48 protein-coding genes are annotated in these 56,713 nt (G+C 73.3%); 26 read left to right on the top strand and 22 right to left on the bottom strand.

From position 1 onward, the window contains the following. Nucleotides 1-355: 355 nt before the first annotated feature. From ACFCY7_RS11015 to ACFCY7_RS11005, 3 genes are all read right to left on the bottom strand, one after another. The gene (locus tag ACFCY7_RS11015) at nucleotides 356-802 is read right to left on the bottom strand and encodes a hypothetical protein (RefSeq protein ID WP_376483371.1); all 447 of its coding nucleotides are present in this window, start codon (nucleotides 800-802) and stop codon (nucleotides 356-358) included. A 169-nt stretch (nucleotides 803-971) separates the two neighbouring features. Beyond that, nucleotides 972-1,475: a PaaI family thioesterase gene (locus ACFCY7_RS11010; protein WP_376483369.1), complete on the bottom strand. Its 504-nt coding sequence runs from the start codon at nucleotides 1,473-1,475 to the stop codon at nucleotides 972-974. Nucleotides 1,476-1,550: 75 nt separating this feature from the next. Next, nucleotides 1,551-3,833: an FdhF/YdeP family oxidoreductase gene (locus ACFCY7_RS11005; protein WP_376483367.1), complete on the bottom strand. Its 2,283-nt coding sequence runs from the start codon at nucleotides 3,831-3,833 to the stop codon at nucleotides 1,551-1,553. A gap of 136 nt (nucleotides 3,834-3,969) precedes the next feature. Between ACFCY7_RS11005 and polA the strand changes: the two genes are divergently transcribed. Further along, nucleotides 3,970-6,690 carry a DNA polymerase I gene (gene polA / locus ACFCY7_RS11000; RefSeq protein ID WP_376483365.1) on the top strand — a complete coding sequence of 907 codons (2,721 nt, stop codon included), beginning with the start codon at nucleotides 3,970-3,972 and terminating at the stop codon, nucleotides 6,688-6,690. Between the two features lie 274 nt (nucleotides 6,691-6,964). On the opposite strand, the gene ACFCY7_RS10995 is transcribed toward polA, so the two are convergent. Next, a complete protein-coding gene (locus ACFCY7_RS10995; protein WP_376483363.1) occupies nucleotides 6,965-7,918 on the bottom strand; it encodes a DUF4184 family protein in 954 nt (317 codons plus the stop codon). A 261-nt stretch (nucleotides 7,919-8,179) separates the two neighbouring features. Between ACFCY7_RS10995 and ACFCY7_RS10990 the strand changes: the two genes are divergently transcribed. The 3 genes from ACFCY7_RS10990 to ACFCY7_RS10980 all read left to right on the top strand — a co-directional run bounded on the left by ACFCY7_RS10990 (nucleotide 8,180) and on the right by ACFCY7_RS10980 (nucleotide 11,266). Further along, nucleotides 8,180-9,970, top strand: coding sequence for a lytic transglycosylase domain-containing protein (locus tag ACFCY7_RS10990; RefSeq protein ID WP_376483361.1), 1,791 nt, complete (start codon nucleotides 8,180-8,182; stop codon nucleotides 9,968-9,970). A gap of 157 nt (nucleotides 9,971-10,127) precedes the next feature. Then, complete coding sequence (locus ACFCY7_RS10985) at nucleotides 10,128-10,268, top strand: SPW_0924 family protein (RefSeq protein WP_106975990.1); 141 nt, start codon at nucleotides 10,128-10,130, stop codon at nucleotides 10,266-10,268. An 11-nt stretch (nucleotides 10,269-10,279) separates the two neighbouring features. Beyond that, nucleotides 10,280-11,266, top strand: coding sequence for a DUF3068 domain-containing protein (locus ACFCY7_RS10980; RefSeq protein WP_376483359.1), 987 nt, complete (start codon nucleotides 10,280-10,282; stop codon nucleotides 11,264-11,266). Here the strand turns inward: ACFCY7_RS10980 and hrpB are convergent. Next, nucleotides 11,250-13,808 carry an ATP-dependent helicase HrpB gene (gene hrpB / locus ACFCY7_RS10975; protein ID WP_376483358.1) on the bottom strand — a complete coding sequence of 853 codons (2,559 nt, stop codon included), beginning with the start codon at nucleotides 13,806-13,808 and terminating at the stop codon, nucleotides 11,250-11,252. The genes ACFCY7_RS10980 and hrpB overlap by 17 nt on opposite strands. Before the next feature lie 156 nt (nucleotides 13,809-13,964). After that, nucleotides 13,965-14,795, bottom strand: coding sequence for a class I SAM-dependent methyltransferase (locus tag ACFCY7_RS10970; RefSeq protein WP_376483356.1), 831 nt, complete (start codon nucleotides 14,793-14,795; stop codon nucleotides 13,965-13,967). A gap of 346 nt (nucleotides 14,796-15,141) precedes the next feature. Here ACFCY7_RS10970 and rpsA point away from each other — a divergent pair, with 346 nt between their 5' ends. Further along, a complete protein-coding gene (gene rpsA, locus ACFCY7_RS10965) occupies nucleotides 15,142-16,653 on the top strand; it encodes a 30S ribosomal protein S1 (protein ID WP_015032828.1) in 1,512 nt (503 codons plus the stop codon). 92 nt (nucleotides 16,654-16,745) lie between these two features. Here the strand turns inward: rpsA and ACFCY7_RS10960 are convergent, their stop codons facing one another. Next, a complete protein-coding gene (locus ACFCY7_RS10960; protein ID WP_376483354.1) occupies nucleotides 16,746-17,693 on the bottom strand; it encodes a right-handed parallel beta-helix repeat-containing protein in 948 nt (315 codons plus the stop codon). A 234-nt stretch (nucleotides 17,694-17,927) separates the two neighbouring features. On the opposite strand from ACFCY7_RS10960, the gene ACFCY7_RS10955 reads away from it, so the two are divergent. From ACFCY7_RS10955 to ACFCY7_RS10945, 3 genes are all read left to right on the top strand, one after another. Continuing rightward, nucleotides 17,928-18,866, top strand: a complete 939-nt coding sequence (locus tag ACFCY7_RS10955; protein ID WP_376483352.1) for a PAC2 family protein — start codon at nucleotides 17,928-17,930, stop codon at nucleotides 18,864-18,866. A 108-nt stretch (nucleotides 18,867-18,974) separates the two neighbouring features. Then, on the top strand, nucleotides 18,975-19,589 hold the full coding sequence (coaE, locus tag ACFCY7_RS10950; protein WP_376483350.1) for a dephospho-CoA kinase: 615 nt from the start codon (nucleotides 18,975-18,977) through the stop codon (nucleotides 19,587-19,589). A gap of 70 nt (nucleotides 19,590-19,659) precedes the next feature. Beyond that, a complete protein-coding gene (locus ACFCY7_RS10945; protein ID WP_376483348.1) occupies nucleotides 19,660-20,028 on the top strand; it encodes a tetratricopeptide repeat protein in 369 nt (122 codons plus the stop codon). A gap of 11 nt (nucleotides 20,029-20,039) precedes the next feature. Here ACFCY7_RS10945 and ACFCY7_RS10940 read toward each other — a convergent pair whose 3' ends face one another. Both ACFCY7_RS10940 and ACFCY7_RS10935 read right to left on the bottom strand, forming a co-directional pair. Further along, nucleotides 20,040-20,309, bottom strand: coding sequence for a DUF6343 family protein (locus ACFCY7_RS10940; protein WP_376483347.1), 270 nt, complete (start codon nucleotides 20,307-20,309; stop codon nucleotides 20,040-20,042). A gap of 198 nt (nucleotides 20,310-20,507) precedes the next feature. Continuing rightward, the gene (locus ACFCY7_RS10935) at nucleotides 20,508-20,840 is read right to left on the bottom strand and encodes a hypothetical protein (RefSeq protein WP_376483346.1); all 333 of its coding nucleotides are present in this window, start codon (nucleotides 20,838-20,840) and stop codon (nucleotides 20,508-20,510) included. Nucleotides 20,841-21,011: 171 nt separating this feature from the next. On the opposite strand from ACFCY7_RS10935, the gene ACFCY7_RS10930 reads away from it, so the two are divergent. The 3 genes from ACFCY7_RS10930 (at nucleotide 21,012) to ACFCY7_RS10920 (ending at nucleotide 26,025) form a co-directional block, all read left to right on the top strand. Then, the gene (locus tag ACFCY7_RS10930) at nucleotides 21,012-23,849 is read left to right on the top strand and encodes a DEAD/DEAH box helicase (protein ID WP_376483344.1); all 2,838 of its coding nucleotides are present in this window, start codon (nucleotides 21,012-21,014) and stop codon (nucleotides 23,847-23,849) included. Beyond that, a complete protein-coding gene (locus tag ACFCY7_RS10925; protein WP_376483342.1) occupies nucleotides 23,846-25,111 on the top strand; it encodes an SWIM zinc finger family protein in 1,266 nt (421 codons plus the stop codon). The genes ACFCY7_RS10930 and ACFCY7_RS10925 overlap by 4 nt, the downstream gene beginning before the upstream one ends. A gap of 128 nt (nucleotides 25,112-25,239) precedes the next feature. Further along, entirely contained in the window at nucleotides 25,240-26,025 is a 786-nt protein-coding gene (locus ACFCY7_RS10920) for a chaplin (protein ID WP_376483340.1), read from the top strand. 47 nt (nucleotides 26,026-26,072) lie between these two features. Here ACFCY7_RS10920 and ACFCY7_RS10915 read toward each other — a convergent pair whose 3' ends face one another. From ACFCY7_RS10915 to ACFCY7_RS10905, 3 genes are all read right to left on the bottom strand, one after another. Then, the gene (locus ACFCY7_RS10915; protein WP_376483339.1) at nucleotides 26,073-26,762 is read right to left on the bottom strand and encodes a DUF2293 domain-containing protein; all 690 of its coding nucleotides are present in this window, start codon (nucleotides 26,760-26,762) and stop codon (nucleotides 26,073-26,075) included. Between the two features lie 25 nt (nucleotides 26,763-26,787). Continuing rightward, nucleotides 26,788-27,246: a hypothetical protein gene (locus ACFCY7_RS10910; RefSeq protein WP_376483337.1), complete on the bottom strand. Its 459-nt coding sequence runs from the start codon at nucleotides 27,244-27,246 to the stop codon at nucleotides 26,788-26,790. Between the two features lie 68 nt (nucleotides 27,247-27,314). Continuing rightward, nucleotides 27,315-28,526 carry a pyridoxal phosphate-dependent aminotransferase gene (locus tag ACFCY7_RS10905; protein WP_376483336.1) on the bottom strand — a complete coding sequence of 404 codons (1,212 nt, stop codon included), beginning with the start codon at nucleotides 28,524-28,526 and terminating at the stop codon, nucleotides 27,315-27,317. Between the two features lie 91 nt (nucleotides 28,527-28,617). Between ACFCY7_RS10905 and ACFCY7_RS10900 the strand changes: the two genes are divergently transcribed. Beyond that, nucleotides 28,618-29,268: a winged helix-turn-helix transcriptional regulator gene (locus ACFCY7_RS10900; RefSeq protein WP_376483334.1), complete on the top strand. Its 651-nt coding sequence runs from the start codon at nucleotides 28,618-28,620 to the stop codon at nucleotides 29,266-29,268. 22 nt (nucleotides 29,269-29,290) lie between these two features. Here ACFCY7_RS10900 and ACFCY7_RS10895 read toward each other — a convergent pair whose 3' ends face one another. Next, a complete protein-coding gene (locus ACFCY7_RS10895; protein WP_376483333.1) occupies nucleotides 29,291-29,659 on the bottom strand; it encodes a MerR family transcriptional regulator in 369 nt (122 codons plus the stop codon). A 26-nt stretch (nucleotides 29,660-29,685) separates the two neighbouring features. Beyond that, nucleotides 29,686-30,438: an SDR family NAD(P)-dependent oxidoreductase gene (locus ACFCY7_RS10890; RefSeq protein WP_376483332.1), complete on the bottom strand. Its 753-nt coding sequence runs from the start codon at nucleotides 30,436-30,438 to the stop codon at nucleotides 29,686-29,688. A 75-nt stretch (nucleotides 30,439-30,513) separates the two neighbouring features. On the opposite strand from ACFCY7_RS10890, the gene ACFCY7_RS10885 reads away from it, so the two are divergent. Continuing rightward, nucleotides 30,514-31,164, top strand: coding sequence for a uridine kinase (locus tag ACFCY7_RS10885; protein ID WP_376483398.1), 651 nt, complete (start codon nucleotides 30,514-30,516; stop codon nucleotides 31,162-31,164). 11 nt (nucleotides 31,165-31,175) lie between these two features. On the opposite strand, the gene ACFCY7_RS10880 is transcribed toward ACFCY7_RS10885, so the two are convergent. Then, complete coding sequence (locus ACFCY7_RS10880) at nucleotides 31,176-32,099, bottom strand: carbohydrate kinase family protein (RefSeq protein ID WP_376483331.1); 924 nt, start codon at nucleotides 32,097-32,099, stop codon at nucleotides 31,176-31,178. Beyond that, on the bottom strand, nucleotides 32,096-33,025 hold the full coding sequence (locus tag ACFCY7_RS10875; protein ID WP_376483329.1) for a pseudouridine-5'-phosphate glycosidase: 930 nt from the start codon (nucleotides 33,023-33,025) through the stop codon (nucleotides 32,096-32,098). The genes ACFCY7_RS10880 and ACFCY7_RS10875 overlap by 4 nt, the downstream gene beginning before the upstream one ends. Nucleotides 33,026-33,299: 274 nt before the next feature. Between ACFCY7_RS10875 and ACFCY7_RS10870 the strand changes: the two genes are divergently transcribed. The 4 genes from ACFCY7_RS10870 (at nucleotide 33,300) to ACFCY7_RS10855 (ending at nucleotide 37,587) form a co-directional block, all read left to right on the top strand. Next, a complete protein-coding gene (locus ACFCY7_RS10870) occupies nucleotides 33,300-33,656 on the top strand; it encodes a cupin domain-containing protein (protein WP_017238672.1) in 357 nt (118 codons plus the stop codon). Between the two features lie 283 nt (nucleotides 33,657-33,939). Next, nucleotides 33,940-35,280, top strand: a complete 1,341-nt coding sequence (locus ACFCY7_RS10865) for a discoidin domain-containing protein (RefSeq protein WP_376483328.1) — start codon at nucleotides 33,940-33,942, stop codon at nucleotides 35,278-35,280. After that, entirely contained in the window at nucleotides 35,280-36,590 is a 1,311-nt protein-coding gene (locus ACFCY7_RS10860) for an MFS transporter (RefSeq protein WP_376483326.1), read from the top strand. The genes ACFCY7_RS10865 and ACFCY7_RS10860 overlap by 1 nt, the downstream gene beginning before the upstream one ends. Nucleotides 36,591-36,594: 4 nt before the next feature. Then, nucleotides 36,595-37,587, top strand: a complete 993-nt coding sequence (locus ACFCY7_RS10855) for a hypothetical protein (RefSeq protein WP_376483325.1) — start codon at nucleotides 36,595-36,597, stop codon at nucleotides 37,585-37,587. A gap of 164 nt (nucleotides 37,588-37,751) precedes the next feature. Here ACFCY7_RS10855 and ACFCY7_RS10850 read toward each other — a convergent pair whose 3' ends face one another. Together ACFCY7_RS10850 and ACFCY7_RS10845 are read right to left on the bottom strand one after the other, a co-directional pair. Continuing rightward, complete coding sequence (locus ACFCY7_RS10850; protein ID WP_376483323.1) at nucleotides 37,752-39,038, bottom strand: MFS transporter; 1,287 nt, start codon at nucleotides 39,036-39,038, stop codon at nucleotides 37,752-37,754. A 227-nt stretch (nucleotides 39,039-39,265) separates the two neighbouring features. Next, nucleotides 39,266-39,832 carry a methylated-DNA--[protein]-cysteine S-methyltransferase gene (locus tag ACFCY7_RS10845; RefSeq protein WP_376483322.1) on the bottom strand — a complete coding sequence of 189 codons (567 nt, stop codon included), beginning with the start codon at nucleotides 39,830-39,832 and terminating at the stop codon, nucleotides 39,266-39,268. Between the two features lie 214 nt (nucleotides 39,833-40,046). On the opposite strand from ACFCY7_RS10845, the gene ACFCY7_RS10840 reads away from it, so the two are divergent. The 5 genes from ACFCY7_RS10840 to ACFCY7_RS10820 all read left to right on the top strand — a co-directional run bounded on the left by ACFCY7_RS10840 (nucleotide 40,047) and on the right by ACFCY7_RS10820 (nucleotide 47,162). Continuing rightward, nucleotides 40,047-40,946 carry an MHYT domain-containing protein gene (locus ACFCY7_RS10840; protein WP_376483320.1) on the top strand — a complete coding sequence of 300 codons (900 nt, stop codon included), beginning with the start codon at nucleotides 40,047-40,049 and terminating at the stop codon, nucleotides 40,944-40,946. A 71-nt stretch (nucleotides 40,947-41,017) separates the two neighbouring features. Continuing rightward, entirely contained in the window at nucleotides 41,018-43,156 is a 2,139-nt protein-coding gene (gene uvrB / locus ACFCY7_RS10835) for an excinuclease ABC subunit UvrB (RefSeq protein ID WP_376483318.1), read from the top strand. Between the two features lie 141 nt (nucleotides 43,157-43,297). After that, nucleotides 43,298-43,876, top strand: a complete 579-nt coding sequence (locus ACFCY7_RS10830; protein ID WP_367828334.1) for a TerD family protein — start codon at nucleotides 43,298-43,300, stop codon at nucleotides 43,874-43,876. 104 nt (nucleotides 43,877-43,980) lie between these two features. After that, nucleotides 43,981-45,921, top strand: coding sequence for a TerD family protein (locus ACFCY7_RS10825; protein ID WP_376483316.1), 1,941 nt, complete (start codon nucleotides 43,981-43,983; stop codon nucleotides 45,919-45,921). Between the two features lie 233 nt (nucleotides 45,922-46,154). Continuing rightward, nucleotides 46,155-47,162 carry a TerC/Alx family metal homeostasis membrane protein gene (locus ACFCY7_RS10820; protein WP_376483314.1) on the top strand — a complete coding sequence of 336 codons (1,008 nt, stop codon included), beginning with the start codon at nucleotides 46,155-46,157 and terminating at the stop codon, nucleotides 47,160-47,162. A gap of 67 nt (nucleotides 47,163-47,229) precedes the next feature. Here the strand turns inward: ACFCY7_RS10820 and ACFCY7_RS10815 are convergent, their stop codons facing one another. The 3 genes from ACFCY7_RS10815 to ACFCY7_RS10805 all read right to left on the bottom strand — a co-directional run bounded on the left by ACFCY7_RS10815 (nucleotide 47,230) and on the right by ACFCY7_RS10805 (nucleotide 50,045). Further along, complete coding sequence (locus tag ACFCY7_RS10815; RefSeq protein ID WP_376483396.1) at nucleotides 47,230-48,516, bottom strand: MFS transporter; 1,287 nt, start codon at nucleotides 48,514-48,516, stop codon at nucleotides 47,230-47,232. A 153-nt stretch (nucleotides 48,517-48,669) separates the two neighbouring features. After that, nucleotides 48,670-49,326: an MBL fold metallo-hydrolase gene (locus tag ACFCY7_RS10810; protein WP_376483312.1), complete on the bottom strand. Its 657-nt coding sequence runs from the start codon at nucleotides 49,324-49,326 to the stop codon at nucleotides 48,670-48,672. Between the two features lie 35 nt (nucleotides 49,327-49,361). Continuing rightward, complete coding sequence (locus ACFCY7_RS10805; RefSeq protein WP_376483310.1) at nucleotides 49,362-50,045, bottom strand: maleylpyruvate isomerase family mycothiol-dependent enzyme; 684 nt, start codon at nucleotides 50,043-50,045, stop codon at nucleotides 49,362-49,364. A gap of 205 nt (nucleotides 50,046-50,250) precedes the next feature. Between ACFCY7_RS10805 and uvrA the strand changes: the two genes are divergently transcribed. Both uvrA and ACFCY7_RS10795 read left to right on the top strand, forming a co-directional pair. After that, nucleotides 50,251-53,265: an excinuclease ABC subunit UvrA gene (gene uvrA / locus ACFCY7_RS10800; protein ID WP_376483308.1), complete on the top strand. Its 3,015-nt coding sequence runs from the start codon at nucleotides 50,251-50,253 to the stop codon at nucleotides 53,263-53,265. Between the two features lie 175 nt (nucleotides 53,266-53,440). Further along, on the top strand, nucleotides 53,441-53,875 hold the full coding sequence (locus ACFCY7_RS10795) for a Rieske (2Fe-2S) protein (RefSeq protein WP_376483306.1): 435 nt from the start codon (nucleotides 53,441-53,443) through the stop codon (nucleotides 53,873-53,875). 9 nt (nucleotides 53,876-53,884) lie between these two features. On the opposite strand, the gene ACFCY7_RS10790 is transcribed toward ACFCY7_RS10795, so the two are convergent. Next, the gene (locus ACFCY7_RS10790) at nucleotides 53,885-54,814 is read right to left on the bottom strand and encodes a hypothetical protein (RefSeq protein WP_376483304.1); all 930 of its coding nucleotides are present in this window, start codon (nucleotides 54,812-54,814) and stop codon (nucleotides 53,885-53,887) included. A 237-nt stretch (nucleotides 54,815-55,051) separates the two neighbouring features. Here ACFCY7_RS10790 and ACFCY7_RS10785 point away from each other — a divergent pair, with 237 nt between their 5' ends. Together ACFCY7_RS10785 and ACFCY7_RS10780 are read left to right on the top strand one after the other, a co-directional pair. Then, nucleotides 55,052-55,642, top strand: a complete 591-nt coding sequence (locus ACFCY7_RS10785; RefSeq protein WP_376483303.1) for a papain-like cysteine protease family protein — start codon at nucleotides 55,052-55,054, stop codon at nucleotides 55,640-55,642. 5 nt (nucleotides 55,643-55,647) lie between these two features. Next, nucleotides 55,648-56,418 (top strand): hypothetical protein, encoded by a 771-nt coding sequence (locus tag ACFCY7_RS10780; protein WP_376483301.1) that lies wholly within the window; start codon nucleotides 55,648-55,650, stop codon nucleotides 56,416-56,418. Nucleotides 56,419-56,713: the final 295 nt, after the last annotated feature.

Below are 56,713 nucleotides of genomic sequence, written 5' to 3'. Positions count from 1 at the left end.
TGGAAGCGCCCGGCGGCGCGGTGACTGGCCGTGACTCTAGGCGCAGGTGGGGAGGGTCGGGGAGCGCCGAGGTCAGGATGTGACTGTCTTGTTATGCCGACGGGGGGAGACGGTGTGCAGCGCATGGGCAAATCGGTACAAACAGGCCTGTAGCGCGGTGTTCACATCGTGAGAATCCCCAGTTCCGCTAAGGGGCTTGAGCGGATCACGGTCCTGACGGCGGCCCCGTGAGGCTCTCCGGATAGCGGAGAGGGCCTCTGATGTGAGCGGACGAAGATCCGCCGTCGCCCACGAGCGTCCACGAGCCCGAACGGGGCTCGAATGTCACGGAGTGTGACGTCGGGCGTGGCCGAGATCAGCCGCTCGGGGACGCCGGGGGAGTCGTCCACTGCCCGGGCGGTCGCCAGTTCTCCGAGCTCCCGGTGGCGCCCTTGGCCGCCTCGCAGCGCCGCCGCGACTCCCGGTCGGCGAACGCCGCCGCCGCCTCGCGGCCGGCGCGCCGCTCCTCGGTCCTGGCCGCCGCGAGGACGTCGTCGTGGATCTCGTACTGCTCGTTGGAGAGCCCCTTCTGCTCCCAGTCGAGCCCGGCCCACATGCTGCCCTCCAGGGCCTCCTTCACCCAGTACGACACCAGGCTCGTGCAGATGTCCGCGGGCGTGCTCGCGTGCGCCGCGGGGGAGCCGGTACGGGGTGCCGGTGCCGGCTCCGGCGCGTGCTCGCAGCCGGCGGTGAGGGTCACGAGGCACCCGGTCAGCGCCGCGGCAAGGAGGGATCCGGTCGGGCCGACTCGGCTTCCTGTCACGGGAGTTCCCTCGCTGGGTGAACGGATCGGGTGTTCTCCGGGGCGCGGTCAGTCAGTGAAGCGCGTCCACCCGCGCGGGGCAAGGGGGCGCGGCGAAGCGGGAGTTGGGCGCGCATACGCCGAAGGGGGGCGGTGCGCGCACGCACCGCCCCCCTCAACCAGGCCTGGATCAGGCCTTGTCGGCCCGTCCGGCCGCCGGCAGGTTCCCGGCGTCCTGGGGGTTGATGTCCCGCAGCATGCAGGTCAGCCGGGCGGAGCAGACCCGCTTGCCCTGCTCGTCCGTGATCACGATCTCGTACGTGGCGGTGGACCGGCCGCGGTGCACCGGGGTCGCCACGCCGGTCACCAGGCCGCTGCGCGCGCCGCGGTGGTGGGTGCAGTTCAGGTCGACGCCCACGGCGATCTTCGAGACCCCGCCGTGCAGCATCGAGCCGATCGAACCCAGCGTCTCGGCGAGCACCGCCGACGCGCCGCCGTGCAGCAGCCCGTACGGCTGGGTGTTCCCCTCCACCGGCATGGTGCCGACGACCCGCTCGGCCGAGGCCTCCACGATCTGGACGCCCATCCGGTTCCCGAGGTGTCCGGCCGAGAAGAGCGCCGGGAGGTCGACGCCCAGCGCCGCGTACTCGTCGATGACCTCCTGCGGGAACTTCACGTGCTGCTGCTCACCCATGGGTCCGGCTCCGTTCGTCTGCGTACGGCTGCTGATCGTGGGGCGCGTGATCGCGCGCCCGGCCTGAGCAAACGCTTAGGCGGAAGCCGATTGTTCCAGACGGACCACGACGGACTTGCTCGCGGGGGTGTTGCTGACGTCGGCCGTCGACTCCAGCGGCACCAGGACGTTCGTCTCCGGGTAGTAGGCGGCCGCGCACCCCCGGGACGTCGGGTAGTGCACCACCCGGAAGCCGGGCGCCCGCCGCTCCGTGCCGTCCGTCCACTCGCTCACCAGATCCGTGTAGTCCCCGTCGGCGAGGCCGAACGCGGCCGCGTCCTCCGGGTGCACGAGGACGACCCGGCGGCCGCCCTTGATGCCCCGGTAGCGGTCGTCCAGACCGTAGATCGTGGTGTTGTACTGGTCGTGCGAGCGGAGCGTCTGGAGCAGCAGGCGGCCCTCGGGCACCCTCGGGTACTCGACGGGAGCGGCCGTGAAGTTGGCCTTGCCGGTCGCCGTGGGGAAGCGGCGCTCGTCGCGCGGGGCGTGCGGCAGACCGAAGCCGCCCGGGTTCGCCGCGAGCCGGGCGTTGAAGTCCTCGAAGCCGGGCACCACGCGCGCGATCCGGTCACGGATCGTGGCGTAGTCGGCCTCGAAGGCCTCCCAGGGAGTGGCCGACCCGTCGCCCAGGACGGCCCGGGCCATCCGGGCCACGATCGCCGGCTCGGACAGCAGGTGCGGGCTCGCCGGCGGCAGGTTGCCCCGCGAGGCGTGCACCAGGCTCATCGAGTCCTCGACCGTCACCACCTGCCGGCCGCTCTTCTGCACGTCCTTGTCGGTGCGGCCGAGCGTGGGCAGGATCAGCGCACGCCGGCCCGTCACCGCGTGTGAGCGGTTCAGCTTCGTCGACACGTGGACGGTCAGCCGCGCGTTCCGCATCGCCGCCTCCGTCACCTCCGTGTCGGGCGTCGCCCCCACGAAGTTGCCGCCCATCGCGAAGAAGACCTTCGCCTCGCCGTCGCGCAGCGCCTGGATCGACCGGACCACGTCGAAACCGTGGTGGCGCGGCGAGACGATCCCGAACTCCTTGTCCAGGGCGTCCAGGAAGGCCGGCGCGGGCCGCTCGAAGATGCCCATCGTCCGGTCGCCCTGCACGTTCGAATGGCCGCGCACCGGGCACACGCCCGCGCCGGGCCGCCCGATGTTCCCGCGCAGCAGCAGCAGGTTCACCACCTCGCGGATCGTCGGCACCGAGTGCTTGTGCTGGGTCAGGCCCATCGCCCAGCAGACGATCGTCCGCTCCGAGGCCAGCACCATCTCCAGCGCCCGCTCGATGTCGGCGCGGTCGAGCCCCGTCGCGGCGAGGGTCTCGTCCCAGTCGGCCGCGCCGGCCGCCGCGGCGAAGTCCTCGTAGCCGTGCGTGTGCTCCCGTACGAACTCCTCGTCGACCGCCCCGGGCGTCTCCAGGACCAGCCGGTTGAGGAGCCGGAAGAGGGCCTGGTCGCCGCCGATCCGGATCTGGAGGAAGAGGTCGGTGAGCGCGGCGCCCCTGAGCATGCCCTGCGGGGTCTGCGGGTTCTTGAACCGCTCCAGACCCGCCTCCGGCAGCGGGTTCACCGAGATGATCCGGGCACCCGCCGCCTTCGCCTTCTCCAGGGCCGACAGCATCCGCGGATGGTTCGTGCCCGGGTTCTGCCCGGCCACGATGATCAGGTCGGCCCGGTGCAGGTCCTCCAGGGAGACGCTGCCCTTGCCGATCCCGATCGTCTCGGTCAGCGCCGAGCCCGAGGACTCGTGGCACATGTTGGAGCAGTCCGGCAGGTTGTTCGTGCCGAACTCGCGCGCGAACAGCTGGAGCAGGAACGCGGCCTCGTTGCTGGTCCGGCCCGAGGTGTAGAACAGCGCCTCGTCGGGGGAGGCCAGCGCCCGGAGCTCCTCCGCGATGATCGCGAAGGCCCGCTCCCAGGTCACCGGCTCGTACCGCTCGCCGTCCTCCGCGAGCAGCATCGGCTCCGTGATGCGGCCCTGCTGCCCCAGCCAGTACCCGCTGCGGGTCGCCAGGTCCGCCACCGGATGCGCGGCGAAGAACGCCGGGGTCACCCGGCGCAGCGTCGCCTCCTCGGCGACCGCCTTCGCGCCGTTCTCGCAGAACTCCGCGACGTGCCGCTTGTCCTCCTCCGGCCACGCGCAGCCCGGACAGTCGAAACCGTCCTTCTGGTTGACCTTGAGCAGGGTCCGGGCGGTCCGGCCGAGGCCCATCTGCTCCCGTGCGATCCGCAGGGTGTGCCCGATGGCGGGCAGGCCCGCTGCGGCGTGCTGCGGCGGCGTGACCTGCGGTGCGTCCTGTACCGGATCACCGGCCGGCGGCTTGCTGACCATCGCGCTCTCCCTTGAGCGGTATTCCTGTGGCGTACACGTTCGATCCTGTCACGGACCACCGACGGCCCGGCGGACAGGGCGGCGCGGACCGGACCGCGCGACCGGGAATGTCAGTGGGCCGTGGGAGGATCGTCCCGTGGCCGAGACAGCATCGAAGAAGACCGAGAAGACCGAAGCGGACCGCCCGCGACTCCTCCTCATGGACGGGCACTCCCTGGCGTACCGCGCGTTCTTCGCGCTGCCCGCGGAGAACTTCACCACCGCGACCGGGCAGCCGACGAACGCCATCTACGGGTTCGCCTCGATGCTGGCGAACACCCTGCGCGACGAGGCGCCCACGCACTTCGCCGTCGCGTTCGACGTGTCCCGCAAGACCTGGCGGTCCGAGGAGTTCCCCGAGTACAAGGCGAACCGCTCCAAGACCCCCGACGAGTTCAAGGGGCAGGTCGAGCTGATCGGCGAGCTCCTCGACGCGATGCACGCCCCGCGCTTCGCCGTCGACGGCTTCGAGGCCGACGACGTCATCGCGACCCTCGCCACCCAGGCCGAGGCCGAGGGCTTCGAGGTCCTGATCGTCACCGGCGACCGCGACTCCTTCCAGCTGGTCACCGACCGCACCACCGTGCTCTACCCCACCAAGGGCGTCTCCGAGCTCACCCGCTTCACCCCGGAGAAGGTCCAGGAGAAGTACGGCCTGAGCCCCTCCCAGTACCCCGACTTCGCGGCCCTGCGCGGCGACCCGTCCGACAACCTCCCCGGCATCCCCGGCGTCGGCGAGAAGACCGCCGCCAAGTGGATCACCCAGTTCGGCTCCTTCGCCGAGCTCGTCGAGCGCGCCGAGGAGGTCAAGGGCAAGGCCGGCCAGAACTTCCGCGACCACCTGGACTCGGTCCGGCTCAACCGCCGCCTGACCGAGATGGTCCGGGACGTCGCACTGCCGAAGACGGTGACGGACCTCGCCCGCGAGCCGTACGACCGCACGGCCGTCGCCCTTGTCCTCGACACCCTGGAGATCCGCAACCCCTCGCTGCGCGAGCGGCTCCTCGCCGTCGACCCCGGCGCCGCGGAGGAGGCCGCCCCGGCGCCCGCCGCGGGCGTCGAGCTCGACGGCACCGTCCTCGGCGCGGGCGAGCTCGCCCCCTGGCTCGCCGAGCACGGCACCGAGCCGCTCGGCATCGCCACCGTCGACAGCTGGGCCCTCGGCACGGGGAACGTCAGCGAGATCGCCCTCGCCGCCGCCGACGGAGCCGCCGCCTGGTTCGAGCCCAGCGCCCTCGACGAGGCCGACGAGCAGGCCTGGGCCGCGTGGATCTCCGACCCCGCCCGCCCCAAGGTCGTGCACAACGCCAAGGGCGCCATGCGGGTCTTCCCCGAGCACGGCTGGAGCATCGCGGGCGTCACCATGGACACCGCCCTCGCCGCCTACCTCGTCAAGCCCGGCCGACGCTCCTTCGCCCTCGACGCGCTCTCCGTCGAGTACCTCGGCCGCGAGCTCGCCCCGGCCGCCGCCGCCGACGGCCAGCTCGCCTTCGGCGCCGACGACACCGCCGAGGCCGAAGCACTCATGACCCAGGCGCGGGCCGTCCTCGACCTCGGCGACGCCTTCGACGAGCGGCTGGGCGAGGTCGGGGCCCGCGGGCTCCTCCACGACGTCGAGCTGCCCACCTCCACCCTCCTCGCCCGCCTGGAGCGGCACGGCATCGCCGCCGACCGCGACCACCTGGAGGCCATGGAGCAGCAGTTCGCCGGCGCCGTCCAGCAGGCCGTGAAGGAGGCGCACGCCTCCGTCGGCCACGAGTTCAACCTCGGCTCGCCCAAGCAGCTCCAGGAGGTCTTCTTCGGCGAGCTCAACCTGCCGAAGACCAAGAAGACCAAGACCGGCTACACCACGGACGCCGACGCGCTCGCCTGGCTGGCCGGCCAGACCGAGCACGAACTGCCCGTGATCATGCTCCGCCACCGCGAGCAGGCCCGGCTCCGCTCCACCGTCGAAGGCCTGATCAAGACGGTCGCCGCCGACGGCCGGATCCACACCACCTTCAGCCAGACCGTCGCCGCCACCGGCCGCCTCTCCTCCACCGACCCGAACCTGCAGAACGTGCCGGTGCGCACCGACGAGGGCCGGGCCATCCGGCACGGCTTCGTCGTCGGCGAGGGCTTCGAGGCCCTCATGACCGCCGACTACAGCCAGATCGAGCTGCGCGTCATGGCCCACCTCTCCGAGGACGAGGGCCTCATCGAGGCCTTCGCCTCCGGCGAGGACCTCCACACCACGGTCGCCTCCCAGGTCTTCGGCGTCGAGCGGTCCGCCGTCGACGCCGAGATGCGCCGCAAGATCAAGGCCATGTCGTACGGCCTGGCCTACGGCCTCTCCGCCTTCGGCCTCGCCCAGCAGCTGAACATCGACCCGGGCGAGGCCCGCGGCCTGATGGACACCTACTTCGAGCGCTTCGGCGGGGTGCGCGACTACCTCCACCGCGTCGTCGACGAGGCCCGCGCCACCGGGTACACCGAGACCATGCTCGGCCGCCGCCGCTACCTGCCCGACCTCAACAGCGACAACCGGCAGCGCCGCGAGGCGGCCGAGCGGATGGCACTCAACGCCCCCATCCAGGGCACCGCCGCCGACATCGTCAAGGTCGCCATGCTCGGCGTCGACCGCGCCCTCACCGAGGCCGGCCTCGCCTCCCGGATGCTCCTCCAGGTCCACGACGAAATCGTCCTCGAACTCGCCCCCGGCGAGCGCGACCAGGTCGAGGCCCTCGTCCGCGAGCAGATGTCCGCCGCCGCCGACCTCCGCGCCCCCCTCGACGTCTCCGTCGGCGTCGGCCCCGACTGGGACTCCGCCGCCCACTGACACCCCCCGCAGGGGTGGGCCACGCCCAGCGTGCCCCACCCCTGCGGCGCGAGCGGCTGCCGCGCATCCCCCCGTGCGGGCGGAGCCCTGCCCGTGTCACCCCCTCCGCGCGGGCGGCGCCCGCCGGCGGTCGACTACCGGACCGCCCTCCTGAGCCACGACAACCCCACCAAGCGGTACGGCGTCCGCACCCTGGAGGGGGTCGCCCTCGCCGTGCACCGCGGACTCGCCGGCGGCGGCACGGCCGTCCGGGGCTCCACCCCGCCCGAGAGGATCAGCGAGATCCCTGACGGGAGCGCCCCCCGCGACGAGCCGGGTCCTCTCCCGCCAAGTCCTCTCCCGTCAGGTCCGCTCCCGCAGGGCCCTCCTCAGGGGCTCCCTCAAGGACCCGCTCCCGAGACCCCGCCCGGGACCGCTCGGGGTCTCCTCCCCGCAGCCGCGCCCCCGCTCCGTACAGCACGAGCCCGACGGCGAGCCCCGCGCCGGCTCCGAAACAGGCCGTCGGAATGATGTCCAGGGGCGTCTCGATCCGGTCCCAGCCCCAGTACGAGGCCCAGCGCAGCACCCGGTGGACGATGCCCGCGAGCACACAGCCGCCGATCAGGCCGACCGCGACGAGCCGACCGCGCCGGCCGGGGACCGGCACCCGGGCCGGCAGGCCGACACCGGGACCGGCGGAGCGCAGCACCCGTGCGCCGAACCAGATCAGCAGGCCGAGGGCGAGCGCCGAACTCCCGTACTGCGCGTAGAGGTAGACGGGGAACCCGGCCACGATCTCGCCGAGGACGGGGATCGCCCGGGTGCCCCAGCGGTCGAGGTGGGTGAAGGAGTCCCACCCCACGTGGGTCGCCGAGCCGATCACCGCGGAGAGGAAGAACCAGCCGACGAGCGCCGCCGGGTGGCGGTCGCGCCAGGGTCGGCCCCGGACCAGCCCGTACACCGGTCCGCGCCACCGGGCGGGCAGCAGCGCCACGAGCGGCTCACGGACGAGCAGCCAGAGGCCCACGAGCGCGGCGGTGACGAGCACGTCGGCGGTGACGATCCCGACGGGGGAGTGGGTGACCGCCCCGAGGTCCATCGCCCCGGGCGCCGCGGTGGCGGCGAAGTAGGTCATGTCGGGGGCGAAGGAGCCCGCGACGAGCGCGGAGGCCACCAGGGGCCCGCGCCCGGTCCCGTTCCGGCGCAGCCCGGGCAGGACGGCGGCGGCATGACTCAGGGTGAACGGCAACGGGAGGTCCCCTCGGTTCCGGGTGGTGACGGCCGGCGAGCTGGAACGGCCGCAGTGCAAGAGGCCCCCGGGCGGGCGGTCGGTTCCCGTCCTCCGTGGCACCGGAATCGAAAGGCAGCCGTTCGGCAGACGGCGCAGAGGTGACGAAACCGTGAAACACGGTCAGCGGCCGGTGTCCGGCGGTCGGGAGTTGGCATAGGGTCGCCAGAGGTCACGCGCGGGGAGCGTGGGACTCGAGTCGACGGGGAGGGGACCACGGGTATGGCAGCGCACATCGGCCACCGGCTGCGCAAGGGGGCCACCAGCGGTGTGGTGGTGGCCGCGGCGGTCGCCGCGCTGGCGGCTTCGCAGGCACCGGAGGCCGTTTCGCCACCCACGGACAACACCGGCGGGGACCGCGCCATCGGCGCCGGTGACTCCACCGCTCCGCCGTCCGGCGAGGGCTCCGCGACCGGCGATTCCCCGTACTACACCGAACTGCCGCCGCTGAACACGCCGAACAAGCCCGGCGCGAGCACCAACCTGCCGGTGATCACCGGCCCCGCCGAGGCCGGCATACCCGCGTCCGTCCTGGCCGCGTACAAGCGGGCCGAGCAGTCGATACGCTCGACCACCCCCGGCTGCAACCTGCCCTGGCAGCTGCTCGCCGGCATCGGCAAGGTCGAGTCCGGGCAGGCGCGCGGCGGCCGGGTCGACGCCAACGGCACGACGCTCTCCCCGATCCTCGGCCCCGTCCTCAACGGCGTCGGCTTCGCCGACATCTCGGACACCGACGGCGGTGCCTACGACGGCGACAAGGTCCACGACCGCGCCGTCGGCCCGATGCAGTTCATCCCGTCGACCTGGGCGACCTGGGGGCAGGACGCCAACAGCGACGGCAAGAAGGACCCGAACAACATCTACGACGCCGCACAGGCGGCCGGCCTCTACCTCTGCGCGAACGACCGCAACCTCGCGCTGAAGGCCGACCTCGACCGGGCGATCCTCAGCTACAACCGCTCGACGGAGTACCTGAACCTGGTCATGACCTGGGTGACGTACTACCAGCGCGGCACCCACCAGGTCCCGGACGGCACGGGAGTCCTCCCGGTCGACCGCAGCGACGGCCTGACCCCGGGCAACCTTCCCACCGCGCCGCCGTCGCCGAATCCGACGACCCCCGCGCCGGTCACCCCGAAGCCGAAGCCGTCGGAGACCCGTCCCGGTCAGGTCAAGCCGCCGACCGTGCCGACGAAGCCCCCGGTCACCCCGCCCACCGCCACGCCGGCCGCGAAGGTCACGCGGCTCACGATCGTGGCCAACGGGAAGCCGACCACGACCACGGGCAGCGCCTTCACGGGAGCGCCCCGGGTCGCGGCGCTCGACGCCACGGGCAAGCCGGTCGCCGGGGTCGGCGTCCGCTTCGAGATCGTCGGGACCACCGACTCCCACTTCGCCGGCGGCGCGAAGGCCGTCACCGTCACCACCAACTCGTCCGGCCTCGCCGCTTCTCCCACCCTCTGGGCCGGCGAGCGGACGGGAACGTTCACGGTGCGCGCCACCGTCGTGGGCCGCACCCTGGCCGCGGCCGACTTCGCCGCGACGGTCACGGAGCGCCGGGCGGACACCCTCGTCCGGGTCGGCGAGGACGCCCTGTCGGCCACCACCGGCGCGACCTTCACGCAGCAGATCAAGGTGAAGGCCACCGACAAGGGCGCCCTCGCCCCGGGTGTGCTCGTCACCGCGCAGATCGTCACCTCGGAGACGGACCCCAAGGAGAGCGCCGAGGGCCCGTACTTCAAGCAGGGGGGCGAGGTCGTCCGTACCGTCACCCTCACCACCGGTGTCGACGGGCTGCTCACCCTCGCCCCCGACACGGTGCTCGCGGGCGACAAGGCGGGCACGTACTACCTCCGGCTGACCGCGCCGGGCGGCGGCGTGGTCTTCATCGCGCTCAAGGTCGAGGCGCCTTCGACGCCGCCTCCGACGCAGGAGCCGACCCCGGACCCGACGCCGTCCGGGACGGGTTCGCCCGAGGCCACCGCCTCTCCCTCGGCCTCTCCCACGACCTGACCCGCCGGTCGCCCGCCTTCGCGCCGCCCCGCCGTCCCCCCCGGACGCGGGGGCGGCGCTCCGCGTTACCCGGGTGCAACGTGTTCTCATCTCGCGGTCGCGTTGCTACGGTGCCCCAGCCCTGACGACCTATCAGATCGCACCCGGGAGGCCGACCATGCGCGCCCTCGTCGCCGCCGCCATCGGACTCGCCCCAGTCCTCCTCTTCGTCCTCCTCGTGTCCGTGGTCGATCTGCCGCCCGACGGCCCCACCTCGCCCAAGCCCCTGCTCACCGCCGATCCCGGCCCCAAGAAGTAGAGGGGCCGACCGTGCGCCGCCCAGCCAGCCTCGTCCTGCTCGCCCTCGCCGTCTTCTGCGCCGGGATGGCCCCGTTCCTCCGCTGGTACGCCTTCCCCCGCCTGGCGAAGATCCCGTCGAACCAGTACCAGGAGACCGTTCTGGAGGCCCGCCCCGCGACCCTCCTCAACTACTCCACCCTCCAGGCCGAGAAGGTCGACAAGATCACGATCATCCAGACCCTCAAGGGCAACGTGGAGGAGTCCCGCCGCATCGAACGCGACGCCGGACGCGACGTCGTCGTCTGGGACGCCCTCGCCTACGTCACCGGCCCCGACGGCAAGATGGTCTCCCAGGTCCCCGAGCGGTACATCTTCGACGCCCACACCCAGGACCCCGTCCACGCCACCGGCGAGTCCGTCGACGGCGACCCGGTCCGGCGCGAGGGCATCGAGTTCAAGTTCCCCTTCCTCACCGAGAAGCGGGACTACCAGTACTTCGACGCCCAGACCCGCACCGCGGCCCCCATCCACTACAAGGGCACCCGCACCTTCCGGGGCATGGAGGTCTACTACTTCGAGCAGACCGTCCCGTGGACCAAGGTCCCCATGCCCAAGTCCATGCCGGTCAAGGGCATCACCCCGAAGGTCCTCGCCGACTCGGGCCTCACCCGCTGGTACACGACCAAGCGCATGTTCTGGATCGAGCCCGTCACCGGAGCCCCCGTCAACGGCGAGGAGATCCACAAGGAGGAGCTCCGCAACGCCAAGGCACTGATGGGCCGCGACACCCTCACCGTCTTCGAGGGCCACGTGAAGATGCGCGAGGACTACCTGGAGAGCGTCGGCGAACTGGTCTCCGCCAACCGCCTCACCGTCCTGGTGCTCGTCTCCTACGGCCCCTGGAGCCTCACCTTCCTGGCCCTGGCCCTCCTCTCCCTCTCCCTCTGGCTGGAGGCCCGGTCCCGCCGCGCCGCCCCGACACCCCCGGCCGCCGCCCCGGTCACCGCTCCCGTCTGAGCCGGGCGCTCGTGTGCCGGGTCGGCTCCGCCCCCGACGGGTCCTCCGGCCACGGGTGCTTCGGGTACCGCCCCCGCAGCTCCGCCCGCACCGCGCGGTAGCCCTCCTGCCAGAACGACGCCAGGTCCGCCGTCACCGCCGCCGGCCGCCCGGCGGGGGAGAGAAGGTGGACGAGGACCGGGACGCCCGCCACCCGCGGCGTCTCGGCGAGACCGAACATCTCCTGGAGCTTCACCGCGAGCACCGGCCGCTCGCCCCCGTAGTCGACCCGGATCCTCGAACCGCTCGGCACCTCGATCCGCTCCGGCGCCAGTTCGTCGAGCCGGCCCGCCTCACCCGAGGCCCACGGCAGCAGCCGCCGCAGCGCCTCGCCCGCGTCGATCCGCCCCAGATCGGCCCGGCGCACCGCCCGCGACAGCTCCGGCTCCAGCCACTCCCCGGCCCGGTCGACCAGCGGCCCGTCCGCCATGTCGGGCCAGGGTTCCCCCACCTCCCGGTGGAGGAACGCGAGCCGCTCCCGAAGCTCCCCGGCCTCCCGGCCCCAGCGCAGCAGCCCCGGCCCCTCGCGCCGCAGACCGTCGAGCAGCGCCTCCCGGACGAGGGAGGGCGCGGCCCCCGCCCCCAGCGGCCGTACGGTCAGCTCGACCGCGCCCAGCCGGTCCACCGAGCGCGCCACCACGTCCCCGTCCTCCCAGTGGACCTCCTCGCCCGTGGACCGCAGATGTCCGGCGGCCCGCCGTGCCACGGACTCGTCGACCACGGCCGCGAGCCGCACCCGCGCCGTCGCGTCCCGCGCCGTACGGTCCGCCACCGCCACGGCCAGCCACGGCGAGGTGCGCAGCGCCGAGCCCTCGGCGAGCCGCGCACCGCTCCCCGACACCATGAGGTACCCGCCCTGCTCCCTGGCCCTGGCGACGCGCTCCGGGAAGGCCAGCGCCGTCACCAGTCCGGCCACGACGTCCTCACCCTCCCCCGCGGACCCGCCGCCGCCCCCCGGGCCGGCCCCGTCCGCCGCCTCGCCGGCCGACCGCTCCAGGCGGCGCGCCTCCGCCTTCCACCGGGCTCCGTAGCCGTCGGCGCCCCGGCGGGCCGTACGCCAGGCCGCCGCCAGGTCGTCCCCGTAGTCGCGCGGCGGCTCCTCGCTGAGCAGCGCCACCACCTCCGCCGCCCGGCGGACCCCGACCTCGGCCGCGCCGTCGAGGAGGGCACGCCCCAGCCGCGGGTGCAGCCCGAGCCGGGAGAGCCGCACGCCCCGCTGCGTGGCCCGGCCGTCGGCGTCCACGGCCCCGATCGACTCCAGGACCGCGCGGGCCGCCGCCATCGCCCCGGCGGGCGGCACGTCGAGCAGCGCGAGCCCCGCCGCCGTCGGATCGCCCCAGCAGGCGGCCCGCAGGGCGAAGTCCGCCAGGTCGGCGATCCTGATCTCGGGAGAGGGGAAGCGGGCCCGGCCGCCGTCCTCCGTCTCGGACCAGCACCGGTAGACCACGCCGAACGCCTCACGGCCCGAGCGCCCCGCCCGCTGGGTCGCCGCGGCCGTCGACACCGGCACCGTCGCCAGCGAGCCGAGGCCCCGCGCGTGGTCCATGCGCGGCTCCCGCGCCAGCCCCGAGTCCACCACGATCCGCACCCCCGGGACCGTCAGGCTCGACTCCGCCACGGACGTCGAGAGCACCACCCGCCGCCGCCCGCCCGGCTCGGCACCCCGCAGCACCGCGTCCTGCACCGCGGCAGGCGCCCGCCCGTGCAGCTGGAGCACCTCGGCGTCCAGTCCGGCGAGCAGCCCCGCCGTCCGCGCGATCTCCCCCGTGCCCGGCAGGAAGCAGAGGACGTCGCCCTCGTGCCGCTCCATCGCCAGCCGCACGGTGGCCGCCACGTGGCGCAGCAGCGCCGGATCCACCCAGGTCCCGTGCGCGGGCCTGATCCCGGCGGGCGGCGCGGCGAACCGGACCTCGTGGCCGTGCCCCTGTCCCTCGCTCCACACGACCGGCGCGGGCCCGGTCCCGTCCACCACCGTGAGCAGCCGCGCCCACGCCTCCGCGTCGCTCGTCGCCGAGGCCGCGATCAGCTTCAGCTCCGGCCGCAGCGTCGCCCGCACGTCCACCAGGAAGGCCATGGCGGTGTCGGCGTCCAGATGCCGCTCGTGGCACTCGTCGAGCAGGACCACGTCCACGCCCGCCAGCTCCGGGTCGCGTTGGAGCCGCTGGAGCAGGATGCCCGTCGTCACCACCTCGACCCGGGTCGCGGGCCCGGTCCGCCGCTCGCCGCGCACCGAGAAGCCCACCGCGCCGCCGACCTCCTCGCCGAGCAGCCACGCCATCCGCCGCGCCGCCGCCCGCACCGCCATCCTGCGCGGCTCGGCCACCAGCACCCGGCGCCCGGGGCCGTCCCCTATGAGCCCCGCGAGGGCCAGCGGCACCAGCGTCGTCTTGCCGGTGCCGGGAGGAGCGGACAGCACCGCCGTGCCGCGCTCCGCGAGCGCGGCGAGCAGCTCGGGGACGGCATGGCGGACGGGGAGGCGGTCGAGTGCGTCGAATCGGATCACGCGTTCAGTCTCGTACGTGCGGAAGAAGAGGTGGGCCCCGTTGTCCACAGGGCCCACCCGGTCATACGACTGATACGACTATTGCCGTCATGGCTGCGCGGTCCGGCACTCCTGCTCCGCCACTCCGCTACTCCGCTACTCCGCCACTCCGCTCCGCTATTCCGCGCGCTCGCACACGAAGATCGCGGTCCCCGGGATCAGGTTCCCCCGCAGCGGGGACCAGCCGCCCCACTCCTGGCCGTTCCACGCCGGCCACTCCGGCTCGACCAGGTCCACCAGCGTGAACCCGCCGGCCACCACGTCGCGCACCCGGTCGCCGATCGTCCGGTGGTGCTCCACGTACACGGCCCGCCCCTGCTCGTCCTGCTCGACGTACGGCGTCCGGTCGAAGTAGGAGGCCGCCACCGAGAGGCCCTCGGGGCCCGGCTCGTCCGGGAACGCCCAGCGGATCGGGTGCGTCACCGAGAACACCCAGCGGCCGCCCGGCCGCAGCACCCGGCGCACCTCGCGGAAGACCCGTACCGGATCGGCGACGAACGGCACCGCGCCGTACGCCGAGCAGGCCAGGTCGAAGGAGCCGTCCCGGAAGGGCAGCGCCCCGGCGTCGGCCTCCACCAGCGGCACGTCCCCGCCGATCCGCAGCGCGTGCTGGAGCTGCCGGTGCGAGAGGTCGAGCGCGACCGGCCGCGCCCCCTGCGCCGCCAGCCACCGCGAGCACTGCGCCGCGCCCGCGCCGATCTCCAGGACGTCGCGGCCCTTCAGCGAGGAGGCAGGCCCCAGCAGCCCGGCCTCGGCCTCGTCGAGTCCCTCGGGACCCCACACGAACCGGTCGTCGCCGAGGAACGAGCCGTGCTCGCTCTGGTACTCGTCGGCGTTCCTGTCCCACCAGCCGCGACTCGCCAGGCTGCTCTCCGCGTCCCCCGCGTCACGCCGGGTCGCCTCGGCCTCGTCCTCGGCCGCATCTTCGTGTTCGTACTCTTGGTTCATCTCGCCCGCCGATGTAGTTTGCGCTCAGTGCCGCGGTGCGGCGGACCCCGCCGATGCGGCGTGGGAGGCATGAGTAGTGCCGGAATTGCGTGGATCTGCCCAGGGTGCGCGCTTCGCGCATTGACCCTGTCCGGCTGCCCCCGTATGCTAAAGGTTGCGCTGCGGGCCTGCGCGCCTCAGACGGAGCAGGCCGCGCTCGTACCTGTTGTATGTCCCCTCGGTTTTCGAGGCTTCCCCCCGTCCGCGGGAAGGGTGCCTCATTGGCTGTCCGGCTTCTTGGTGCGATACGGGCTCTCGGCGTAGCAGTACCTACGACTTTCTGTCCGTAACCGGAGCCCTTTCCCACATGACGAGCAGCACCGAGACCACCGCCACCAGCACCACCCCGCAGGTTGCGGTCAACGACATCGGTAACGAGGAAGCCTTCCTCGCCGCGATCGACGAGACGATCAAGTACTTCAACGACGGCGACATCGTCGACGGCGTCATCGTGAAGGTCGACCGGGACGAGGTCCTGCTCGACATCGGTTACAAGACCGAAGGCGTCATCCCGAGCCGCGAGCTCTCGATCAAGCACGACGTCGACCCGAACGAGGTCGTCAAGGTCGGCGACGAGATCGAGGCCCTGGTTCTCCAGAAGGAGGACAAGGAAGGCCGCCTGATCCTCTCGAAGAAGCGCGCCCAGTACGAGCGCGCCTGGGGCACCATCGAGAAGATCAAGGAAGAGGACGGCATCGTCACCGGTACCGTCATCGAGGTCGTCAAGGGTGGTCTCATCCTCGACATCGGCCTCCGTGGCTTCCTGCCGGCCTCCCTCGTCGAGATGCGTCGTGTCCGCGACCTCCAGCCCTACGTGGGCAAGGAGCTCGAGGCGAAGATCATCGAGCTGGACAAGAACCGCAACAACGTGGTCCTGTCCCGCCGTGCCTGGCTCGAGCAGACCCAGTCCGAGGTTCGCCAGACGTTCCTCACCACCCTGCAGAAGGGTCAGGTCCGCTCCGGCGTCGTCTCCTCGATCGTCAACTTCGGTGCCTTCGTGGACCTGGGTGGCGTCGACGGCCTCGTGCACGTCTCCGAGCTGTCCTGGAAGCACATCGACCACCCCTCCGAGGTTGTCGAGGTCGGCCAGGAGGTCACCGTCGAGGTTCTCGACGTCGACATGGACCGCGAGCGTGTCTCCCTGTCGCTGAAGGCGACGCAGGAGGACCCGTGGCAGCAGTTCGCCCGTACGCACCAGATCGGTCAGGTCGTCCCGGGTAAGGTCACCAAGCTGGTTCCGTTCGGTGCGTTCGTCCGCGTGGACGAGGGCATCGAGGGTCTGGTCCACATCTCCGAGCTGGCCGAGCGCCACGTGGAGATCCCGGAGCAGGTCGTCCAGGTCAACGACGAGATCTTCGTCAAGGTCATCGACATCGACCTCGAGCGTCGTCGCATCAGCCTCTCGCTGAAGCAGGCCAACGAGTCCTTCGGTGCCGACCCGGCCTCGGTCGAGTTCGACCCGACCCTGTACGGCATGGCCGCGTCCTACGACGACCAGGGCAACTACATCTACCCCGAGGGCTTCGACCCCGAGACCAACGACTGGCTCGAGGGCTTCGAGACCCAGCGCGAGGCCTGGGAGACCCAGTACGCCGAGGCGCAGGCTCGCTTCGAGCAGCACCAGGCTCAGGTCATCAAGTCCCGCGAGGCCGACGAGGCCGCCGCTGCCGAGGGCGCTGCCGCCCCGGCCGCCGGCAACGCCGGTGCGGGCATCTCGGGTGGTTCGTACTCCTCGGAGTCGGACGACAACTCCGGCGCCCTGGCGTCGGACGAGGCGCTCGCCGCCCTGCGCGAGAAGCTGGCCGGCGGCCAGAGCTGAACAGGCTCTCCGCTGAGCGCTAGCCGCTAGCGAATCGAGGCCCGCTCCCCTTCGGGGGAGCGGGCCTCGGTCGTTTCCGGCCCCGCGCCGGTTCAGGGGGTGACGGCGATGTTCGTCAGGCCGTTCCCGCCGGTCACCGTGTTCGAGGCGTACACCGTGGTCGTACACCCGGCGCTCTGGTGGGTGACGTTGATCGCGAGCCGCTGGGGGCCGGTGGCGCCCGTGAGGTTCGAGCGGTTGCCGCGGAAGACCGTCCCGCAGCCCCAGCCGCTCTGCTGGCTGTGGGTCTCGAAGCCGTTGTTCGTCGTGTTCACGCCGGTGTTGTCCGCCACGAGGACGCCGTTGCCCTTCACGTCGACCCATGAGTCGTCGTAGTTGGCGCCGGTCAGCCCGCGTCCGTCGAAGGTGTTGCCGACGATCTGCGCCCCGGTGGTGCCCTCCTTGATGTCGACGCTCTCGCCGCCGACGTCCGGTCCGATGACGTTGTTCAGGATCTGCGCGCCGTCGCTCCGGTCCGTGAGGGTGTTGGCGGTGCCGACGTACACCCCCTCGCCCATGCCGCGCCCGTCGTTCCCGGTGTCGTAGATCCGCGAGTTCCTCAGGACGCCGTTCTTGCTGGAGTTGCGGAAGTGCACGCCCTCCATGTCCAGGTCGTGCACGGTGACCCCGTCGATCACCACACCGTTCGCGGCGTCCGCCATGATCCCCTTCTGTCCGCCGGTCACGGTGATCCCCGCGACCGTCCAGTACGAGGCGCCGTTGAGGTGCAGCCCGTAGCCGCCGCCGGCCGTGAGCACCGCGCGCGGGGATCCGGTCAGGGTGATCCGGGCCGAGGCGGTGCCCGGGACGGTGGCCTTGAAATTGCCGGTGTACGTGCCGTCGGCGAGGTGGATGGTGTCGCCGGGACGGGCGCCCGCGAGTGCCGTCTTGAGCTGGGCGGAGGTCGAGACCTCGACCGTGGCCGCTGCGGCGGGCGTGGTGGCGAGCGGGACGGCGAGGAGTGCCGGGAGCAGGGGGAGGAGCAGCGTTCGGGTGCGCATGGGGGAGGCCTTCCGGACGGGAACGGGGCGGTGTTCCTGTATGTGCACGATGGTCGGGATGCTGAACGCGATGCTGTCCCGAGACGGTAGGGAGAGGCCGTGGTCATGTCAAGGTCTGGACCAGTGGCCGCCGGGTCCGCTCCGCGCTCCGAACTCCACCGGAAGATCGCCCGGCACGGGAATGGCCGTGCCGCACACGGCGTTTCCAGAGAGAACACGAGGAGGAGCGGTATCGTGCTTGATCCCCAGGATTTGTACGAATGGGACGAGAAAGGCCTGGCTGTCGTCGACCTCGCCTTGGCGCAGGAGTCGGCCGGGCTGGTCATGCTGTACCACTTCGACGGCTACATCGACGCGGGCGAGACCGGTGAGCAGATCATCGACCGCCTTCTCGACACCCTTCCGCACCAGCTGGTGGCCCGATTCGACCACGACCGGCTCGTGGACTACCGCGCCCGCCGGCCGCTGCTCACCTTCCGGCGCGACCGATGGACCGCGTACGAGACGCCGTCCATTGAGGTCCGCCTCGTCCAGGACGCCACCGGCGCGCCCTTCCTCGTCCTCTCGGGTCCCGAGCCCGACGTGGAGTGGGAGCGGTTCGCCGCCGCCGTCCGGCAGGTCATCGAGCGGCTCGGCGTGCGCCTCTCCGTCAACTTCCACGGCATTCCCATGGGCGTGCCGCACACCCGCCCGGTCGGGCTCACCCCGCACGGCAGCCGCACCGACCTCATGCCGGGCCACCGCAGCCCCTTCGACGAGGCCCAGGTCCCCGGCAGCGCCGAGTCCCTCGTCGAGTACCGGCTCACCGAGTCCGGCCACGACACCCTCGGCGTCGCCGCGCACGTCCCGCACTACGTCGCCCGCTCCCCGTACCCGGACGCGGCCCTGACCGCCCTCGAAGCCGTCACCGCCGCCACCGGCCTCGTCCTCCCCGGCGTCGCCCACTCCCTCCGGACCGAGGCCCGCCGCACCCAGACCGAGATCGACCGCCAGATCGGCGAGGGCGACGAGGAGCTGGTCGCGCTCGTGCAGGGCCTTGAGCACCAGTACGACGCGGCAGCCGGCGCGGAGACCCGCGGCAGCCTGGTCGCCGAGCCGGTCGACCTGCCGTCGGCGGACGAGCTGGGCCGCGAGTTCGAGCGCTTCCTCGCCGAGCGGGAGGGCGACGCCTAGGTCCGGTCCGGAAAGTCCCGCACCGCTCGGGGCCGGTTTCCGGACGGGATCCGGGTCCTGCCGGGGGCGCGGGACCGTCCTCCCCGGGCAGGCCCTAAGCTGCCGCTCATGCTGAAGGTGGGCCTGACCGGCGGGATCGGCGCCGGCAAGAGTGAGGTGTCACGGCTGCTCGTCTCGTACGGGGCCGTGCTGATCGACGCGGACCGGATCGCCCGCGAGGTCGTCGAGCCCGGGACCCCGGGACTCGCGGCCGTCGTGGAGGCCTTCGGGGAGGGCGTCCTCACCGAGGAGGGGACGCTCGACCGGCCGAAGCTCGGCTCCATCGTGTTCGCCGACCCCGAGCGGCTCGCCACCCTCAACGCCCTCGTCCACCCCCTGGTCGGGGCCCGGTCGGCGGAGCTGGAGAGCCGGGCGGGCGCCGGGGACGTGGTCATCCACGACGTACCCCTGCTCACCGAGAACGGACTCGCGCCGCTGTACGACCTGGTGGTCGTCGTCGACGCGTCCCCGGAGACCCAGCTCGACCGGCTCGTACGGTTCCGGGGCATGGCCGAGTCCGAGGCCGGGGCCCGGATGGCGGCCCAGGCCACGCGCGAGCAGCGGCTGGCCGTGGCCGACCTCGTGATCGACAACGACGGGCCGCTCGACGCGCTCGCGCCGCAGGTCCGGAAGGTCTGGGACGAACTGGCGCGCCGGGCGGCCGCCCCCGCCCAGGACGGGTAGCGCGGGCCCGGGCGGAATGCGGTCACGGGGTCCGGTGTTCAACCAGCGGATCGAGGGGAAGGATGTCACCGTGGCCGACAGGAACCCGGAAACGCACGTCATCGACTTCCGCGCCGCCGAGCACCTGCTGGCCGCGCGGGACCCCCGTGGCGCCGTGAAGCTGCTGGATTCGGTGATTGCCGCCCACCCCGAGAACACGGCCGCGCGCCTGCTGCGCGCGCGGGCGTTCTTCGCGGCCGCCCAGCTCCGTCCGGCGCAGCTGGAGTTCGAGCTGGTCCTGGAGCGCGAGCCGGACAACGCGTTCGCCCACTTCGCGCTGGCCCGCACGTTCGAGCGCTCCGGCAACACCGCGCAGGCCACCCGGCACTTCCGCCTCGCCGCCGCCCTCGACCCGAAGCCCGAGTACCTCCGCGCCGCGGGCTTCGACAGCGGGAACTGACGGCGCGGGGTTCAGCGCCCCTGGCCGCCGTGATCCGGCTCGTACGGAGGGATGTTCCGGCCCGGCTGCCAGTGCGGGCCCTGGTGCAGGTGGTGCAGCACCATCGTGAGGTCGACCGTGGCCACCAGGAGCAGCACCCCGCAGGCCGCGGCCCAGCCGGGGCGGCCGAGCAGCGCGAACACCGTCGTGCCGAACACGGCCCAGAGCAGCCCCCACAGACTCAGCCAGAACCGCAGCCGCAGCGCGCTGCGCGCGGTCACCGGCTCGTTGCCGCTCCGCATGACGGTCACATCCCTGGCCGGGGTACCCGAGGGCTACCACCAGCATGTACCCGCGGCGGGGGAAAAGGAACGACGCCCCGGGATCCCCGGGGCGTCTTCGTCCGGCCGGATCCCCGTCCGGCCGTCACTTCTCGTCGGGCTGTCCTCATCCAGCCGGCACTTCCGTCCGGCCGTCCCCGTCCGGCCGTCCTCGTCCGCTCAGTGCACGACGCTGTAGCTGCGCCAGGGCAGGGTGTCCGGCGCGATCGAGTCGCCCAGGGTGGTGGGCAGGTACGTGGACGGCCCCCGGCAGTCACGGGTGCGGTAGAGCATGATGTCGGTCAGCGTGTTGTTCTCCACCTTGGTCACGCCGGACGGCGCCAGCTTGTGGCAGCCGTTCACCGAGGGGCTCGTGATGGTCACCAGCAGCTCGCGTTCCGTCTCGTACGAGAGGGTGCCCACGGCGGTGCGGCCGAGGCCCGAGCAGCCGGCGACGGCGAGAGTGAGCAGCACGGCCCCGGTGGCGGTCGCGAGACGCCGGCGAACGGACATGGCGGAATCCTCTTCTGTCGGGTCCTTTCAGGCCACCATGCCGCCCGCGTCGCCCGCTGTCATCCGCTGTTGGGCCGCCCGGGGGAACCACCCGACGGCCGTTGTCAGACCCCACCCGTAAGGTCGGAGGTCCGGTCGGGATCGCGACGCACAGCGGGAGGAGGCAGAGCCGTGGCACACAGCTGGACGACCAGTGCCGCCGTCTTCCTGCCGGCGGCACTTCCCCGCGAGGGCCGGATCGCCTTCTGGGCGCCGGACGGCGGCGCGCCGCCCGAGGCGGCGGAGAGCGGCGCGGAGCGCGTCGAGTTGACCGTCGCCCGTCGGCACGGCGGCGGCGCCCGGGGCCGGGCCGTGCCCGCGGTCACCCTGCCGATCGAGGCCGCCCTGCCCCATCTCGTGGTGGCCCGCCACCATCCGGCGGCCCACCCCGCCACCGCCGGCTGGGGCGCCGCCGCCCTGCACGCCCTGCACCTGGCCGCCCGCGGCCGGCTGCTGCCGGGACTCACCGCGGACGACCTGGACGCCTGGCGGGCCGGGCCGCTGGACGCCGACGACATCGCCCATCTGCGGGCCGTCGCGGCGGCCCTGCCGTACGAGGCGTACGCCGTCCCCGTACCCGGGCGCGGCGCGCTGCGGCTGCCCGAGCCGGAGGCCCTCGTGCGCGCCTTCCTCGACGCGGTCGCCGACACCCTGCCCCGCACCCCGGCCGCCGCCCACGCGGTCGGGGCGCCGTTCGCGGCCCGCGCGCCCCAGCACCTGCCCCGCGCGCGTGCCTGGGCGGCCGAGGCCGCGGCCGGGATGGACGCGGGCGTGCGCGTCTCGCTCCGCCTGGACTTCTCGGGATACGAGCTCTTCGACATCGCGGCCGACGAGGACGGCGACGAGCGGCACGCGGCCGCCGCGATCCTCCAGATCCACAGCCTCGCCGACCCCACCCTCGTCATCGACGCCACCGACCTGTGGGCGGGCGACGGCGAGCACTTCGGCCCCCGCGCCCGCATCGATGCCGTCCTCGCGCTGCGCCGGGCCGCGCGCGTCTGGCCCCCGCTCGCCCGCCTCATGGAGCGGGACGTGCCCGACGTCCTCGCGGTCACCGAGAACGAGCTGTACGAGCTGCTGGGCCCGGCCGCCGCCCGGCTCGCCGACGCCGGGGTCGCCCTCCACTGGCCGCGCGAGCTCGCCCGCTCGCTCAGCGCGTCCGCCGTCGTCCGGCCGGCCCTCGCGGCACCCGGGTCCGCGACCGACGGCACCTCGTTCTTCGACAGCGAGGAGCTCCTGCGCTTCAACTGGCAGCTCGCCCTCGACGGCGATCCGCTCACCGAGCGCGAGATGGACCAGCTCGCCGAGTCCCACCGTCCCATCGTGCGCCTCCGCGACCAGTGGGTCGTCGTCGACCCCGCCCTCGTCCGCAAGGCCCGCAAGCGGGAACTCGGCCTGCTCGAACCGGTCGACGCCCTGTCCGTCGCGCTCACCGGCACCGCCGAGGTCGACGGCGAGACCGTCCCCGCCGTCCCGGTCGGCGCGCTCGCCGCCCTCCGCGACCGGCTGCTCGCCGGCCCCGAGGACGTACAGGCCCCACCCGGGCTCACCGCCACCCTGCGGGACTACCAGCTCCGCGGCCTCGCCTGGCTCGACCTGATGACCTCGCTCGGTCTCGGCGGCTGCCTCGCCGACGACATGGGCCTCGGCAAGACCGTCACCCTCATCGCCCTCCACCTGCGCCGGGCCCGCCGCGCCCCCACCCTGGTCGTCTGCCCGGCCTCGCTGCTCGGCAACTGGCAGCGGGAGGTGCGGAGGTTCGCCCCCGACGTGCCCGTCCGGCGGTTCCACGGCGCCGACCGCGACCTCGCCGGAACCGAGGGCGGCTTCGTCCTCACCACCTACGGCACCCTGCGCACCAGCGCCGCCGAACTGGCCGGGCGGGAATGGGGGATGGTCGTCGCCGACGAGGCGCAGCACGTCAAGAACCCGTTCTCCGCGACGGCCAAGGCGCTGCGGGAGATCCCCGCCCCCGCGCGCGTCGCGCTGACCGGCACTCCCGTGGAGAACAACCTCTCCGAACTCTGGGCGCTCCTCGACTGGACCACCCCCGGACTCCTGGGGCCGCTCAAGGCGTTCCGGGCCCGCCACGCCAGGGCCGTGGAGAACCACGAGGAGATCGAGCACGAGGAGGCCGTCGAGCGGCTCGCCCGGCTCGTGCGGCCCTTCCTGCTGCGCCGCCGCAAGTCCGACCCCGGCATCGTGCCCGAACTCCCGCCCAAGACGGAGTCCGACCACCCCGTCGCCCTCACCCGGGAGCAGGCCTCGCTGTACGAGGCGGTCGTCCGCGAGACCATGGCGCAGATCGAGGAGGCCGAGGGCATGGCCCGCCGGGGCCTCGTCATGAAGCTGCTGACCTCCCTCAAGCAGATCTGCAACCACCCCGCCCAGTACCTCAAGGAGCAGGCCCAGCGCGGCAGCGGCACGGCCCGGCTCGCCGGCCGCTCGGGGAAGCTCGCCCTGCTCGACGAACTCCTCGACACGATCCTCGCCGAGGACGGCTCCGTGCTCGTCTTCACCCAGTACGTGTCGATGGCGCGGCTCCTCGCCGACCACCTGGCCGCGCGGGGCATCCCGGCCCAACTGCTGCACGGCGGCACCCCGGTGGCCGAGCGGGAGCGGATGGTCGACCGCTTCCAGGCCGGTGAGGTCCCCGTCTTCCTGCTCTCCCTCAAGGCCGCGGGCACCGGTCTCAACCTCACCCGGGCCGGCCACGTCGTGCACTACGACCGCTGGTGGAACCCGGCCGTCGAGGAACAGGCGACCGACCGCGCCTACCGGATCGGGCAGACCCAGCCCGTGCAGGTGCACCGGCTCGTCGCCGAGGGCACGGTCGAGGACCGCATCGCCGAGATGCTCCGTGCCAAGCGGGCCCTGGCCGACGCCGTCCTCGGCTCCGGCGAGGCCGCCCTCACCGAACTGACCGACCGCGAACTGGCCGACCTGGTGTCCCTGAGGAGGCCCGCGTGAACCACGCACGGGGCGCGCGCGGAGCCGCCCCCCGCCACGACGACCGCCGCCGCAGCTTCCCGCAGGTCGCACCCCGCGAAGCGCCCGACGGCCGGTTCGCCGCCACCTGGTGGGGGAACGCCTGGGTCGACGCCCTGGAGGACACCGCGCTCGACGCGAACCGCCTCGCCCGCGGCAAGGCCTACGCCGGGCGCGGACACGTCGACGCGATCACGGTCACCCCCGGCCGGGTCGTCGCCTACGTCCACGGCAGCCGGCCCCGCCCGTACCGCACCGAGATCCGGATGCGGACACTCGGCGACGACGGCTGGGAGCGGTTCCTCGACGAGGCCGCCGCCCGCCCCGACCACATCGCGGCCCTCCTCGACAAGGACGTGCCGCACGCCCTGGAGGCGGTCGCCGGACTGCTGCCCGCGCCGGGGGACCTCGTCCCCGACTGCTCCTGCCCCGACGACGGCTACCCCTGCAAGCACGCCGCCGCCCTCTGCTACCAGGCGGCCCGGCTCCTCGACGAGGACCCGTTCGTCCTCTTCCTGATGCGGGGCCGCGGCGAGCAGGAGCTGCTCGCCGAGCTCACCCGGCGCAACGCGGCGATGTCCGCCGCCGAGACCTCCGCCGCCGCACCGCCGATGCCCACGGTCCTCGCCCGGACCGTGCTCGCCCCGGACGCCGGACTGCCGCCGCTGCCGCCCGAACTGCCGGTCCCGGACCGGCCCGGCCGTCCGGCGGTCTTCCCGCCCGACCCGCACGCTCCCGACCCGCTCGCGCTCGACCTCCTCGCCACCGAGGCCGCCGCCCGCGCCCACGTCTTCCTCGCCACCGGCCACGACCCGGTCGCCGCGCTCACCCCCTGGCAGGACGCGGTCCGGCTGGCCGCCGCGCACCCCGGTTCCGGGCTCACCGCCTCGACCCGGGCGCTCTACCGCGACCTGGCGTACGCGCTCGACCGCACCCCCACCGACCTGGCGCGCGCCGTCGCGGCCTGGCGGCAGGGCGGCGCCGCGGGGCTGGTCGTCCTGGAGGAGCCGTGGGACCCGCCGGCCGGCCCGTTCGACCGCGCCAGACCCGCGCTGCTCGCCGCCGACTTCCCCGCCTTCCGCCCCTGGCGCAACCGGCTCTCCACCGAATCCCTGCAGCTCCGGCTGGGCAGGGACGGCCTCTGGTACGGCTACGAGTCGGACGCCGGCCGCGAGGACTGGTGGCCGCGCGGCGCCCCCGACCCGGACCCGGTCGGGGCCCTCACCGACCTGCTGGGGCGATGACCGGACACGTGGACGGAATCCCACTCGATGGAGTGAAACCCGTCAACGGCCGGATCCGGCACACCCGTTTGTCGCGTTGATTCCGGTACGGGCACTTGCCCGTGTACACCTCCGGAAGGCAGGAAGCCATGAGGCAGATTCGCCGAAGTGGTCTGGCCACACTGTTGGTCACGGGTGGGGCGCTCGCGCTCTCGGCGGGCGCCGCGCACGCCGACTCCGGCGCGCAGGGCGCTGCGGTCGGTTCGCCGGGCGTCGGCTCCGGCAACGCGGTTCAGCTGCCGGTGCACGTGCCGGTCAACGTCTGCGGGAACACGGTCAACGTCGTCGGACTGCTCAACCCGGCCTTCGGGAACCGCTGTGCCAACCGCTCCGCCGAGCCGGACGGTTACGGCTCCGACGAGGGCGGCGGCCGTGCCCACAAGGACGAGCCCGGTACCCCGCGCGGCGGGGAGCAGGCCGGCGGCTCGCACGCCGGCGGCGGTTCCTCCGGCGGCGGTTCCTCCAACGGCGGCGGGTCCACCGCCGAGGGCAGCGCCGTGGGTTCGCCCGGCGTCCTCTCCGGGAACGGCCTCCAGCTTCCCGTCGACCTGCCCGTGAACCTGAGCGGCAACTCGGTCAACGTGGTCGGCATCGGCAACCCGGTCTTCGGCAACACCTCGGTCAACGGCCCCGGCAAGCCCCAGCAGCCGATCGAGATCCCGACGCCGCGCCCGCAGACCCCCGTCCGGAACGTGCCCGTCCCGCAGGCCGAGACCGAGGCCCCCGCCCCGGCCCCGCAGGGTGAGACGAGCTCGGTGGCGCTGGCCTCCACCGGTGCGGACACCATCGGGTACGCCGCCCCCGCGAGCGCCGCGCTGCTGCTCGGCGGCGCCCTGCTGTACCGTCGCGCGCGCCGCTCCGCGGACCAGGCCTGAGGGTCCGCTCCTCACGGTCCGGCCGCCGCGCGCTGACACCCGAGCCGTCAGCCGCGTCCCCGGCCGCGCGCGTCCCCGCCGCCGCGACGCCAGGCCCGGAGCACCGCCTCGATGGCGGGAGCGACCCTCGTCCGGGCCTGGTGTCGAGGAACCCCCTGCATCAGCAGGGTGTCGTACGGGGTGTCGACGTGCCGGACGGACGCGCGCACCGCGGCGGTGACGGCGCCGCGGTCGAGCGAGCGGCCCGCGGCCGTGCGCCCCACCCGTCCGCTGCCCTTCGCCGACGCGTGGACGGCGATCTCCGTGACCCGGTCCTCCGGGCAGGACGGGAAGAGGCGCCGGATCTCCGCGCCGAGGAGCGCGGTGATCTCGGTGTCGCGCGCCGCGCGCCGTACCGCGTCCCGGGCCCGCCGTCTGGCCCGCGCGTCGGCATCCGCCAGGCACGCGAGCTCCGCCCGGGCGAGCGCCGCCTCCTCGACGAGCAGGCCCTGGCGTTCGTACCGCGTCCGGCGCCGGTTGTGGCGCACGACCACGGCCCAGAGGCCGCTGCCCTCGCGGGCGCGCCGGGTGAGGGCGGTGTCGCCGCGGCGGAGGAAGACCAGGTGGCCGAGGTCGGCGCAGTCCAGGCAGACCGGCGCGTTGAACTCGACGATCATCCGCTCCAGCGGTCCCTGCCGGCACTCCGAGCAGCGGCGGCGCTTGAGCGGTTCGACGACGACGGGTGCCACGAGGTCCATGGCCGGTCCTCCCTCCGGTACCCGCTCAGCGGACGCCGGGCGCGGCGGCGGCGATGAACGTGGCGAGTGCCTTCTTCGCCTGCTCCGAGCGGCGGGCGCGGTCCGCCTCGTCGACCGCCTCGTGCATGCAGTGGGAGTCGACGAAGGCCGCCTCGGCCAGCCGGCGGACCTCGGGGTCGTCGCACACCAGCTGGACGCGGAAGAGGGCCTGCCGGGCGGCGGTGCGCTGGCGGTAGGAGGCGTGCCGGGACTCCTCCGCCTCCTCGGAGCCGGGCCGTTGGAGCGCCCGGAACCAGCGGTCGTTCTGGCTGTGCCGGTAGTCGACGACCGCGCCGGCGAAGGCGCTGTAGGTCGCGATCCGTTCCTGCCGGAGCTGCTCGGTGCGCGCGAGCGCGGCCGTGCGCTCGGTGGCCCGCCCCTGGAACCAGTGTGTGAAGACGGCACCCAACAGGGTTCCCGCCACGGCTATCAGCGCCGCATCCATGACCGGCCGCCCTCCCGATTCCCTCGGCCTGCAGACCCGTAGATCATGACAGTCCGGGGGGCTGGGCGTCACTGCCGGTAGCTGCTCAGGAAGCGGCCGATGCGGCTGATCGCGGCGTCCAGGTCGTCGGCGTACGGCAGGGTCAGGATGCGGAAGTGGTCCGGGCGCGGCCAGTTGAAGCCGGTGCCCTGGACGACCTGGATCTTCTCCCGCAGGAGCAGGTCGAGGACGAACTTCTCGTCGTCGTGGATCCTGTGCACGGCGGGGTCGAGGCGCGGGAAGGCGTACAGCGCGCCCTTCGGCTTCACGCACGAGACGCCGGGGATCTCGTTGAGCTTCTCCCAGGCGCGGTCGCGCTGTTCGCGCAGCCGGCCGCCCGGCGCGGTCAGCTCGTGGATCGACTGCCTGCCGCCGAGCGCGGCCTGGATGGCGTACTGGGCGGGGGCGTTGGGGCACAGCCGCATGGAGGCCAGCATGGTGAGGCCCTCCAGGTAGTTCCTGGCGTGCTGCCTGGGGCCGCTGACGACCAGCCAGCCGGAGCGGAAGCCCGCCACCCGGTAGGTCTTGGAGAGCCCGCCGAAGGTGAGGACGACCAGGTCGGGGGCGAGCGAGGCGGCCGGGTGGTGGACGGCGTCGTCGTAGACGATCTGGTCGTAGATCTCGTCGGCGAAGACCATCAGGCCGTGGCGCCGGGCGAGTTCGAAGATGCCGTCCAGGATCTCCTTCGGGTAGACGGCGCCGGTGGGGTTGTTCGGGTTGATGACGACGATGGCCTTGGTGCGGTCGGTGATCTTCGACGCCATGTCGTCGAGGTCCGGGTACCAGTCGGCGGCCTCGTCGCACAGGTAGTGCACGGGCTTGCCGCCGGCGAGCGTGATGACCGCCGTCCACAGCGGGTAGTCCGGGGCGGGTACGAGGACCTCGTCGCCGTCCTCGAGGAGGGCCTGGACGGCCATCGAGATCAGCTCGGACACGCCGTTGCCGAGGAAGATGTCGTCGACGTCCACGTCGGGCAGGCCCATGGACTGGTAGCGCTGGGCGACCGCGCGGCGGGCGGAGAGGATGCCGCGGGAGTCGGTGTAGCCGTGGGCCTTGGGGAGCATCCGGATCATGTCCTGGACGATCTCCTCGGGAGCCTCGAAGCCGAAGAGCGCCGGGTTGCCGGTGTTCAGGCGCAGGACGCTGTGGCCCGCCTCCTCCAGCGCGTTGGCGTGCTCGATCACCGGGCCGCGGATCTCGTAGCAGACCTCGTTCAGCTTGCTCGACTGCCGGAACTCCATGTCCGACCTCCCCAGGTCCCCGGAATCAGTGTTGCTTGGTTTTACCAAGTTCAAGCTTGGAAAGTCCAACAACATGTCTAGACTGCGTCGCATGCCACGTCAGCCACGCCGCCGCAGCTACGACCAGCACTGCGCCGCCGCGCGCGCCCTCGACCTCGTCGGCGACCGCTGGACCCTGCTCGTCGTCCGCGAACTCCTCGCCGGACCGCGCCGCTACACCGACCTCCACGCCGACCTGCCCGGCGTCAGCACCGACATGCTCGCCGGCCGCCTCAAGGACATGGAGGGCGCCGAACTCGTCACCCGGCGCAGGCTGCCCCCGCCCGCCTCGGCGTACGTCTACGAACTCACCCCGCGCGGACGGGACCTGCTGCCGGTGCTGCGCGCCCTCGCCGCCTGGGGCGCGCCCGACCTCGGCGAACCCCGGCCGACCGACGCCGTCCGCGCCCACTGGTACGCCGTCCCGCTCCTCGGGGCGCTCGCCGAACTCGGCGAGGGGGTCGTCCAAGTGAGCCTGGACGAAGGGGAGTTCCACGTGCGGATCGGTGCCGACGGCAGTGCGGCGTACGGCGACGGCACGTACGGCGACGGGGTCGCGGAGCTGCCCGACGCCCGGCTGGCGACCGACGCGGCGACCTGTCGGGCCCTGGCCGGAGGCGAGTCGACCCTCGCCGAGGCGGTCGCGTCCGGGCGCGCCACCCTCGAACGGACCGCCGCGGCGGCCGGGACGCGCGCGGGCTGACCGCCGCCCGGTCGGGGCGCGGTCAGGAGCGCGCGCCCTCCGGCGCCGGGGCCGCCGCGAGGGCCTCCGCGAGACGGTCGCGCGCCGCGGTCTGCGCGGCGATCCGGGCGTCGAGGACGGCCAGCCGCTCGCGGGCGATCTCCAGGCCGCGGGCGGACGGAGGGGCCGCGGAGACGTCCCCGTCGAGGCAGGAACGGAACGCGGACACGTCGTCCAGGGTGAGACCGGCGGCGAGGAGGTACCGGATGTTCGCCACCCGGGCGACGGCACCCTCCTCGTACACCCGGTACCCGTTGGCCGCGCGGGCCGACCCGATCAGGCCCGCCGTCTCGTAGTGGCGCAGCGCACGGGCCGACGCCCCGGTCCGCCGGGCCAGTTCACCGATGCGCAAGGACGCCACCTCCTCGCGCAGTCGTATCACGAGACCAGTGCGCCCCCGTCGACGGGCAGGACGGTGCCGGTCACGAAGGCGGCGTCGGGCGCGGCGAGCGCGGTGATCGCCCAGGCGACCTCCTCGGGCCTGCCGATCCGGCCCAGCGGGGTGTGCGCGAGCTGCCACGCCCGCAAGGCCGCCCGCCGCTCGGGCGAGAGCCCCATGTGGTCCGCGATCGGGGTCTCGATCGCGCCGGGGGCGACGGCCACCACCCGGACGCCGTCCGGCGCCAGCTCCACCGCCCAGCAGCGGGTCAGGGTCTCCAGGGCGCTCTTGGTCGCCGGATAGAAGGAGTTGGCCGGCCAGCCGCGCAGGCCGATCGTCGTCGTCACGTTCACCACCACGCCCTGGGACTCCCGGAGCGCCGGAACGGCGGCCCGGGTGAGCAGCACGGGGGCGACGAGGTTCGTCTCCAGGAGCGGGGTCATCACGGCGCGGTCGAGGGTGCCGAGCGGGCCGCCGGCGGAGACGCCGGCGTTGTTGACGAGGACGTCGAGGCGGCCGTGGGAGGCGAGGGCGGCCCGCACGATCTCCTCGGCGGCCCCCTCGGCCGTGATGTCGGCGACGAACGGGTGGATCCCCGCGTGTCCCTCGGCGGCCTCCCGCAGGGGTTCCTCCCGGCGTCCGACGGCGACGACCGTCGCCCCCTGCCCGGCGAAGGCCCGCGCGGTGGCCCGGCCGATGCCGGTGCCCGCGCCGGTGACGACGACGACCCTGGTGGGTGTGGTGGTGTCCATGCGTGCGAGGGTCGAACAGTGACGCCAAGGGCAAGGTCAAGCGGTGACGCGCGGACGACGGGCAGGATGAGCGGGATGCGATACGAGGCGATCACCTGGGACCGGCTGGCCGAGACCCTCGCCGGGCACGTCGACCGGGCCACCCCCGGCGACGACGGCGAGTGGCTCAAGGTCGGCATCGACGGGCCGCCCGCCGCGCCCGGCGGCGAGCTGGCGGGCCTGCTCGCCGAGGCGCTGCGGGCACGCGGGCGCTCCGTCCACGTGGTGGGGACCGGGGGCTTCCTGCGGCCCGCTTCCCTCCGGTACGAGTACGGGAAGCGGGACCCCGACGCGTACTTCGACGGCTGGGTCGACACCGGGGCCCTGTGGCGGGAGGTCTTCGGCCCGCTGGGACCGGACGGCACCGGCCGGGTGCTGCCGGACCTGTGGGACCCGGTCAGGGACCGGGCGACCCGCAGCCCCTACGTCACGCTGCCGCCCGGCGGCGTGCTCGTGGTGCACGGGCCGTTCCTCCTCGGCCACTGGTTCCCCTTCGACCTCACCGTGCACCTCCGGCTGTCGCCGGCCGCCCTCGCCCGCCGCACCGAGGAGCAGTGGACGCTTCCCGCCTTCGCCCGGTACGAGACGGAGGTCGACCCCGCAGGCACCGCCGACGCGGTCGTGCGCGCCGACGACCCCCGCCACCCGGCCTGGACCGGCCTCGGTGGCGGCCGGGAAGAGGGGTAGGGGCCGCGGCCCTACGGGTCCTGGGGGTCCGGGGGTCTCCCGCCCACGACGGTGACCGCCTCGGCGCCCGCGCGGCAGCCCGCCTCGGCGGCCCGTGCGGGGTCCGCGCCGGCGAGCAGGGCCGCGAGGAAGGCCCCGGTGAAGGCGTCGCCCGCGCCCGTCGAGTCGATGCGGCGCACCGGCGGCACCAGGGGCGCCGCCACGTGTGCCGTGACCGCGCCGCCCTCGGCGACCAGGGCGCCGGCGGCGCCCAGGGTGACCACGACCAGGGGGAAGCGCCGGCTCAACTCCGCGGCGGCCGACTCGGGTTCGGCGCCCCCGGTGAGCGCCCCGGCCTCGTCGGCGTTGGGCAGCAGGACCTCGGCGTCCTCCGCCGCGGCCAGGAACCGGTCCGCGCCGAGCCGGTCGAGGAACCCCGCCGAGGCGGGGTCGACGCTCACCGGGATGCCCGCCTCGCGTGCGTCCCGCAGCGCCCGCAGGGCCGTCTCGCGGCTCGGGGCGGCGAAGAACAGGTATCCGGAGAGGTGCAGTCGGGCCACGCCGTCGAGCAGCCCGGCGGACCAGTCGGCGGGGGAGAGGCGGAGCGCGGCGCCGCTGTCGGTCAGGAAGGTGCGCTCCGAGGTCGCGTCCACGAGCGAGATCACCGTGGCCGTGGCGGTCTCCGAGTCGGGGACCAGGAGGGGGCGGACCCCCGCCCGCCGCAGCGCCCGGTCGTGCCAGTCGGCTGCGTCCGTGCCCACCCGGCCGAGCAGCCGCACCTCCCGGTGGCCGGAACGCACCGCCCAGCAGGCCGCGTTGGCTCCGGCGCCGCCCGGGAGGGTCCGGATCTCCGCCGCCGTGTCCGTCGCGGGCGTGAGGGGCGTGCGGTGCCGGGCGACGACGTCCGTGACCACGTCGCCGACGACGAGGAGCGCGCCTCCGGAAGGGGGCGTCACCGGGCGGCCGGGCCGCGCGTCCCCGCGCCGTACGCTCCCGCGATGTCCGCCGCGAGCCGCACGTTGCCCCGTACCGCCGCGAGGTTCGCCTCCAGGGACGCCCCTTCCGTGTGGACCGTCAGGTATTCGAGCAGGAAGGGCGTCACCGCCTGGCCCGTGATCCCCTTCTCCTTCGCCGCTCGGAGGCCGTCCGCGAGCACCCGGTCGTGGAGCGCGGGGTCCAGTTGCTCGGTCACCGGGACCGGGTTGGCCACGACGAGGGCCGCCGCGGGTCCGCCGAGCGCGTCCTGGGACCGGAGGACCGCCGCCACCTCCTCCGGGGTCCGCAGGGTCCAGTCGACGGGCTCGCCGGAGGAGGAGAGGTAGAAGCCGGGGAAGCGGTCCGTGCCGTACCCGACGACCGTCACCCCCAGCGTCTCCAGGCGCTGGAGCGTCGCGGGCACGTCGAGGATCGACTTGACCCCGGCGCACACGACGGTGATCCCGACCCGGGCGAGCAGCCGCAGGTCGGCGGACTCGTCCTGGGTCTCGCTCCACTCCCGGTGCACGCCGCCGAGGCCGCCGGTGGCGAACACCCGTATCCCGGCGGCGTGGGCCAGCCAGGCGGTCGCCGAGACCGTCGTCGCTCCCGTGACGCCGGCCGCCAGCGCCGGGGCCAGGTCGCGGTGCCCCAGCTTCCGTACCGCCGGGTCCTCGGCGATCCGGGTCAGGGCGGCGCGGTCCAGGCCCACTCTGGCCGTGCCGTCGACGACCGCGATGGTGGCGGGGACGGCGCCCCCGGCGCGTACGAGCTCCTCCAGCTCCACCGCCACGGCGAGGTTGCGCGGGCGCGGCAGGCCGTGGGCGATGATCGTCGATTCGAGCGCGACGACGGGACGGCCCTCGTGGAGCGCTTCCCGTACCTCTTCGGACACCTGTGTGGACATGTCCCATTCCTTGGCGCGCCCGCGGGCCCCGCAAACCTCGTGGGCGACCTCCCGCCACGGTCCGGGCGGTGCCTGCGGAATCCGTCACGAGGCGGCCGGGGTGATCGCCGGGGAGCCCGCCGCGCCCGCCGGACGCCGCGCCGGAGGGCCGGTGCGGATTTCGTCGCCGTTCGCGGATTCGGGCATCGGGCCTGGTGGGAGGCGAAGCGGAGCAGCTAATTCCAGCAGGTCCCGGGGGTGGGGCGGTCCTGGACCCCCGCTACAGTCACCGCCCATGACGACACATGACCTGCCCTCCTTCGCCGTGCACATCCCCGACGCCGAGCTCGAAGCGGAGCCGCTGGACCCCGGCCAGATCGTCTCCGGAACGCCCGAGGTGACCGGCAAGGTGCTGTGGGAGTCGGCCGACGGCAAGCAGCTGCGCGGCATCTGGCAGATCACCCCCGGCGTCGTCACCGACACCGAGGCCAACGAGCTCTTCGTGGTGGTCTCGGGGCGGGCGACCGTCGCCGTCGAGGGCGGCGAGACGCTGGAGATCGGGCCCGGCGACGCCTGCGTGCTGCGCGAGGGCGACCGCACGACCTGGACCGTGCACGAGACCCTCCGCAAGGCGTACCACATCAGCCTCTGAGGTCCCCGGGAGCGCCGACGGTCGAGGGTCTGGTAGGAAACCTTCCTATCCGCTAGCATCCCCGGCGGCGGCTTGGCGCGGCGCCCGAACCAGCGGCGTGACGCGCTCAGCGAGAGCTCTGACCCGGCCGCCGAGCACCACCCCACCGCGTGGCGCCCGAATCGCCACCGGCCGGTCGCCCGCGCCCGCACCCCGCGGCGCGGGCACCGGCCCGCGCGGCCGGGCCGTGGTGCGCCGCACCGGTGTCCAGCTCTCGCCACCCCTCAGGCCAGGGAGCCCAGGTATGCGCCTGTACGCCTCCGCCCCACCCCACCGCCCCACCACCCGCCTCCCCTTCGTCCTCACCGCCGTCCTGCTCCTCGTCGGCGGGCTCCTGCTCGCCCTCCCGGACCGCGCCGGAGCCGCGGCCGACTCCCTGATCTCCCAGGGACGGCCCGCCACCTCCTCCTCCGTCGAGGACTCCACCTTCGGCCCGGAGAAGGCCTTCGACGGCGTCTCCACCACCCGCTGGGCCAGCACCGAGGGCGTCGACCCGCAGTGGATCAAGGTCGACCTCGGCCCCTCCTCGACCGTCTCCCGCGTCAAGCTCGTCTGGGAGGTCGCCTACGCCAAGGCCTACCGCGTCGAGATCTCCGCCGACGGCACCACATGGACCCGCCTCGCCACCGAGACCGCCGGGAACGGCGGCACCGACGACTGGACGGGCCTCACCGGCACCGGCCGCTACCTGCGCGTGTACGGGACCGCCCGCGGCACCTCGTACGGCTACTCGCTCTACACGGTGGAGGTCTACGGCACCACGTCCACCACGCCCCCGCCCGGCGGCGCCTTCACCGTCGTCGCGGCCGGCGACATCGCCGCCCAGTGCACGGCCTCCAGCAGCTCCTGCGCCCACCCCAAGACCGCGGCGCTGGCCCAGCGGATCGCGCCGTCCTTCTACCTGACGATGGGCGACAACCAGTACGACGACGCCCTCCTCTCCGACTTCCGCGCCTACTACGACAAGACCTGGGGCGCCTTCAAGGCGAAGACCCGGCCCGTCCCGGGCAACCACGAGACCTACGACCCGGCCGGCCCGCTCGCCGGCTACAAGTCGTACTTCGGCGCCATCGCCTACCCGCAGGGAAAGCCCTACTACAGCTACGACCAGGGCAACTGGCACTTCGTCGCCCTCGACTCCAACTCCTTCGACGACGCCGCGCAGATCCAGTGGCTCAAGGACGACCTCGCGCGGAACACCAAGGGCTGCATCGCCGCCTACTTCCACCACCCGCTGTACTCCTCCGGCGGCCACGGCAACGACCCGGTCTCCAAGCCCGTCTGGCAGATCCTGTACGGCGCCAAGGCCGACCTCGTCCTCAACGGACACGACCACCACTACGAGCGCTTCGCCCCGCAGGACCCGAACGGGCGGGCCACCGCCGACGGCATCGTCGAGATCGTCGGCGGCATGGGCGGCGCCGAGCCGTACGCGATCGAGACGGTCCAGCCCAACAGCCAGAAGCGGATCAGCGGACCCTACGGCGTCCTGAAGCTGGACCTCACGGACACCACCTACACCTGGCAGTACGTCGGCACCGACGACCAGGTGAAGGACTCCGGCCCGACCTACACCTGCCACTGATGTACCTCGCGACCACCGGTCGCCGCGACGCGCCGCCCACCCCCTCGGGGGTCCGGCGGCGCGTCCCGGGCACCGTCCTCGCCCTCGGCGCGGTCAGCCTCGTCACCGACGTCTCCTCGGAGATGGTGACCGCCGTCCTGCCGCTCTACCTGGTCCTCGGACTCGGCCTGTCCCCCCTCCAGTTCGGGCTGCTCGACGGCCTGTCCACCGGCGCCACCGCGCTCGTACGCCTCCTCGGCGGCGCCACCGCCGACCGCGGCGGCCGCCACAAGCTGATCGCCGGACTCGGCTACGCCCTCTCCGCCTGCTCCCGCCTCGGCCTCCTCCTCGCGGGCGGCGCGACCGGCTGGATCGCCACCGCGCTCGCCGCCGACCGGCTCGGCAAGGGCGTCCGCACCGCCCCGCGCGACGCGCTCATCACCCTGCACAGCCCGCCGGAGGACCTGGGCCGCGCGTTCGGCACGCACCGCGCCATGGACACCACCGGCGCGCTCCTCGGCCCCCTCGCCGCGTTCGCCCTCCTCACGGCGACGGCCGACGCGTACGAGACCGTCTTCGCCGTCAGCTTCAGCGTCGGCGCGTTCGGCGTCCTGCTCTGGCTGCTCCTGGTCCCGGGGCGGCGGGGGAGCGGACCGGCGGCCCCGCCACCGGCACGCGAGCCGGTCGAGGCGGCGGTGCGCCCGGCCCCTCCCCGCGCGCGTGGCGGGCTCCTCGCCGCGACGCGCTCACCCGCGTACCGGCGAATCGTGCTCTGCGCCGGCCTCCTCGGAGCCGCCACCGTCGGCGACGCCTTCCTCTACCTGCTGCTCCAGCAGCGCCTCGACCTCGACGCGACCTGGTTCCCGTTCCTGCCGCTCGGCGCGGCCGCCGTCTACCTGCTGCTCGCCGTCCCGGCCGGACGCCTCGCCGACCGCACGGGGCGGCGCGGGCCCCTCCTGTACGGCCACGGGGCGCTGCTCCTGGCCTACGGGCTGCTCCTGGCCCCCGTGCCCGGCGGCGCGGCCCTCGTCGGCGTCCTCCTGCTGCTCGGCGTCTTCTACGCGGCCACCGACGGCGTCCTGATGGCCCTGGCCGGTCCCTTCCTCACCGAGGGACGGCAGGCCGGCGGACTCGCGCTCGTCCAGACCGCCCAGGCACTCGCCCGGTTCGTGGCCGCCGTCGCCTTCGGCGCCGTCTGGACGGCGAGCGGCCCCGAGACCGCCCTCGTGGCCGCGCTCCTCGCCCTCACTGCGGCCCTGTGCTGCGCCGCCCGCCTGCTGCCCAGGACCCCGGCGGCCCCTGCCGCCCCCACGGCCCTCCGAGAGGACTGACCCCATGAACGCACCGACCGGTGCCCGCCTCTCCGCACGCGCGCGCGTGGGCATCCTCGTCCTCGCCCTCCTCCTGCTCGGCGGCGGCGCCACGGCCTACACCCTGCGGGCCGCCTCCGGGCGGCAGGCCGCGGCCGCCGGCACCGCCGACGCCGGCTTCACCCTCGACGGCGCGACGGCGCTCTACGCCCGGGACACCGCGAGCGGGCGCATCGCGCGCGTGGACCCGTCCGCACCCGGCGGACGGGTGGTCGGCGGCCCCTCCTGCGACCGCTTCCACGCCGCCGGCCCCACCGTCGTGTGCCTCCGGAAGAGGCCCGGCGTCCCGGCCCGCTCGTACGTCCTCGTCCTCGACCGGCGCCTGCGCGAACTGCGCCGCATCGCCCTGCCGGGCATCCCCAGCCGGGCCCGGGTCTCCGCCTCCGGCCGGATGCTGTCCTGGACGATGTTCGCGACCGGCGACTCCTACGCGCGCTCGTCCTTCTCCACCCGCACCTCGATCCTCGACCTGCGCACCGGCTACCTGGTGAAGAACATCGAGCAGATCCCGCTCACCCTCGGCGGCCGCCGGTACTACGCCCCGGACGTCAACTACTGGGGCGTCACCTTCGCCGCCGACGACAACCGCTTCTACGCCACCGTGTCGACCGGCGGCCGCACCCACCTCGTCGAGGGCGACATGCGGTCCTGGTCGGCGCGCGCGCTCCGGGAGAACACCGAGTGCCCGTCCCTCTCCCCGGACGGCACCCGGATCGCCTTCAAGAAGCGGGTCTCGGACGGCCCGCGCGAGCCGTGGCGGCTGTACGTGTACGACCTGCGCTCCGGCCGCGAGCACCCCGTCGCCGAGCGGCGCGGCATCGACGACCAGGCCCTGTGGACGGACGGGAACACCCTCGCGTACGGCTACGGGGGAGCGGTCTGGTCGGTCCCGGCCGACGGCACGGGCGCGCCCCGCCGCCTGGCGCCGGGGGCCTCGTCCCCGGCGGCCCCGCATTGACGGGTTTCTGTAGGGACGGGCCTCTGTACGGACGGGCCTCCGTGGCGCCCGGCCTGCCCCATTGACCGGCCTGCCCCACTGGCCGACCCGACCGCATTGGCCGGCCCGACCGCGCCGGCCGGTTCGACGCGGTCGGCCCGTGCGTGCCGACCGGTCCGACCGGGTCAGGCCTTGCGGACGGCGGACAGGACCGCGAGGGCCGCCATGGGCAGGAGAAGGCACGCGGCGATGGCGTTCAGCGGACCGTAGCCGGCCTGCGAGACGATCAGGCCCGCCGCGATCCCGCCGAGACCGGCGGCGGCGTTCATGATGGTGTCGGACAGGCCCTGGACGGCCGCCCGCGCGTCCTGCGGCACCGAGTCCGTGAGCAGCGCGGAGCCGGACACGAGCCCCGCCGACCAGCCGAGGCCGAGGATGAAGAGGCCCGCGGCGGTCTGGCCGTGACTCGACCCCGAGGTGCCGGCGACGAGCGCCGCGATGCCGAGGAGCCCGACGGCGAGTCCGATGACCGACAGCCGGCCGAGCCGGTCGGCCAGCCAGCCCATCACGGGCGAGAAGGCGAACATGCCCGCGATGTGGCCGCTGATGACCAGCCCGATCAGCCGGATGTCGGCGCCGTGGTGGGTGAGCGCCACCGGTGTCATCGACATGATCGACACCATCGCGGTGTGCGTGGCGGCGACGGTGACCAGGGCGAGGCGGGCCTTCGGCGACTCCCGTACCGCGCGCATGCCGGCGCGCAGCGAACGTCCTTCCGCGGTCTTCGCCGGGTCGGCGGAGCTCAGCGCGCGGGCGGTGAGGAGCGGGTCGGGCCGCAGCAGCAGGGCCACCAGGACCGCGGCGGCGACGAAGACGCCGGCGGCCCAGAGGAAGGGGCCCGCCGTGGCCGGGACGCCCAGGCCGGAGACGCTCTTCCCGGCCGGCGCGGCGATGTTCGGGCCGAGCACCGCGCCGATGGTCGTCGCCCACACGACGGTGGAGATGGCCCGGGCCCTGCGGTCCGGTTCGGCCAGGTCGGCGGCGGCGAAGCGGGCCGCCAGGTTCGCAGAGGACCCCGCCCCGAAGCCGACGAGGCCGGCGAGCAGCAGCGGGAAGCTGTCGACGACCGCCCCGAGCACCGCGACCCCGGCGCCGACGGCTCCGATGAGGTACGCGAGGACGAGCCCGGCCCGGCGCCCGCGCGAGGCCATCAGGGAGGCCAGCGGCATGGCGAGCAGGGCGGGTCCGGCCACGGTGGCCGTCGACGCGAGGCCGGACAGGGCCTCGGAGCCGCTGACGTCCCTGGCCAGCACGGCGGCGAGCGCGACGCCGGTGGCGATGCCCAGGCCGCCGAGGACCTGGGTGCCGATCAGCACGGCCTGGATCCGGCGGCGCAGGGCCGGCAGGTCGGCCTCGGCGACGGGTATGTGCTCGGGCAGGGTTGCGTCAGGGGCATCGGAGGTGTGAGTCACTGACGTGAGTGTGCCAGCCGTCCCACCCGTTGGGAACGCCACCAAGGCATCCGGCGGAGGCGCCCGCTCGGAACCCGGGAGGGGACGACTCGGAACCGGACAGGGCGCACGCCCGGATCCGGACAAGGCGCCCGCTCGGAGCCGGACGGCGTGCCCGCTCGGAGCCGGAAGGCATTCACGATCGGATCCCGGCGAGGGGCCCGCTCGGAGCCGGCGGAGGCGCCCGCTCAGAAGAGGGGCGCGGGCAGGACGCCCTCCAGGGCCAGTAGCTGCCGCTTGGTCTCCAGGCCGCCCCCGAAGCCGCCGAGCCCGCCGTCGCTCTCCACCACGCGGTGGCACGGCACCACCAGCGGCAGTGGATTGGCGCCCATCGCCGCCCCGACCGCCTGCGCGGCGCCTGGCTGCCCCACGCGCCTCGCCAGCTCCCCGTACCCGACGACCGTGCCGTACGGGACGCCGGTGGCCAGCTCGCGCAGCACCTGCCGGTTGAAGCCGGTCGTCAGGCTCCAGTCCAGGGGCAGGGCGATGTCGCCGGGCTCGCCCGCGAAGTAGCGCTCGAACCGGCGCACCGGCTCGGCGAGCAGCCCGTCGGCGCGCTCCACCGGCTCCGCGCCGAGCTGCCCGGCCAGCCGGTCGAGCATCCGCTCCCGCCGTGCCGCGTCGGCGTGGAACTCGACCCGGACCAGCCCCCGCTCGGTCGCGGCGAGGAGGAGCGGCCCGATGTCGCTCGCCATGACCGTCCACTCCACCGGGACGGCCCTCGCCGCGCGCGCGGGCCCCGCTTCGATGTCCATGCCGCCCACGGTACGACCGGGCACCGACAGCCGGGGTCGGACCACCGGCGGTGCTCCAAGATCACGGACCGGTCTCGCTCCGGTCTCGCCACCGGAAATTCCCCGGTCACGTGGTCGCCGGGGTCCCTTCGCGCCATAATCTCGCCGGTAGTACTACCCAGCGGTACCGACTGTTTTCGGACGACGTTGCACCAGGGGTGGAGGACACACGCTCATGCAGGGCACGGTCGACGGATTCAGCTACGGGCTCGTCACGCCCGTCGCCGCCTTTCTCATGGCGTGCCTCGGCGGCGCCCTCGGGCTGAGGTGCACCACCAGATCGCTCCGCCACCGCGACAGCTTCAAGGCGGGCTGGCTCGCCCTCGGCGCCACCTCGATCGGCACCGGCATATGGACGATGCACTTCATCGCCATGATGGGCTTCTCGGTCCAGCAGGCGCCCGTCAGCTACGACCGCCCCATCACCTTCGCCAGCCTGGGCGTCGCCGTCCTCATGGTCGGCATCGGCATCTTCATCGTCGGCTACCGCGGCGCCACCGCCCTCACCCTGGTCACCGGCGGCACCATCACCGGCCTCGGCGTCGCCACCATGCACTACCTCGGCATGGCCGGCATGCGCCTCCAGGGCCGCGTCGAGTACGACACGCTCACCGTCGCCCTCTCCGTGGTGATCGCCGTGGTGGCCGCCACCGCGGCCCTCTGGGCGGCTGTTTCCGTACATGGATTTCTGGCCAGCCTCGGTGCGAGCCTGGTGATGGGCGTCGCCGTCAGTGGTATGCACTACACCGCCATGGCCGCGGTCAGCGTCCACCTGCACGGAGCGGAGTCCCGCAGCGGGACCGGCGACACCGCGACCTCGCTCCTCCTGCCGATGCTGATCGGCCCGGCGGTCTTCCTGATCCTCGCCGCCGTCGTCGTCATGTTCGACCCGCTGCTGGTGATGGGCGACCCGGACTGGCAGCGGCCCGACGCGCGGAGCGTCAACCGTCCCGGAGTGCCCGCCCCGCGCCACGTGCCCTCCTACGGCGAGCCCGCCAACTGGACCGCGCGCCCCTCCGGACGCGCCGCCCGCAGGAGCGTCCCCCGGGGCGGCCACCGCTCCCAGGACTGGTGACGGGACACCCGTCGACGGGGCGGTGAGCCGATCACCGCCCGAGTGTCAGTGCCGGGTCGTACGGTGGGTGCATGCGGCCCGTTTCCAAGATCGAACGTTCGGTGGCGCCCTTCGAGGTCGTCAGCTCCTACCAGCCAAGCGGCGACCAGCCCGCGGCCATCGCCGACCTCGAGCGGCGCATCCGCGCGGGCGAGAAGGACGTCGTGCTCCTCGGCGCGACCGGCACCGGCAAGTCGGCGACCACCGCCTGGATGATCGAGAAGCTCCAGCGCCCCACCCTCGTGATGGCGCCGAACAAGACGCTGGCCGCCCAGCTGGCGAACGAGTTCCGCGAGCTCCTGCCGAACAACGCGGTGGAGTACTTCGTCTCGTACTACGACTACTACCAGCCCGAGGCGTACGTCCCGCAGTCGGACACGTACATCGAGAAGGACTCCTCCATCAACGAGGAGGTGGAGCGGCTCCGCCACTCCGCGACGAACTCCCTGCTCACCCGCAGGGACGTCATCGTGGTCGCCTCCGTCTCCTGCATCTACGGCCTCGGCACGCCCCAGGAGTACGTGGACCGCATGGTCCCCCTCAAGGTCGGCGAGGAGCTGGACCGCGACCAGCTGCTCCGCCGCTTCGTCGACATCCAGTACACCCGGAACGACCTGGCGTTCACCCGCGGCACCTTCCGCGTCCGCGGCGACACCATCGAGATCTTCCCGGTGTACGAGGAACTCGCCGTCCGCATCGAGATGTTCGGCGACGAGATCGAGGCCCTCTCCACCCTCCACCCGCTCACCGGCGAGGTCATCAGCGAGGACCGCGAGCTGTACGTCTTCCCCGCCAGCCACTACGTCGCGGGCCCCGAGCGCATGGAGCGCGCGGTCAACGACATCGAGCGCGAGCTGGAGGTCCGCCTCGCCGAGCTCGACAAGCAGGGCAAGCACCTGGAGTCGCAGCGCCTGCGCATGCGGACCACGTACGACATCGAGATGATGCGGCAGATCGGCTCCTGCTCCGGCATCGAGAACTACTCGATGCACTTCGACGGCCGCGAGCCCGGCTCCGCGCCCAACACCCTCATCGACTACTTCCCCGAGGACTTCCTCCTCGTCATCGACGAGTCGCACGTCACCGTGCCGCAGATCGGCGCCATGTACGAGGGCGACGCCTCCCGCAAGCGGACCCTCGTCGACCACGGCTTCCGGCTCCCGTCCGCCCTCGACAACCGCCCGCTGAAGTGGGAGGAGTTCCAGGAGCGGATCGGCCAGACCGTCTACCTGTCCGCCACCCCGGGGACGTACGAGCTGTCCCGCGGCGACGGCTTCGTCGAGCAGATCATCCGCCCCACCGGCCTCGTCGACCCCGAGGTCGTCGTCAAGCCCACCGAGGGCCAGATCGACGACCTGGTCCACGAGATCCGGCTGCGCACCGAGAAGGACGAGCGGGTCCTCGTCACCACCCTCACCAAGAAGATGGCCGAGGACCTCACCGACTACTTCCTCGAGCTCGGCATCCAGGTGCGCTACCTGCACAGCGACGTCGACACCCTGCGCCGCATCGAGCTGCTCCGCGAACTGCGCGCCGGAGAGTACGACGTCCTCGTCGGCATCAACCTCCTCCGGGAGGGCCTCGACCTTCCCGAGGTGTCCCTCGTCGCCATCCTCGACGCCGACAAGCAGGGCTTCCTGCGCTCCGGGACCTCCCTGATCCAGACGATCGGCCGCGCCGCCCGAAACGTCTCGGGCCAGGTCCACATGTACGCCGACCGGATCACGCCGGCGATGGAGCAGGCCATCGACGAGACCAACCGGCGCCGCGAGAAGCAGATCGCGTACAACACGGAGCACGGCATCGACCCGCAGCCGCTCCGCAAGAAGATCAACGACATCGTCGCGACCATCGCGCGCGAGGAGATCGACACCGAGGAACTCCTCGGCAGCGGCTACCGCCAGGCGAAGGAGGGCAAGGGCGCCAAGGCACCCGTCCCCTCGCTCGCCGCGCACGGCCCCAAGGGCCGGGGCAAGGCCGGCGGGGCGGGCTCGACGGTCGAGCTCGGCGACCGCCCCGCCACCGAACTGGCCGCGATCATCGAGGAGATGACCGACCGGATGCGGGCCGCGGCCGCCGAGCTGCAGTTCGAGGTGGCCGCCCGGCTCCGCGACGAAGTGGGAGAGCTGAAGAAGGAGTTGCGCCAGATGAAGGAGGCGGGTCTCGCCTGACCGGACGCGGTCCGGTGTGTTGCAAGACCGACACAAAACCGGACCGCGCCTCCGCGGTGTCGGTGGCGCTGCGTAGGGTGCTCGACAACCGCACGCACCGGAACAGCGGACGCGGGGAACGCCAACGAGAGGGGCATACGCGTGTCGGTCAACATGACCAAGGGTCAGGCCATCAGCCTGGAGAAGAAGGGCGGGGGCAGCCTCACCCAGGTGCGGATGGGCCTCGGCTGGCAGGCCGCGCCGCGCCGCGGTCTCTTCGGTTCGCGCACCCGCGAGATCGACCTGGACGCCTCGGCGGTCCTCTTCGCCGACAAGCAGCCGGTCGACGTGGTCTTCTTCCGCCACCTGGTCAGCGACGACGGCTCGGTCAAGCACACCGGTGACAACCTCGTCGGCGGTGCGGGCCAGGGCGGCGACGACGAGGCGATCCTCGTCGACCTGGAGCGGGTCCCGGTCCACATCGACCAGATCGTCTTCACGGTGAACTCCTTCACCGGCCAGACGTTCCAGGAGGTGCAGAACGCGTTCTGCCGGATCGTCGACGAGACGAACGGGCAGGAGCTCGCGCGCTACACCCTGGACGGCGGCGGCAACTACACCGCGCAGATCATGGCGAAGGTGCACCGGGTCGGCTCCGGCTGGCAGATGACCGCCCTGGGCAACCCGGCCAACGGCCGCACCTTCCAGGACCTGATGCCGGCGATCCTGCCGCACCTGTAGTAGCGGCGCGGACCGCACCCACAGCTCCCGGAGGCACCAGGCCGCCGGGAGCTGTCCCGCATGAACTCGTTCGGGCACCAGGAAACACCGAGGGGACAGAGTCGATGACGGCCGAGCTGGTCCGGGGGCAGAACCACCCCCTGCCCGACACCCGACTGGAGATCAGGGTGTCGGCCGGACACCCCGTCGTCGCCGGAGCCACCCTCGGCGACGAGCACGGCCGGATCCCCGGCGTGGAGTGGATCGCCCACCCCGGCGCGCCCTCGCTGCCCGGCGTCGACGTCCCCGGGCGGTGCGCCGCCGACCACCGCCTCACCGTCGACCTGGCGGCGGTACCGGAAGCCGTCCACCGCGTCTCCGTTCTCCTCGCCCTCCCGCCGGGCGCCGGCACCGCCCGCTTCGGAACCCTCGCCGCGCCCTTCGTCGCCGTCGCCGGCCAGGACGGCACCGACGTCGCCAGCTACACGATCACCGGACTCGACAGCGAGTCCGCGGTCGTGGCCCTGGAGCTGTACCGCCGCCAGGGCGCCTGGAAGGTCCGCGCGATGGGCCAGGGGTACGAGGGCGGCCTCGCCGCCCTCCTCGGCGACCAGGGCCTGGACCGCCCCGCCGACCTGGCCGCGTCCATCCTCGCGGCGGCCGCCCCGGAGCCGCCCGCCACCGAGCCGGCGCCTCCGCTCGGCGACCCGGCGGCGCGCCTCCCCGAGGTGGAGCGCGTCGGCCGGTCCGCACCGGACGCGGCCCCGACCGCACCGGACACCGTCCCGACCGTGATCCCGCCGCTGCCGCCGACGCCCCCGGCCGTCCCCGCGGCGGGCACGCCCACCCCCGCCACGGGCACCGGCGGCCCGATCAGCTACGCCCATCCCCGACGTCCGGCCGCCGCCGCCCCGGAGCCCCGGCAGGCGCCGCCGACACCGGTCGCCGGGGACGCCTCGGGCTGGTCGATGGACGAGCGCCTGTACAACCAGGTCTGGGGGATGTTCGAGGACCTGGCCCGTACCGCCGCCGCCTACCGCAGCGCCTGCGACTTCGCGGAGTCCCGGCTCGACCGGGAGCTCGACCAGTCGCTCTCCGACTACCGCTCCCGGGTCGGCGGCGCGAACGACGCGGCCCGGGCGACCGCCCGCGCCCGGCACGACGAGCTCGTGGAGCGGGCCAAGGAGGTCCTGGACCGGGACCTCGCGCAGCTCGCGGCCGAGTCCGAGGTCGTCGAGCCGGCCCTGCCGCCCGCGTACGCCCGCTGGGACAGCCCCGTCTGGCACGCCTACCGCGTCCCGGCCGAGGAGCCGATGGCCGTCCGCCTCGGCGACCTCCACCTCCCCGAGCGCACCGACCTCCGGATCCCGATGCTCGTCCGGCTGCCGCTGGAGCGGGGGCTCTGGGTGGACAGCGGGAGGGGGCACTCCGAGGCCGCCGCGCTGCTCGACGAGATCGAGCTGCGGCGGCTCGCCCTGGACAGCGCCGTCGCGCACGCCGCCCGGCTGCTCGCCGCGCACCCGGCGGGCGAGTTCACCGTCCACGTCCTCGACGCCGCCGGCGCGGGCACCACCGCGCTCGCGCCGCTCGTGGAGACGGGCGTGCTGGCCGCCCCGCCGGCCCGGGGCGCGTCCGGGGTCTCCGCGGTCCTCGAACAGCTCACCGAGCGCGTCGACCTGCTGCAGATGGCGGTGCGCGCCGGTGCCGCCGACGCCCTGCCGCCCGGTCTGGACACGGCCAGGCAGCTGCTGATCGTGCACGACTTCCCGCACGGCTTCGACGACCGGGCGGTCACCCGGCTCCGGTACCTCGCCGACGAGGGTCCGTCGGTCGGCGTCCATCTGCTGATGGTCGCGGACCGGGCGGACGCCGCCGCGTACGGCCCGCTGCTCGACCCGCTGTGGCGCTCGCTGCTGCGGCTCACCCCGGTCCCGGACGACCACCTCGCCGACCCGTGGGTCGGCCACGCCTGGTCGTACGAGCCCCCGATCCTTCCGCCGGGCAGCGGGGTGCTGCGGCAGGTCCTCGCGCAGGTGGCCGCAGCCCGCCATGGAAAGCGGCCCTGACCTGCTCTTTTGGTGGCTCTTTACCCTGCCCTTTACCTTCTCTTGGTCTTTCGGGTAGTCTTTTTCGTGCGGAGGGGAGTACTCCCCATGCGCGGCGTACCCGTCAATACGGACGGATCCTCGGTGATCCGATCCCGGGGCGTCGGCCCGGCGGCGATCGTCCGTCGCACGGGTGGAAGAGACCTCCGGCAGCGACGACGCTGATCAAGTAGCCGTACGACGCCGGAGGCGCAGTGGACGTTTCAATGACCCTGTGGGTAGTGACCATTCTTGGTCTTGCTGCCCTGATCGGTGCCGACTTCTTCATCGGGCGCAAGCCCCATGACGTGTCGGTCAAGGAAGCCGGAATCTGGACGATCGTCTGGATCGTGCTGGCCGGACTCTTCGGCCTCGGCCTGCTGTTCTTCGGCAACAGTCAGGCGTCCGGCGAGTTCTTCGCCGGCTACATCACCGAGAAGTCGCTCAGCGTCGACAACCTCTTCGTCTTCGTCCTGATCATGGCGAAGTTCGCGGTCCCGTCCCACCTCCAGCAGCGCGTGCTGCTCGTCGGCGTGGTGATCGCCCTGGTGCTCCGTACGATCTTCATCGCCGCGGGCGCCGCGATCATCGCGAGCTTCTCCTGGGTCTTCTACATCTTCGGCGCGTTCCTGATCTACACCGCCTGGAAGCTCATCCAGGAGGCGCGTGCCGACGAGGACGAGGAGGACTGGGAGGAGAACCGCCTCCTCAAGACGGTCGAGAAGAAGTTCGGCGTCGCCGACCGGTACCACGGCACCAAGCTCTTCATCGTCAACAACGGCAAGCGGGTGCTGACCCCGCTGATGGTCGTCATGCTCGCCATCGGCACCACCGACATCCTCTTCGCCCTCGACTCCATCCCGGCGATCTTCGGCCTCACCCAGGACCCGTACATCGTCTTCACCGCCAACGCCTTCGCCCTCATGGGTCTGCGGCAGCTGTACTTCCTGATCGGCGGCCTGCTCAAGAAGCTGGTCCACCTCAGCTACGGCCTGTCGGTGATCCTCGGCTTCATCGGCGTCAAGCTGGTGCTGCACGCCCTGCACGAGTCCGGGGTCCACGTCCCCGAGATCTCCATCCCGGTCTCGCTCGCGGTCATCGGCGGCGTCCTGGTCATCACCACGATCACCAGCCTGATCGCCTCCAAGAAGCAGGCGCAGCGCGAGGCCGCCGAGAGCGTGGCCGACGCCGACGACGCCGAGAAGGACAGCATCGGCGCCTGACGCGGCACACACGGCGACGGCCGGCCCCGGGGACATCGTCCCGGGGCCGGCCGTCGCCGTTCTCCGGTCAGGCGGGCGCGACCTCCTCCGCCTCCGGGCGCGACCGGCCCGGCAGCGTCTCCGGCAGCAGGGCGAAGCAGGCCAGGCTGACGAGGGCCACCAGCGTCAGATACGCCGCCACACCCCAGGGCGGACCGGAGCCGCCGTCCGAGAGGGCCGTGGCGACGAGGGGCGTGAGGGCCCCGCCGAGGACGCCGGCGAGGTTGTAGCCGACGGCGGCGCCCGTGCAGCGGACCCGGGGCTCGTACAGCTCCGGCAGATACGCGGCGACCACCGCGAACATCGTGATGAAGGCCAGCAGCGAACCCAGGAACCCGAGGAACATCAGGAACGGCCGCGCGGTGTGCAGCAGCGCCACCATCGGGAACATCCACAGCGCCGAGGCCGCGCACCCCGCCAGGCACAGCGGCCGGCGGCCCCAGCGGTCGGCGAGCAGCGCCACGAACGGGGTGGCCGCGCCCTTGATCGCCACCGCCGCCATCACACAGGTCAGCATCACCGTGCTGCTCACCCCGAGCCGCTCGGTGCCGTAGGCCAGCGCCCAGGTGGAGACCGTGTAGAAGACCGCGTACCCGACCGCGAGCGCCCCCGCCGTCAGCAGCACCAGGCGCCAGTGGTCGCGCGCCACCTCGGCCAGCGGGGCGCCCGCGCGCCGCCCGGACGCGGACAGCTCCTCGAACTGCGGGGTCTCGGCCAGCGACGTGCGCAGCAGCAGTCCGGCCGCCGCGAGCACCCCGGCGGCCCAGAACGGCACCCGCCAGCCCCACGCGCGGAACTCCGCCTCGCTCAGCCCGGCCGTGAGCGCCAGCATCACCCCGTTCGCGAGCAGGAAGCCGATCGCAGGACCGATCTGCGGGAAGCTCGACCACAGGGCCCGCCGGTGCTCCGGGGCGTGCTCGGCGGTCAGCAGCACGGCCCCGCCCCACTCGCCGCCGAGCCCCAGGCCCTGGAGGAAGCGGAGGACGAGCAGCAGCACGGGGGCGGCGATGCCGAGCGTCGCGTACGTGGGGACGCAGCCGACCGCGACCGTGGCGCAGCCGGTCAGGAGGAGCGAGGCGAAGAGGACCGGCCGCCGCCCGTAGCGGTCGCCGACGTGGCCGAAGAGGACCGAGCCCAGCGGCCGGGCCAGGAAGCCGGCGGCGAAGGTGCCGAAGGCGGCGAGGGTCCCGGCGAGCGGGGAGAAGGTCGGGAAGAACAGCGGTCCCAGGACGAGGGCCGCAGCCGTCCCGTAGACGAAGAAGTCGAAGAACTCGATGGCGGTGCCGACGAGCGAGGCCGCGGCGAGCCGCCCCATCGACGGGGTCGGGGCCGCCGCCGCGTCCGGGACGGCGGGGGAGGCGGGTGGCGACTGAGCGTGACTGTGGGCCATGTCGCGCCAACTACCCCGCCGCCGCCCGGGTTACGGGGGCGTGCGGAGGCGCGCAGCTCCGGGGCCGCGCGCCGGGCTTCACCAGCCGCGCTCGCGCCACTCCGCGAGGTGCGGGCGCTCGTCACCGAGCGTGGTGTCCTTGCCGTGGCCCGGGTAGACCCAGGACTCGTCCGGCAGGGCGCCGAAGAGCTTGGTCTCCACGTCCTGGATGAGGCTCGCGAAGGCCCCCGGGTCCTTCCAGGTGTTGCCGACCCCGCCGGGGAACAGGCAGTCGCCGGTGAAGACGTGGGGGTGGCCGTGCGGGTCGTCGTAGACCAGGGCGATCGACCCCGGGGTGTGCCCGACCAGGTGGCGGGCGGTCAGCTCGACCCGGCCCACCCGGATCGTGTCGCCGTCCTCGACGGGCACGTCGGTCGCGACCGGGATGCCCTCCGCGTCGTACGCGCCCGCGTACGTCCGGGCTCCGGTCGCGGCGACCACGGCGGCGAGCGCCTGCCAGTGGTCGCCGTGCCGGTGGGTGGTGACGACGGCGGTGATGCCGTCGTCACCGATCAGCGTGAGGAGCGTGTCCGCGTCGTTCGCCGCGTCGATGAGCAGCTGCTCGCCGGTCGCCCGGCAGCGCAGCAGATACGCGTTGTTGTCCATCGGACCGACCGCGACCTTCGAGATCATCAGGTCCGTCAGCTCGTGCACGTCCGCAGGTCCGCCGACCTTCACCACTCCGCTGTACGTCATGGGTTCAGACTAGTCCTGGGGAGTGGCGGTGGCGGCTACAGCGGGGGGAGCTCCGGCAGGGGGCCGCCCTTGGTGGTGAGGGCCGAGCCGTCGCGGCGCCCGGCGAGCCAGCCGAGCATCTCGGTGGCCGGGCCCATGACGGCGACGCCGCCGGACGTGCCGCCGGTCGTCCAGCCCCGCCCGTCGGCCGCCCACAGGACGGTCGCGGGGACGCTCTCCAGGCCGGCGAAGCGCTCGGTGAGGAAGTCGATCTCGCGCTGCACGAACTCCTCCGGCAGGTCCTCGAGCTCGTAGCCGACGCCCAGGTCGACGTGGTGCAGGGCGACCTCCACCCAGCGGCGGAAGGGGATCCGGGAGGCGCTGTCCGTGACGCCGTTGCGGAGCTCGACCGTGCGGGCCCAGTCGGCGGGCTCGGCGCCCACGGCCTGGAAGCGGTCGGCGGACTCGCGCAGGTCGGCGAGCTGGACGTCGAGCGGGCGGCCGGAGTCGCGCGCGATGTCGGCGTCCCGGGTCGCGCCGTCCGCGTACATCGGCCGGCCCTCGAGGACGTTGACCAGAGCGTCGGCGTTGCGGGCGACGTGGGCGAGGACGTGGCCGCGCGTCCAGCCGGGAAGCCGTGACGGCTCGGCCGTCGCCGCGTTGTCCCAGGAGGCGACCGCCGTCAGCAGCCGGTCGGTCGCTTCGCGTACGGAGGCGAGGTCGCGTTCGTGATCGATCATGGCGCCGACCCTAGGCGGTGCCGGGGCGGTCGGGCCAGACCGGCGAGCACCCCCGATCTCCCGCGCCACCACTCGTTCGGGTGAAGCGGTCTGCGAGCGGCCGGAAATCGAATGTGCGTGCTATAGGCTCGGTGGAAGCATCCGGCATCCTTGGTTGTTGGGTGTGTCAGGCACATCCGCTCTCTGAAGAAAGGTGCGGACCGGCGTGGCCGACCGTCTCATCGTCCGTGGCGCTCGCGAGCACAACCTCAAGAACGTCTCGCTCGACCTCCCGCGTGACTCCCTCATCGTCTTCACCGGGCTCTCGGGATCGGGCAAGTCCTCCCTCGCGTTCGACACGATCTTCGCCGAGGGGCAGCGCCGGTACGTCGAGTCGCTCTCCTCGTACGCCCGGCAGTTCCTCGGCCAGATGGACAAGCCGGACGTCGACTTCATCGAAGGTCTGTCGCCCGCCGTCTCCATCGACCAGAAGTCGACCTCGCGCAACCCGCGCTCGACGGTCGGCACCATCACGGAGGTCTACGACTACCTCCGACTGCTCTTCGCCCGCATCGGCAAGCCGCACTGTCCCGAGTGCCGCCGCCCGATCTCCCGGCAGTCGCCGCAGGCCATCGTCGACAAGGTCCTGGAGCTGCCCGAGGGCAGCCGCTTCCAGGTCCTCTCGCCGCTCGTGCGCGAGCGGAAGGGCGAGTTCGTCGACCTCTTCGCCGACCTCCAGACCAAGGGCTACAGCCGCGCCCGGGTCGACGGCGTGACCGTACAGCTGAGCGAACCGCCGACGCTGAAGAAGCAGGAGAAGCACACGATCGAGGTGGTCGTCGACCGCCTCACCGTGAAGGACAGCGCCAAGCGCCGGCTCACGGACTCCGTCGAGACCGCGCTCGGACTCTCCGGCGGCATGGTCGTGCTCGACTTCGTCGACCTCCCCGAGGACGACCCCGAGCGCGAGCGGATGTACTCGGAGCACCTCTACTGCCCGTACGACGACCTGTCCTTCGAGGAGCTGGAGCCGCGCTCCTTCTCCTTCAACTCGCCCTTCGGCGCCTGCCCCGACTGCACCGGCATCGGCACCCGGATGGAGGTCGACCCCGAGCTGGTCGTCCCCGACGAGGACAAGTCCCTCGACGAGGGCGCCATCCACCCCTGGTCGCACGGCCACACCAAGGAGTACTTCGGCCGGCTCATCGGCGGACTCTCCCAGGCCCTCGGCTTCCGCACGGACATCCCGTACGCGGGACTGCCGCAGCGCGCCAAGAAGGCCCTGATGCACGGCCACAAGACCCAGGTCGAGGTCCGCTACCGCAACCGGTACGGGCGCGAGCGGGCCTACACCACCCCCGCCTTCGAAGGCGCCGTCTCCTTCGTCAAGCGGCGCCACACCGAGGCCGAGAGCGACTCCAGCCGCGAGCGCTTCGAGGGCTACATGCGCGAGGTGCCCTGCCCCACCTGCCAGGGCAGCCGCCTCAAGCCGATCGTCCTCGCGGTCACGGTCATGGACCGGTCCATCGCCGAGGTCTCCGCGATGTCCATCAGCGACTGCGCCGAGTTCCTCGCCCGGCTGACGCTCAACGCCCGCGACAAGAAGATCGCCGAGCGGGTCCTCAAGGAGGTCAACGAGCGGCTGCGCTTCCTCGTCGACGTCGGCCTCGACTACCTCTCGCTCAACCGGGCCGCGGGCACCCTCTCCGGCGGCGAGGCCCAGCGCATCCGGCTCGCCACCCAGATCGGCTCCGGCCTGGTCGGCGTGCTCTACGTGCTCGACGAGCCGTCCATCGGCCTCCACCAGCGCGACAACCACCGGCTCATCGAGACCCTGGTCCGGCTCCGCGACATGGGCAACACGCTCATCGTCGTCGAGCACGACGAGGACACCATCAAGGTCGCGGACTGGGTCGTCGACATCGGCCCGGGCGCCGGCGAGCACGGCGGCAAGGTCGTCCACTCCGGCTCCCTGAAGGAGCTCCTCGCCAACGAGGAGTCGATGACCGGGCAGTACCTGTCCGGCCGCCGGGCGATCGCCACCCCGGACATCCGCCGCCCCGCGGACCCCGGGCGCCGGCTCACCGTGCACGGGGCCCGCGAGAACAACCTGCGGGACATCGACGTCTCCTTCCCGCTCGGCGTCCTCACCGCCGTCACCGGAGTCTCCGGCTCCGGCAAGTCGACCCTGGTCAACGACATCCTCTACACCCACCTGGCGCGCGAGCTCAACGGCGCCAAGTCGGTGCCGGGCCGCCACACGCGCGTGGACGGCGACGACCTCGTCGACAAGGTCGTGCACGTCGACCAGTCCCCGATCGGCCGCACCCCGCGGTCGAACCCGGCGACGTACACCGGCGTCTTCGACCACGTCCGCAAGCTCTTCGCGGAGACGATGGAGGCCAAGGTCCGGGGCTATCTGCCCGGCCGCTTCTCCTTCAACGTCAAGGGCGGCCGCTGCGAGAACTGCTCCGGCGACGGCACCATCAAGATCGAGATGAACTTCCTCCCGGACGTCTACGTCCCGTGCGAGGTCTGCCACGGCGACCGGTACAACCGGGAGACCCTGGAGGTCCACTACAAGGGCAAGTCCATCGCCGAGGTCCTGGACATGCCGATCGAGGAGGCCCTCGACTTCTTCGAGGCCGTCCCGACCATCGCCCGGCACCTGCGCACGCTCAACGAGGTCGGCCTCGGATACGTCCGGCTCGGCCAGTCCGCGCCGACCCTCTCCGGCGGCGAGGCGCAGCGCGTCAAGCTCGCCTCCGAGCTGCAGAAGCGCTCGACGGGCCGCACGGTCTACGTCCTGGACGAGCCGACCACCGGTCTGCACTTCGAGGACATCTCGAAGCTGATCAAGGTCCTCTCCAACCTGGTCGACAAGGGCAACTCGGTGATCGTCATCGAGCACAACCTCGACGTCATCAAGACCGCGGACTGGGTCATCGACATGGGCCCCGAAGGCGGCAGCGGCGGCGGCCTGGTGATCGCCGAGGGCACGCCGGAGGAGGTCGCCTCCGTCCCGGCGAGCCACACCGGCAAGTTCCTCCGCGAGATCCTCGGCGCCGACCGGATCAGCGACGCCGGCGTGACCGTCCCCGCGGCGCGCGGCGCGAAGAAGACGGCGGCGAAGAAGGCCCCCGCCAAGAAGACCGCCGCCCCGGTCCAGAAGACGGCCACCAAGGCGACGGCCACCAAGGCCACCGCCAAGAAGGCGACCACCCGGGCCCGCAAGGCGTGACGTCACGGCGGGGCCCCCACCCGGGGGCCCCGCCCGCCGTCTGTGCCATCCGTCCGCCGCCGCTGCCGTCTGTCGGCCGGGTCAGGGGCGGGCGCAGGGCCACCGGAGGGCGCCGGTATCGTCGGTCGGGTCACCCCTTGGGGTGTGTTGTCCCCGATCTCACCGTGGAGCGCTCATGTCCGGCCAGTCCAGCCGCCGCACCGTACTGAAGGGCGCGGCCCTCGCCGGTGCCGCCGGGCTGGGAGTCGCCGCCTGCTCCACCGAGTCGAAGCTCGGCCACGCCGAGGTCCCGACCCCGACCGCACCGGTCCGGCTCGGCGCCCCGGACGAGGTGCCGGTCGGCGGATCCAAGCTCTACCGCGAGCAGCGGCTCGTGGTGAGCTGCCCGGCCAAGGGCCAGTACAAGGCGTTCAGCGCCCAGTGCACCCACGCCGGCTGCGTCCTCGACAAGGTCGAGGAGAACGAGGGCAACTGCCCCTGCCACGGCAGCCGCTTCGACGTCACGACCGGCAAGGCGCTCCGCGGCCCGGCCACCGTCCCGCTGCCCGAGGTCCCGATCCGCGTCGAGGACGGCGCCCTGGTCGCCGGCCCCGAGGCGCCCCAGGCCTGAGCCGGGCACTCACGCCCAGTCCCAGTCGATCCCCAGGATCCCCGGGCGCACGCCCTGCTCCACGAGGTGCACCGTGCGGTGCCGGCCGCTCAGGGTCAGCTCCGCACGGCCCCCGCGCGGCGCGCCCGCGGAGGCCTGCGCGAACCTCCGGCAGCGCGCCGGCAGCGCGGCCTCGTCGAAGCGGACCTGCAGCACGTACTGCCCGCCCGCGAAGCTGAACCCGCGCACGTACTCCCCGCTCGGACCCGCCGTACCGTCCTCGAATCCGTACGAGAAGAGGTACGTGTCCCCGGCGCGCAGCCGAGCGTCGAAGAGCAGCTCCGCGACCAGGACGCCCGTCCCGGCATGCCACCGCACCCGCCCGGTGCGGCAGTTCTCCACCGCCCGCACGGCCACCCGGGACGGGTCGCAGCCCGGATCCCCGTGATGGATGGCGAGGTAGCGGTCGACGCCGTTCCGGTGCGCCCGCACCACGTGCTCCGACTCCCGCCCGAGCAGCTCCCGTCCCGCCCCGATCCGTACCCGCTCGTGGTGCCCCACCGTGTGCAGCCCGCCGTCCGTCGGCACGTCGAGACCCGCCAGCAGCTCCTCGACCGCGCCCGACGCCTCCACCAGCGAGCGGTACGAGCGGGCCGCCGGGCGCTCCCCCTCGGACCGGGCCGCCGCGTCCTCCGTCAGGAGCCGCAGGAGCGAGTTCCCCGGCAGCTGGAGCACCTCCTCCAAGGCGCGCACCGCCTTCAGGGACTCCGGCCGCTGCGGGCGGCGGGCCCCCTGCTGCCAGTAGCTCAGACTCGTCACCCCGACCCGGACGCCCCGGTGCGCGAGATGGTGCTGGACCCGCTGGAGCGGCAGTCCGCGCACCGCGAAGGCCGTGCGCAGCGCCAGATGGAAGGGGCCGGTGTGCAGCAGCTGCACCAGATCGGCCTCGGTGTGGCTCACGAGGACTCCTCAGTGAACGTTCACGACGGGGATGGGGACCGTCGCGCCGCGTGGGGTGGGCGGGCAGGTGGGCCGAGGGCGTCCGTTCACACCCGGGTCACACCGTTCACAGTCCGATGTCACCCCGCATTGAAGCGTGTTGACCCGCTCCGGACAACGGAAGATGCTCCTGACCAGCGTCCGGACGCGCTCCTCCACTCCCCACATCCCCACACCCCCCGCCATGGGAGGAACGCGATGCGCAGCAGAAGACTGTCCCTCGCGGCTCTCGCCGCAGCCGCCCTCTTCCTCGTCCCCACCACCACCTCCGCCTCCGCCGCCCCCGCCGGCGAGGACGTCTCCGCCCTCGCCTCCAAGAGGCTGAACATCACCATGCAGGCCCAGCAGAAGACCAACTGGTGCTGGGCCGCCGGCGGCAACACCATCGCCACCTGGTTCGGCCGCAACTACAGCCAGAACCAGTTCTGCAACGCCGCCTTCAACCGCCAGCAGGGCTACGACTGCCCCAACTCGCAGGCCACGCTCGGCAACGTCCAGACCGGACTGAGCTGGGCCGGCATCAACCCCGGCTCGTACGTCGACGGCTGGCTCCGCTACTCCACCGTCCAGACCGAGATCAACGCGAACCGGCCCGTCGAGACCCGGATCCAGTGGTCCAGCGGCGGCGGCCACATGCACGTGGTGTACGGCTACGACGACTCCGGCAGCTGGGTCTACTGGGGCGACCCCTGGCCCTCCAGCGACCGGTACAACTGGGCCTCGCACTCCTGGTACGTGAACAACGACTCGTTCTCCTGGACCCACTCGCTCTACCGGATCGGGGCGTGACGACGATGACCGCACGAGCCACGGCCACCGGCCTCCTCACCGCCGCCGCCCTCACCACCCTCCTCGCCCTCGGAGCCGCACCGGCGGGCGCCGCCGCCGGCCCGCCGCCCGCCCCCACCGCGGAACAGGCCGCCTCCGCGCCCGGCACCCTGGACACCCTGGCCCGGTTCTTCGCCCGCGACGGCGCCCTCGCCCGCTCCGCCGCCGCCCCGCGCGTCGACGGCACCTCCGTCCCGGTGAGCCTCCTCTCCCCGGACTTCGTCGCCGGAAAGCCCGGCGCGCCCGTCGCACGCGTCGAGTACCGCGCCAGCCGCGCCGTGGCCGCCGACGGCCGGAAGGCCTCCCTCTGGACGGTCGAGCAGCCGGGCGGCTGGCAGGTGGTCAACATCGCCACCGGCGACGACGAGATCCGCTACGCCGAACAGGGCGCCCGCCTCCTGCCCGGCGGCCTCGTCTTCCGCGAGCCCCAGATCGACGCCTGGTACGTCCAGAAGGGCGCCAAGGTCCTCCCGCTCGACGAGGACGCGGTACGGGCCGTCGGCCGCGGCGGCACCACCCTCGCCGCCTACCGCGACCGGGTCGCCCGCGCCTACGCCGACAAGCTCCCCGGCTCCGCCTACGCCCGCAAGGGCGCCGCCGGGGGTTACGCCCCCGCGCCCTCCGCCCCGACCACCCCCGCCGGTGCCGCCGGTGCCGCCGCGGCGGGTGCAGGCGCGATCGTGGCCGCCGCCCTGGCCGCCGCCGTCGCCCTCCGCCGCCGCCCCTCCACAACCTGACCTCCCCCCACCACCCGCCCGCCACGGCACCGCCCCCACCGGCCCCCCGTGGCGGGCCTACCCTTTCCCCGCCCCGTCGCGGGCATCCGTCCGCTGGAACGGCGCCCACCCTCGCCGCTCCCCGCCCCCGCCCGTTGCGGGCATTCGTTTCGCTGGGGCGGGCCGCCCCGCTGCTCCAGCCGCCCCTCGTTGTGGGCAATCGTTCCTCCCCCAGACTTCGTCCGGGGGGACCCCCAGGGCGGAACGGGTGGGCACAACGGACGACGCCCCGCCCGTTGTGGGCAATCGTCCGCCA

Source organism: Streptomyces sp. NPDC056361, assembly GCF_042262805.1.
GTDB lineage: Bacteria > Actinomycetota > Actinomycetes > Streptomycetales > Streptomycetaceae > Streptomyces.
Note: the sequence above shows the minus strand (reverse complement) of the source record. Positions and strands in the feature narration are given on the sequence as shown.

Coding starts and splice junctions, on each gene's coding strand:
- ACFCY7_RS10795 (WP_376483306.1), top strand. CDS start 53,441: ATGTCCGGCCAGTCCAGCCGCCGCACCGTACTGAAGGGCGCGGCCCTC.
- ACFCY7_RS10985 (WP_106975990.1), top strand. CDS start 10,128: ATGCGCGCCCTCGTCGCCGCCGCCATCGGACTCGCCCCAGTCCTCCTC.
- ACFCY7_RS10870 (WP_017238672.1), top strand. CDS start 33,300: ATGACGACACATGACCTGCCCTCCTTCGCCGTGCACATCCCCGACGCC.
- ACFCY7_RS10805 (WP_376483310.1), bottom strand. CDS start 50,045: ATGATCGATCACGAACGCGACCTCGCCTCCGTACGCGAAGCGACCGAC.
- ACFCY7_RS10780 (WP_376483301.1), top strand. CDS start 55,648: ATGACCGCACGAGCCACGGCCACCGGCCTCCTCACCGCCGCCGCCCTC.
- ACFCY7_RS11010 (WP_376483369.1), bottom strand. CDS start 1,475: ATGGGTGAGCAGCAGCACGTGAAGTTCCCGCAGGAGGTCATCGACGAG.
- ACFCY7_RS10940 (WP_376483347.1), bottom strand. CDS start 20,309: ATGCGGAGCGGCAACGAGCCGGTGACCGCGCGCAGCGCGCTGCGGCTG.
- rpsA (WP_015032828.1), top strand. CDS start 15,142: ATGACGAGCAGCACCGAGACCACCGCCACCAGCACCACCCCGCAGGTT.
- ACFCY7_RS10910 (WP_376483337.1), bottom strand. CDS start 27,246: ATGGATGCGGCGCTGATAGCCGTGGCGGGAACCCTGTTGGGTGCCGTC.
- ACFCY7_RS10855 (WP_376483325.1), top strand. CDS start 36,595: ATGAACGCACCGACCGGTGCCCGCCTCTCCGCACGCGCGCGCGTGGGC.
- ACFCY7_RS10900 (WP_376483334.1), top strand. CDS start 28,618: ATGCCACGTCAGCCACGCCGCCGCAGCTACGACCAGCACTGCGCCGCC.
- ACFCY7_RS11005 (WP_376483367.1), bottom strand. CDS start 3,833: ATGGTCAGCAAGCCGCCGGCCGGTGATCCGGTACAGGACGCACCGCAG.
- ACFCY7_RS10960 (WP_376483354.1), bottom strand. CDS start 17,693: ATGCGCACCCGAACGCTGCTCCTCCCCCTGCTCCCGGCACTCCTCGCC.
- ACFCY7_RS10840 (WP_376483320.1), top strand. CDS start 40,047: ATGCAGGGCACGGTCGACGGATTCAGCTACGGGCTCGTCACGCCCGTC.
- ACFCY7_RS10885 (WP_376483398.1), top strand. CDS start 30,514: ATGCGATACGAGGCGATCACCTGGGACCGGCTGGCCGAGACCCTCGCC.
- ACFCY7_RS10845 (WP_376483322.1), bottom strand. CDS start 39,832: ATGGACATCGAAGCGGGGCCCGCGCGCGCGGCGAGGGCCGTCCCGGTG.
- ACFCY7_RS10810 (WP_376483312.1), bottom strand. CDS start 49,326: ATGACGTACAGCGGAGTGGTGAAGGTCGGCGGACCTGCGGACGTGCAC.
- ACFCY7_RS10865 (WP_376483328.1), top strand. CDS start 33,940: ATGCGCCTGTACGCCTCCGCCCCACCCCACCGCCCCACCACCCGCCTC.
- ACFCY7_RS10860 (WP_376483326.1), top strand. CDS start 35,280: ATGTACCTCGCGACCACCGGTCGCCGCGACGCGCCGCCCACCCCCTCG.
- ACFCY7_RS10905 (WP_376483336.1), bottom strand. CDS start 28,526: ATGGAGTTCCGGCAGTCGAGCAAGCTGAACGAGGTCTGCTACGAGATC.
- uvrB (WP_376483318.1), top strand. CDS start 41,018: ATGCGGCCCGTTTCCAAGATCGAACGTTCGGTGGCGCCCTTCGAGGTC.
- ACFCY7_RS10920 (WP_376483340.1), top strand. CDS start 25,240: ATGAGGCAGATTCGCCGAAGTGGTCTGGCCACACTGTTGGTCACGGGT.
- ACFCY7_RS10815 (WP_376483396.1), bottom strand. CDS start 48,516: ATGGGGCGGCTCGCCGCGGCCTCGCTCGTCGGCACCGCCATCGAGTTC.
- ACFCY7_RS10825 (WP_376483316.1), top strand. CDS start 43,981: ATGACGGCCGAGCTGGTCCGGGGGCAGAACCACCCCCTGCCCGACACC.
- ACFCY7_RS10935 (WP_376483346.1), bottom strand. CDS start 20,840: ATGTCCGTTCGCCGGCGTCTCGCGACCGCCACCGGGGCCGTGCTGCTC.
- ACFCY7_RS10890 (WP_376483332.1), bottom strand. CDS start 30,438: ATGGACACCACCACACCCACCAGGGTCGTCGTCGTCACCGGCGCGGGC.
- ACFCY7_RS10970 (WP_376483356.1), bottom strand. CDS start 14,795: ATGAACCAAGAGTACGAACACGAAGATGCGGCCGAGGACGAGGCCGAG.
- ACFCY7_RS10990 (WP_376483361.1), top strand. CDS start 8,180: ATGGCAGCGCACATCGGCCACCGGCTGCGCAAGGGGGCCACCAGCGGT.
- ACFCY7_RS10785 (WP_376483303.1), top strand. CDS start 55,052: ATGCGCAGCAGAAGACTGTCCCTCGCGGCTCTCGCCGCAGCCGCCCTC.
- coaE (WP_376483350.1), top strand. CDS start 18,975: ATGCTGAAGGTGGGCCTGACCGGCGGGATCGGCGCCGGCAAGAGTGAG.
- ACFCY7_RS10915 (WP_376483339.1), bottom strand. CDS start 26,762: ATGGACCTCGTGGCACCCGTCGTCGTCGAACCGCTCAAGCGCCGCCGC.
- ACFCY7_RS10875 (WP_376483329.1), bottom strand. CDS start 33,025: ATGTCCACACAGGTGTCCGAAGAGGTACGGGAAGCGCTCCACGAGGGC.